The organism is Gorillibacterium sp. sgz306347, from assembly GCF_059735245.1.
Genome location: NZ_JCAPET010000004.1, coordinates 42,747 through 100,417, shown reverse-complemented (window position 1 = coordinate 100,417; position 57,671 = coordinate 42,747). Strand labels below are relative to the sequence as shown.

Sequence of the window (57,671 nt, the reverse complement as noted above, 5' to 3'; positions counted from 1 at the left end):
GTAATACGCCCACGGGTCTTCTGCATCGGCTTCATAATAAACCGGCGTATGGGGAAACAGACAGAAGCTGTCCCCCGCCCCGAGCGTAAAACGGCCGCCGGGAACGATCAGCGTGCCCTTGCCCCGCACAATGAAGTGAAGCACAAAGTGGTCCCGCATCGCCGTCCCATACGAATGATAGGGGGCGCATTGCTGGCGGCCGCAGTAAAAAAGCCGGATGCCCTTGTCCAGCCGGTTGCTCAGAAAATGCTCGACAAACAGTCCCTCTTCCATAGAAGCGCGCCTCCCGTTTTGAACACAATTTTACACGTCGATTCCCGCTCTTTCCCTTATGATAAGCAAATCGTAACACAAACCTCCCAAAAGTAAACACAATTCTCCCTGTCGTCTGTTTGGTCCAGCCCTTAGAGTAAAAGCAGACAGCGGAACCTCCGGGACGGAGCGGGCGGCAGCGGCTAAAGGCCGGCTGCGTCCGGAGGAATCATACCGGGGCAAACCCCGGGCAGACCAAAAAGGAGCAGAGAACGATGGCAGGTCCACAAAAGAGCGGTTTGATCGGTCCAAGCGAAAGCCGGACGGGCACGGAGACGGAAGGCGGCTTCATGCAGGCGCAGGGCAGCGGCATTTTGCTGAAGGAAGGCAAGGATTCTTGGGGGGCGGCGGAAAAAGCGGCCGCGTTCAAAGGAGGCGGACGGGCATGATTACCGTGCAAGCGGGTGTTCATCGCGTGGAGGCGGAAAGCGGGCCTTCAGAATTCCAACTGTCGCTAGCATCGGAGGAGACGGCCGGCGGAATCTGGATCGTTCGGGTGCGAATGGCTGCCGAATCGGATGCTCCGGCGGCCCCGCCGGTCGTCCGGCTCCGCTGGAGCCATCCGATTGTGGACGTCCAGGGGCTGTGGCACCCGACGGCGGAGCGCAGCCGGGCCCTGATCCCCGACTGGTGGGGCGGCTTCACCTCCAAATCCACCTCATCGGCGCCGGTTGCCTGCCTCTTCAGCCAGTCGGGGCGAAACCGGCTGACGTTCGCTTTTTCGGACGTGCTGAATCCGGTGCGCCTCCATGCGGGCGTGAACGAAGAATCGGCTTCGTTTCATTGCTCGGTGACCCTGTTTGACGAGCCGGCTTCGCCGCTTTCCCGTTACGAAGCGGAGCTGCGGCTGGATACGCGCGGAATCCCTTACTATGACGCCCTGCGCGAAACAGGCGAGTGGTGGGAGGGGCTGCCCGGCTGCCGTCCGGCCCCCGTGCCCGAGACCGCCCGGGAGCCGATGTATTCGACCTGGTACAGCTTTCATCAGCGGCTGACGCCGGAAGGAATCGAGGAGCAGTGCGAGCGCGCAGCCGCTATCGGCTGCAAAGCGGTCATCGTGGACGACGGCTGGCAGACCTCGGACAATGCGCGGGGCTATGCGTTTTGCGGAGACTGGCGGCCGAGCCCGGACAAGCTTCCCGATATGAAAGCGCACGTGGCCCGGGTTCAGGCGATGGGACTCCGGTATTTGCTCTGGTACTCCGTTCCCTTTATCGGCCGGCACAGCGAAGCGTGGGACCGGTTGAAGGACAAACTGCTGTATTATAACGAAGAACACGGCGCCGGCATTGTGGATCCGCGATACCCCGAAGTGCGGGACTATTTGATCGGCCTTTACGAAACCGCGCTGGAGGATTGGAACCTGGACGGCTTCAAGCTGGATTTTGTCGACAGCTTTTATTTGCCGGAAACGGAAAGCGGCTGCCAAAGCGGCGGGGACCGCGACATTGTGTCCGTGCCGGCCGCCGTGGACCGGCTTTTGAGCGACGTGATCGAACGGCTGCGAAGCCGCAAGCCGGACATTCTCATCGAGTTTCGGCAAAATTACGTCGGGCCGTTGATGCGCAAATACGGCAACATGTTCCGGGCCGGCGACTGTCCGAACGACGCCGTGCAAAACCGGATGAGAACCGTCGATATCCGGCTGCTAGCGGGGCGTACGGCGGTGCATGCGGATATGATCATGTGGCATCCCGGCGAGCCGGCCGAAAACGCGGCTTTGCAGCTGATCAACGTGCTTTTTTCTGTCCCGCAAATTTCGGTGCTGCTGGACCGGATTCCGCCGGACCACCTGGAAATGACGGCGTTTTGGCTCGCTTTCTGGCGGGACCGCCGGGAGGTTCTGCTGGACGGCCGGCTGGAGCCCCTTCACCCCGAGCTGCTGTATCCGCTTGTGCTGGCGAAAACGTCCGGGGAGTGGGTGGTCGCCGCTTATCTGGACATGGCGGTTCCCCTAACCGGCGATCTGCCCGCTAAAGTAACCGTGGTAAACGGAACCCTGCAAAACCGCCTGCTCCTGGACTTTGGAGTCCGGCCGGGACGAAAGACGCTTCGGGTATACGATTGCCGGGGTCACGTGGTGCGGGAGGAAGAGATTGTGCTGGAAGAGGGCGTTTACGCGCTGCAGCTCCCGGCGGCCGGATTGGCGGAACTATATGATTTACAAAATAATGGAAATCGCCTATAGTAAAAAAAGAATTTCATAAATCGCTAGGGGTGTCCAAGCAGATTGGGCTGAGAGAGAAACGGCGCGTTTCTTAACCCTTCGGACCTGATCTGGTTCATACCAGCGTGGGGAAGCTCAGTGGGCGCGTGCGCAGCCGGGAACAGGAAGCGCAGCCCGTTAAGGCATGCCGCGGCCGGATCTTGTCCCGAAGATCCGGCTTTTTTGCGTTTGGCGCCCCGGCCAAAGGAGCGAAAACCCATGTTCATCCCCACCCCCTCCGCCAGTCCGGCGGGCGCAAAGTCTTACATGACAGAGAATGCAGGCCGCAAAATCTATGTGACCGGCCCGAGGCCGGATATCCGGGTGCCGATGCGCGAAATCCGGCTGTGCTCCGGAAAAAGCGGATCGCCCGACGCATCCCCGGCTGCGATCCGGCTGTATGACTCGGGCGGGCCTTACACCGATCCGTCCCGCCGTCCCGATTTTCGCTCCGGATTGGAACCGATCCGGCAACCATGGATAGAAGAAAGGGAGGATACGGAGCAAAGCGCATGGGTTGACGGCTTGGACATCCCTGGAACGGGAGGCCCATTCCGGCAATCGGCCGACTCCGGAGACCGGGTATTGGCTGCATCGGCTCCGGCCGGGATAGAGCCGAAGACTGTGGAGGAAGGGCAAACAGGATCGAATTTCACGCGCGATGTGATACCCCGGCGGGCGAAAGAGGGCTGCTGCGTAACCCAGCTGCATTACGCCCGCAAGGGGAAGATTACCCCGGAAATGATGTTTGCCGCCATCCGCGAGCAGGTGGAGCCGGAGTTCGTCCGGACGGAGGTGGCGGCCGGCCGGGCCGTAATTCCGGCCAACATCAATCACCCGGAATGCGAGCCGATGGTCATCGGCCAGGCCTTTCATGTGAAAATCAATGCAAATCTCGGCAACTCGGCGATGGCTTCCTCCATGGAGGAGGAGGTGGACAAAATGGCGTGGGCCGTCCGCTGGGGAGCGGATACGGTGATGGATCTTTCAACGGGCGGAGACATTCACGCCACCCGGGAATGGATTTTGCGCAACGCGCCCGTTCCGGTCGGAACAGTCCCTCTCTATCAGGCGCTGGAAAAAGTGAAGGGGGATGCCGGAGCGCTGACGTGGGACATTTACCGCGATACGCTGATCGAACAGGCGGAGCAGGGCGTCGATTATTTCACCATCCATGCGGGCGTTCTGCGGGACCACATTCCGCTGGCCGCAAAGCGTGTGACCGGCATCGTTTCGCGCGGCGGGGCGATCATGGCCGGCTGGTGCCAGGCGCACGGCGAGGAGAATTTTCTGTACATGCATTTTGATGAGATTTGCACCATTCTGGCGCGTTATGACGCCGCCGTCTCGCTTGGCGACGGCCTGCGCCCCGGCTCCGTGGCGGATGCCAACGATGCTGCGCAGTTCGCCGAGCTGGAGACGCTGGGCGAGCTGACGGCCATGGCCCATTCGCATGACGTTCAGGTGATTGTCGAAGGACCGGGGCATGTCCCGCTGCACCTCCTCGCCGAAAACGTGGAGAAGCAGCAAAAGCTGTGCCACGAAGCGCCATTCTACACGCTGGGACCGCTCGTTACGGATATCGCGCCCGGCTACGATCACATCACCTCGGCGATCGGGGCGGCGGTCATCGGCTGGCTGGGCACCGCCATGCTCTGTTACGTCACCCCGAAAGAGCATCTGGGGCTCCCCGGCAAGGAGGATGTGCGTGCGGGCGTGATCGCCTACAAGATTGCGGCTCACGCCGCGGATCTGGCAAAAGGCCATCCGGGTGCCCGCGAGCGGGACGACGCCTTGTCCCGGGCCCGGTTCGACTTCCGCTGGCAGGACCAGTTCGCCTTGTCGCTCGACCCGGAACGCGCGATGGAATACCGCGGGGCGCCGGCGGGAGACGGGGACCCGGAAGCTTACTGCTCCATGTGCGGGCCGGAGTTTTGCAGCATGCGCCGTTCGCGCGGGCTTTTGGAGGAAAGCGGCTTATGATATGATGGACGTGAAATCGCCGAAACGGCTGAAGCTGGAGATGGACGAAGTTCATGATGAACATAATTTGTAAAGGCATAAACCGCAGAGTGCAAGGTTCTCGCGGAAGGAGGGCGGCCCATGCGTTTGCCGGCTAAAAGAAGCCCCCGCTGGCTGGTCTGGTTTGTCGGGATCGGGCTGCTGCTTACCGGGCTTATCTGGATCAACCGTTACGTGCTTCTGGACGAACCGTTCGAGTGGGTGTTCGCGCTCCGGTTTGCGCTTCTGGCATTTGTCGTTTCCTCGGTGGCTCACGTTTCCGCCTGGGCGGGAGCCAAATGGATTTGGGCCGGCACCCTGCTCGGGACGTTGGGCGGGGTGGCGATGCTGTACATCTACGCGGAAGGCAACCGCGGCGGCTGGGAGGACCTGGCCAGCCTGCTCGGCTTCTTTCAAGGCGTTCTGTTCGGAATCGCCGCGGGAGCTTTCGTGCAGATTGCCGTTTACCTGGTAAACCGGATCAAGAGCTAGTCATCGGGTGATGACTAACGCCCCATCCATGAAGGCTGGTTGTTTTCTCTTGGACGATCCGGTTTGCTTCCGCGGGCAGTGACTCGTGCTCCGTCCAAGAAGAATGGCAGCTCTCTCTGGGACAATCCGGTTGGCTTCGCTGCTAGATTCTTTTGCAGCGGCTTTTTTGGCTTAGAAGGAGATCGTCTAGGAGCGAGCGGCTGGGTGAGGCGAGCGGTCGGGTCGAGCAAGCGAGCGGCTGGGTGAGGCGAGCGGTTGGGCGGAGCAAGCGAGCGGCTGAGCAGGGCGAGCGGTCGGGCCGAGCAAGCGAGCGGCTGAGCAGGGCGAGCGGTCGGGTCGAGCAAGCGAGCGGCTGGGTGAGGCGAGCGGTCGGGCGGAGCAAGCGAGCGGCTGAGCAGGGCGAGCGGTCGGGTCGAGCAAGCGAGCGGCTGAGCAGGGCGAGCGGTCGGGTCGAGCAAGCGAGCGGCTGGGTGAGGCGAGCGGTCGGGCGGAGCAAGCGAGCGGCTGGGTGAGGCGAGCGGTTGGGCGGAGCAAGCGAGCGGCTGAGCAGGGCGAGCGGTTGGGCCGAGCAAGCGAGCGGCTGAGCAGGGCGAGCGGTCGGGTCGAGCAAGCGAGCGGCTGGGTCGAGCAAGCGACCGATCACCAGGGAACGGCGATGCAAATAGGTGCAAAACGAAGCTTATTTCCGTGGTTTTTGGCCTCTATCGCGAAATAATTCCATAAACGCACTTATTTTCGGATAAAGAAGCGATATTCAGGGAAAACGAAAGAAATAATTGCTTTTATGCATCTATTTGGCGGAATACGGCCGTTATTAGGGAAAATAGTTGCTTTTCTGCACTTACTGTCCAGCCCTACGAGCGGGAGACCACTAACGCTGGGAATTCGGGTCCGTCGCCGGATTTAATGAAAGAAACGTCTGCATCAAAACGGCAAACGCCCGGGGGCCCCGCTTGTCTGGCCGACAAGCCGGGGTCTCCGGGTGTTTTGCTTGCCGTGCGGGTGCCAAGCAAAAGGGAAGCAGGCGGCGGATTGAAATCCGGCCAAGAACCCCGCCGCCCGGCTGCCCATCGTTTGCGAATAGAGAAGAGGGCTTTGGACTTGCGGCTATTTTTGGGGCGAGAACCCCTCTTCGCGCAGATACTCCTCCGCTTCGTCCAGCGTTTCAAACACCATCTCCAGAGAAAGCCCCGCGTAGATGTACCACAGGTCGTCTTCTTCCTTCAGCTCCAGACGGCTGCCTTCACCGGACACCCAGACGCCCAAGGACGAGCCTTTCGTGACCGATTCTTTCGTCCCCAGATGACCGCCCACTCCTGAGCCTCCGTCCGGGCCGGGACGTTCCGGTCCGCCCTCGGACAACGAGCGGATGGACGCTTCCACGAGCTCCCGCAGCGCATCCTCCGAATAATCGCGGATGTTCACGAAGCCCTTTTCATCCGTCGGATACCCCTCAAGCAAGCCGGCGTAAACAAAGCCGTTGCCATTCGGATGCAGCCGGTAAACGACCGTTTTCTTTTCATGCACGCTTTCCTCGTAATGGTAATTCACGCGGCCAAGCGATACGTTTTTTCGCTCCAGCTGCGGGAAAGAATCAAAAATGCGCACTTTTTCATCAAAGGACAGCATGTCGGCCTCCGTTATTCCTGCATGGTTCGGCTTTCGCCCGCTCGCCCGAACCGGGCGGAGCGGGACTCGCCGTGCCCGGATTGTACCACACTTGGCAGATATCAGCCAACCCGGTGCCTCCCGGTGCCCCCTTCCCAGATCCGGCCTCGACCTGAAGCCGGTTCCCCCGGCGCTGCTATTTCGAGACCGGTCCCTCCATCGCCGCCCTGAAGCCGGTCTATTCCGCCGGGCGCTGCCGTTCCTTGTGGCTCGCGAAAAGTCGGTCCCTCTCCGTCGTTAAGGACAGGCGTTTTCGCGTCCAAACGGCCGGGAGAGTCGGTCCCTCCATCGCCGCCCGAAGCCGGTCTATTCCGCCGGGCGCTGCCGTTCCTTGTGGCTCGCGAAAAGTCGGTCCCTCCCCGGCGTTACGGTCAAGCGTTTTCGCGTCCAAACGGCCGGGAGGTATCGAGCGGACGCAGCCCGGCTTCAATTGCGGCCCGCCGCGGCTCGAGATAGGGCGGAAGCGCCAGCGTTTCGCCCAGGTGTTCAAGCGGTTCGTCCGTGTCGAAGCCCGGCCCGTCGGTCGCGAGCTCAAACAGGATGCCGTTCGGCTCGCGGAAATAAAGCGACCGGAAGTAGTGCCGCTCGACGAAGCCGGAGTTCGCCAGCCCGTGCCGGTTCAGTACATCTTCCCACTGCAGCAGCTCCTCCTTGTCCTCGACGCGGAAAGCGACGTGATGGACCCCGCCTCTGCCGAGACGGGCGGGCGGCAGATCGTCGCGCGGCTCCACCTGCACCTCCGCGCCCGAGCCGCCTTCCCCGGTCTGCAGCACGAGGATCTCCGGCTGTCCCGGGACAAGGGCCGGATAACGTCCGGTTTCCCGGAAGCCGAGCAGCTTGAGCGCGGCGACTGTAAATTCGGGCTTGCGCACGGTCAGCTTGACCGGGCCGAGGCCTACAATGCCGTATGCCTGGGGAACGGCGCTTCTCTCCCATGGAGTGCCGCCGGGCACGCCGGTGTTGGTTTCGTCGGAAACGAGGGCCAGCCGCTGCTGCTCGGGATCGCGGAAGAAAAGCGTTTTGCGTCCTGCAAAGGACACGACGGGTTCCTGCTGTACGCCATACTCGCGAAACCGGGTTTCCCAATAGGCCAGGGCTTCGTCATTTGCAACCCGGAGCGACATGCCCGATATGCTGTCGGCGCCTTCCCGGTTTTGCCCGATATGCAAATAATCGAAGAACGTCAGCTCCGTTCCCGGATTGCCCCGTTCGTCTCCGTAAAACAAATGGTACGCGCTGGTGTCGTCCTGATTGACCGTCTTTTTGACGAGCCGCATGCCGAGCACCTTGGTGTAAAATTCATAATTTCTTTCGACCGAGCCGGTCATGGCGGACAGATGATGGGTACCTTTTACGTTCATTAGAGGGAACGCTCCTTTCGTCAGCGCAGTTTTTTGAGCAGCTCCAGCAGCTGCCGCTGTTCATCTTCGTTAAGCGCGCCAAATTGCGCCGCCTGAAATTGCTCCTGAACCGGAACAACCTCCTGATAAAGCCGGTTTCCCGCCTCCGTAAGGGAGACGTATTTGGTTTTCCACTCCTGCTCGCGCCGGATCCAGCCCGATTCCTCGGCTTTTGCGAGCAGCTGCGTAATGTTTCCTTTGGTAACGACCAGCTTGTCCGCCAGCTCCTGCTGCGTGATCCGGCCGGCTCCGCCCACTTGGGCGAGCACGTCAAACTGGGCGGCTGTCAGCTTCCACCGGCTCAAGTGCTGGTTGGTCTCGCGAATGCTCCGGTTGTAAAACCGGGCGAGCCGGAACCAGAGCAAAAGCCCCCGCCGCTCCTCCTGCCGGGACCGCTTGCCTTCGCTGTCCTCCGTGCTTTTCGTCATCGGAAAACCTCCCTTTTTACTCCCGCTGATCTTCAACACTTGTTACATTTTGAGTTTAGTTATTAACTTATACTAAGTTTAAAAATAAACCGACAAAAAGTCAACCTGCCGGAAGAACGCGATTGTCCGATTGCCGAAACCTCCGGAAGCGAATATGATAAGGGAAACAAAACGAGCGAACCCAACGGGCAATACCGCGAACATACGGCCCGATCAAGCCGCGAACAGGAAAGAAGGGACAAGAGCATGGAGGTTTCGGCATCGAAGAAGCTGCAAATTTTGACCACCGGGATCTTTACGGAGCTGGCGGACCGCAAGCAGGCGGCCATTGCCAAAGGCTTGGCCGTCATCGACCTGAGCGTGGGCAGCCCCGACCTTCCGCCTCCGGCAAGCGTGGTGGAGGAGCTGGCCGGACAGGTGCGGGACACCGGCCAATACGGCTACTCGCTGCGCGGAACAGCGGCCTTTAACCGGGCGGCGGCCGGCTTTTACCGGCGCCGGTACGGCGTGCCGCTTGAGCCCGACCGCGAGGTGCTTCAGCTCATGGGCTCGCAGGACGGGCTGGCTCATCTGGCGATGGCGGTCGCCGATCCCGGCGATTACGTGCTGACGCCGGACCCCGGCTACCCCATCTATGAAGCGGGCGTCCGGCTGGCCGGAGCCGTTCCCTACCCGATGCCGTTGACGGCGGAAAACCGCTACCTGCCTGATTTGAACGCGGTTCCCCCGGAGGTGCTTCGCCGCGCAAAGCTGATGATTTTGAGCTATCCGGGCAATCCGGTAGCGGCGCTGGCCGACCGCGCGTTCTTCGAGCGGGTTGTCGCCTTTGCCAAGCGGCACGGCATTCTGGTTTTGCACGACTTCGCCTATTCCGAGCTGATTTTTGACGGCCATCCTTCGATCAGCTTCCTGTCGGTTCCCGGAGCGAAGGAGGTCGGGATCGAGTTCAATTCCCTTTCCAAAACCTTTAACATGGCGGGCTGCCGGGTCGGCTACGCTGTCGGCCATCCGCAGGCGCTCGCGCTTTTGGCCGCCCTTCAGTCGCACACGAACTACGGCGTATTTCATCCGCTGCAAAAAGCCGCCGAAGCCGCCTTCGGGCTGGACGATGCGCATTTCGCTTCGCTGGTGCGGACCTATGAAGCCAGGCGGGACGCCCTGATCGGCGGGCTTGCCCGGGCGGGCTGGGAAGTTCCGCCCACCCCGGCGACCATGTTCGTTTGGGCCCTCATTCCCGCAGGCTGGACGTCCCGCGGGTTTGCCTTTAAGCTGCTGGACGAGACGGGCGTGGCGGTGACGCCGGGCGACGCCTTTGGCTCGCGGGGCGAAGGCTATGTCCGCATCGCGCTCGTTCAGCCGCCAGAACGGCTGGAGGAAGCGGCACGCCGGATCGGCGTCTTTCTTCAGGCAGGGGCGGACTTTCGCGGCTAGGGCAGGCGCCTCTTTACAATACGTAAAGTTGACACTCCAAAAAGAGCCGTGGTACGATGTGCACAACTTATTCGCGGAGGAGGCGGGGAGAATGAAACGCAAGGACGAACGGAAGCCTGCCGTTTCTTTCCCGCTGCCCTTTTTTTCCCGCCGCCTGTTTTTTCGCAGCCATCCCTGCCCGGCAGGAGCTTTTCCGGCCGGCCATGCACCGGTCAAGGGACAGGTTTTCAAGAACACGGCTGCGAACCCGCAGCCGTGTTCTTTTCTTTAAGCGGCGGACGAGGAAAAACCGCCCGGTTTGGGAACCCTAAACCGGCGGAACTCCCGGATAGGCGACGCCTGGCCGGCCCGGGCGGCTCAACGGCATGATATTCTGGCGAAAGGATGAAATGTACATTGTACAGGTGACGAATATGAGTTTACAAAAGCAAACCCCGATCGAAAATGCCTTAATTTTTCAGAATATTTCGGAAAATAGACTGTCGATCGAAGACGTATATGAACGCGTGCTGCGTTTTATCGCTCAGGACCCGAAGCATACCTTCCACTTTGTGATCGGAACCGACTGCCAGGTGCACAATGGGTATACGAAATTCATCACGGGGATTATCATCCGGCGGCTCGGCAAGGGCGCCTGGGCCTGCTACCGGCAGGTGATTTTGCCTCGGGAGCTGATCTCCGTAAAGGAAAAGCTGGCGACGGAAACCTCCCTGTCCCAGGAAGTGGCCGCTTATTTTGCGGGCGAAGCCATCGACCGGATGGAAGAATTGCTGCTTCCCTACGTCTATCAAGGCGCTGCTTTGGAAACTTATATCGACATCGATGCCGGTACACAGCCGATCGTCAACAAAACCTCCCTTTATGTGCAGGAGATGGTGGATAGAGTGGAAGCGATGGGCATTTACCGCGCCCGCGTCAAACCCGATTCTTACGCCGCTTCGTCGTACGCCAACCGGTATACCAAACGCCCGGCCCGAATCGTGTTGTAGCAAGTCCCCGGGTTATTTCGAATAAGCCGCGAAAGAGGAATTCGCGGTTTTTTTCGTTTCCTGAAAAAGGAAATCGCCCCCGAACCGCAGAATGGGTAAATCATAAAAGAGAAGCAAACAGGGGGCCGAAATGGACGAGCGGAAAACGAAGAGGACGGACGGAACGGAGTATGGGCAGGGAGAGGAGAGCCCCGCCGCTCCGCGCCGGGGCTGCGGGGCGTTTCTTCGCGGCGTGTTTGTTTTTGCGGCGGCCTACGCGCTCCTGCTGTTTCCGGTGGCGGTGCTGGGACAGTCGGCTTTCATTCCCCTGCTGCGGGAGGAGTGGCTCACCGACGCGGGAGCCGCCGTTTTGCTGGCGGTTTACCTGGTCTTGATTGTCATGATGTTTGCCGTTTTGGGTGCGTTGATGGCGGGGGAACGGCAGCTTTCGGGCCGGTTTCTGCTGGCAGCGACTTTGCCTACGGCGGCCGGGCTTCTGCTGCTATGGGTTCTGTCCGTATCCGGCGGCGGCAGCGAGCTAAAGGCCGTCGCCGGGCCCTTATACAAGCTCCTGGTCTTTTGGGCTGACCCCGTGCTTGATCTGCTCGCTTTTTATCCGCGGCGGCTGAGCGCCGCTCTCCCGCTGCTTGCGCTTCTGCCGAGCGCCGGGGCGGCAGCCGGGATCGCCTGGCTGCGCAGATGGCGGCCCCGCCTGGGACGCAGGGGGCGAAACGCGCTGCTGCTCGGGGCTATCCTGCTGTTCGCCGCCGCGTTCCTGGCCGGGCAGCATACGGCGGCAAAGCCGCTTATGGCGTCCGGGGAATACCCCCGGGTGGACGGAGCCACAGCGGCCATTCCGTTTGCGGAGCGGCTTTACGCGGAGCTGACCGGGGCGAACCGCCTTCGGGCGCGGGATGAGGTTCATTTTCATACCACCCACAATGCGTACGTCAGCCTGATCGAGCGGAAAACGGACCTGATTTTCGTCGCCGGGCCGTCGGACGAGGAGCGGGCGCTTGCGGAACGAAACGGCGTCGGGCTGACGCTCACGCCGATCGGCCGGGACGCGTTTGTCTTCCTGGTCAACGGCCGCAATCCGGTGGACAACCTGACCGACGGGCAAATCCGCGGGATTTATACCGGGCGAATCGCCAACTGGCGCGAGATCGGAGGAGCCGATGCGGAAATCGTCGCTTATCAGCGCGACGCCAATTCCGGCAGCCAGACGTTTATGGAACAAAACGTGATGGCTTCCGAAAGCATGGCGCATCCGCCGACCGAGCGCGAAATCGACGCCATGGGCGGCCTTATCGACGCCGTCGCCGACTACGAAAATGCCGCGAATGCGATCGGCTATTCGTTTTACTATTACGCCGGCCAGATGCACCGCAGCGGGAACGTAAAGGTTTTGGCGGTAAACGGAGTGGAGGCAAACCGGACGAATATCGCTTCGGGCCGGTACCCGTTTACGGCGGTTCTTTATGCCGTAACCCGCTCGGACGAGCCGGCGGACAGCCCGGCCAGCCGGGTGGTCCGGTGGATTGTTGAAAGTCCGGAAGGGGCGAAGCTGGTCGAAGCGGGCGGTTATGTGCCGCCGGACAACGGAAGGAAAGGGGAGGATTCCGGTGAACGAAGTGCCGGACCATCTTGACCGCGGGCTGCATGTTGTGTTCGTCGGGTTTAACCCGAGCCTGAAATCGGGCGAGCTCGGCCATCACTATGCCAACCCGCGCAACAATTTTTGGCGCATTCTGCACCGGGCGGGCCTTACGCCCCGGCTTTACGACGCCTCCGAGGACGGCGAGCTGCTGCGTCTCGGCTACGGGTTTACGAACATCGTGGCCCGGCCCACCCGGGGCGTGGAGGACATCGCCCGCGAGGAATACGCGGAGGGGCGCGAAATTCTTCGCCGCAAGCTGGAGCGCTACCGGCCCCGCGTCGTCTGCTTTGTCGGCAAAGGCGTCTACACGGAGTACAGCCGCCGTCCGAAAGCGGACTGGGGCTTTCAGCCGGAGCCGTTTGCGGCGGGGATGCAGGAATTTGTCGCGCCTTCTTCTAGCGGCTTGGTCCGCATGCCGATGGAGGAAATCGTCGCCATTTACCGGCAGCTGGGCGATTTTTTGCGGGCGGAGTGAGCCTGCTTGGGCAGCGCCCCAACCCGCCCCGGACAGGAGAAAAAGCCCTTTGCAAAACGGCGGAGATGCCCTATGCTGAGAAGGCAAGAAAGTCCGCCGCCGGACAAGGGCAGTGCAGCGGCCGCCCGACAAAGGCGGTTCGGCACACGTCGTGTGCCGGCGGCGGAGGGAGAGATACAGGGGGGACCGGGCATGAAAAAAGAAACGATTACGCGGCGGAGGCTTTGGCTGTTCCAGCTGTTTTATGTGCTGTTTACTGCGGTATGGCTGGTGTTTGCGGCGTTTTCCGCGATGCTGTTCGACGCGCCCGGCGCGGATAAAACCTTAGGGCTGTGGATCGTTTACCTGCTCATTTGGGTTTATCCGTTAGCCGCGCTTTTTGCGATTGTCTGGAGCTGGAGGCTTTACCGCAAACGCCGGTTCAACGGCGCGTCGCGAGCTATTTTGCTGCCGCTTTTGTGGGTGATTCCGATCGTAAGCGTATTTGCTTACGCGTTGTGGGGCTGAACGAGTCCGGCTTCCGGCAGCGTCCAGCCGGAGGCGTTCTCCCTCGCATAGGCGGCGAGGAAGTCAAGCCACGGCGCGCTGTCGTTCAGGCAGGGCGCGACCGAGCAGTCCTCGGCGGCTCCGCCGCCGGCGGCGAACGCTTCGCGTCCTTCCACGGCCAGCTCATGCAGCGTCTCCAGGCAGTCCGTGACAAGGCCGGGGGAGAACACAAGCGGCCGGCGGACGCCGCGTGCAGGCAAGCCGCGCAGAACCTCTGTCACGGAGGGGCCGACCCATGGCTCGCGGCCGAACCGCGACTGAAAGCACAAGGTCCACCGGCCCTGCTCCAGTCCGAGCAAAGCCGCCAGGCGCTCGGCGGTGATCCGGCACTGGGCGGGATACGGGTCGCCCGTGCGGGCGTACCGCTTGGGGATGCCGTGGAAGCTGAATACATAGTGATCCGGTTCACAAGAGAGGCCGGAAGCAAACGCCCGCAGGTGCGCTCCGATCGCCTCCAGGTAGCCCGGATGGTCGTAATAGGCGTCCGCGATCCGCAGGGCGGGAACAAAGCGTTTGGCCGCCGGGCCGTTCCTCCGCTTGCGTCCGAGCGCCGCGAAGCAGACGGCATCCAGCACGGCGGCAGTCGTGGTGGACGAATATTGCGGAAACAGCGGCAGGACGAGCAGGCGGGTTATGCCGGCCTCTTCCATGGAGCGGACCGCCGGTTCGATTCCGGGACCGCCGTAGGAAAGCCCCAGCTCCACCCGAAAGCCGGAGCCGAGCCGTTCCTGCAGCCCGCTTTGCTGGCTGCGGGAATAATGCAGCAGGGGCGAGCCCTGTTCGGTCCAGATGGAGCGGTACAGGGCCGCGGATTTTTTCGGGCGCACCCGCAGGATGATGCCGCGCAAAACCGGCTGCCAGTAGAGCGGAGGCAGGTCGATCACCCGCCGGTCCGACAAAAACCGCTTCAGGTACGGCCGCACCGCGCGCGCCGTCGGCTCCTCCGGAGTGCCGGTTTGCGCAAGGAGCACGCCGATTTCTTTGCGTTTCATAGTAGCCTCCCATGCCGCCGCAGGCGGCTTTTTTAGCGGCGCTTCATTTCAAAAAATTCGCAATCCGTACGGGAATGATACCCCAGGTCGCCGACTCCGGCCTGCAGAACGACAAGCGTATCGCTGAACTGGATAATCACGCCGCCCGAATCGATCACATAATTGTCTTTGAATACCCGGATGCGGGTTTGCCGTTCCATCGCTTCCGCAAAGTCGGCATCCGTCTCGAGCCTCCGGTTGGAAGCCATGCAATCGAACCCCTTTCGCGCCGTTTATCCGGCGTTTTTTATTGTACCAGACCGGACGGCTGAGCGGGAGTGCAGGCTTCGGGCCGCGGAAAAGGAGCGGGAACGGGTTTCCAGAATCAGCAGATGACAATGGGGCGCTGTGACGGCTATACTGAAAAGGAACCTGGAATGCGGCAACAAACCAAGCAGTGGACAAACGTCTTAGGAGGTACTTACACAATGCTTATCGGATCTATCGAAGCGGGCGGCACCAAGTTCGTCTGCGGCGTCGGTGACGAGAACGGAACGATTCTGGACCGGGTGAGCTTCCCCACCGGACAGCCTGAGGAAACGATGGAGCAGGTCATCGCCTATTTCCGCGGCCAGGATGTCGCGGCGATCGGAATCGGCACCTTCGGCCCGATCAACATCGACCCGGCGAGCCCGCTTTACGGCCACGTCACCACCACGCCCAAGCCGGGCTGGTCCGGTTATGATTTTCTCGGCACGCTGAAACGGGAATTTCCCGTGCCCTTTGGCTGGGACACCGACGTGAACGCGGCCGCATACGGCGAAGCGACCTGGGGAGCGGCCCGGGGGCTGAACAGCTGCCTGTACTATACGATCGGAACCGGCGTCGGCGTCGGCGTTTATTCGGAAGGCCGGCTTGTGCACGGGCTCTTGCATCCCGAAGGCGGCCATGTGCCGGTGAAGCGGCACCCGGAGGATCCATTCGCGGGCTGGTGCCCGTATCACGGCGACTGCCTGGAAGGCCTGGCGGCCGGACCGGCGGTGGAAAAGCGCTGGGGCGTCAAAGGCAGCGAGCTTGCTCCGGATCACCCGGCATGGGCCATGCAGGCGTATTACATCGCGCAGGCGCTGACCTCGGCCATTCTGCTCCTTTCTCCGCAAAAGATCATTCTCGGCGGCGGCGTGATGCACCAGCTGCAGCTGTTCCCGCTTATCCGCGAAGAAGTGCAGAAGAACCTGAACGGATACGTCGCCCATCCGGCCATTACGGAAGGAATCGACGCGTACATCGTTCCCCCGGGGCTTGGCGACAACGCGGGTCTGGCCGGTTCGCTGGCGCTCGGCTTGCTGGCTCTTCAGGGATAACACGTGTAATCAGACCTTTTTCATGCCAAGGAAGCGGCGCGTCCCGTTGGGACTGCGCCGCTTTTGTGTATAATGGAGAAGGTACATACAAAGAAATCATACCAAGGAGCTGAAGAAACCATGGAATTGAAAGGAAAAACGGCGGTCATCACCGGGGCCGGCAAAGGAATCGGCAAAGCGCTGGCTGTGGCGCTGGCCAAGGAAGGCGCAAACCTGGGGCTGATCGCCCGCACCGCCTCCGATCTGGAGTCGCTGCGGAATGAGCTGACCGGCACGTACGGCGTCAAGGTCAGCACCGCCAGTGCGGACATTTCCGTCCGGGAGGAAGCCGAACGGGCGGTGGCCGCCATCCAGCAGGAGCTCGGCGCGTTTGACGTCTTGATCAACAACGCGGGGATTGCCGAATTCGGCACGCTGGCGGAGATGAACCCGGAGAAGTGGGAGCGCATCGTCGAGGTCAACCTGTTCGGCACCTATTACGTAACGCGCGCGGCTCTGCCGGCGATGGTGGAACGCGGCAGCGGGAACATCATCAACGTATCCTCCACGGCCGGCGAACGCGGCTTCGCAACAGGCTCGGCGTACTGCGCCTCGAAATTCGCCGTGATGGGCTTGACCGAATCGCTGGCACAGGAGGTCCGCAAGCACAACATCCGCGTCGTGGCGCTTACACCGAGCACGGTCAACACCGAGCTGGCCGTGAACGCGGGACTGAAGATCGGCGACGAGGACCGGATGATGCAGCCCGAGGATGTGGCGGAGCTCGCTTTGGCCGCGCTGAAGCTGCCGGACCGGGTGTTTGTGAAAACGGCTGGCATCTGGACCACGAATCCGCAATAAACCGGGCTGCCGGAATAAGAAAAAAGCTGAGTCCCGTCTTTCTGTGCGGGATTCAGCTTTTTTGGCATTGGCCGGACCCGGAGGCCTGCGGCGGGGCGGGGCGTCCGGTTCCCTTGGCGCAGAACACACATCCCGCCGGTTACCAAGGCCGCCGGACGCCTGCGCGAGCTACAGCGCCGATGCGGACGCCTCGGAGGCCGCCTGGATCGTCCGGCTGGCCCTACCGTGCGCCGCGTAAAAACCGGCGGAAACGAGTGCGGTTCCGATGGCGAGCCAGGTCACCGGCGGCAGACCGCCGACGTCATAAAGCTTGCCCATAAGGTACGGGCCCGCCACACGGCCGGCCGATCCGATCCCGCCGGTCAGCCCGATGTAGAACGGCGCGTTCTTGCCGCCGTGCTCGGACAGGAAGGCCGGCATGGTCGGGGAAATCAGCATTTCCCCGAGCGTCGTAAGGACCATGCCGAGCACCATGCCCGGGTAGCTCTGGAACAGCAGGATCGCCGCATAGCCGGCCGCATAGAACAAGCTGCTGGCGGTCATCTGCGACGAAATGGTCCGCGTGAGGTAGCGGCGGATCAGATGGACAACGGGCTGCGCGGCAAAGATCATAATGCCGTTCAGGGTCCACAGGAAGCCGTAAGCCTTCTTTTCCATTCCTTCCGAGATGATAAACGGGGACACGCCGGTGTTCCAGATCGAGTTGCCAACGTGCAGCAGCAGGCCGCCGAGCGCCATGAACAGGTAAAGCCGGACGTTGCTCATGAGAAACCAGCTGCTTTCCGCCGGAGTGGCATGCTTCGCAGCGGCACTCCCGGCGCCGCCCGCCGCCCCCATTCCTTCCACCTTGCCCAGGTACACCAGAAAAAAGAGGGCGAAAACAACCGAGGTCACGCCGTTCAGAACGAAGCTTAGCGAATAGGAGAAATCGGCCAGAAAGCCGCTCATGGCGGTGCCGAGCGCGACGCCGATATTGTTGGCGACATAGATCGTATTGAACAATTCCGCTCTCCGCTTGGCGAACCGGAAGCCGATAAACGATTGAATCGCCGGCAGGGACATGGAATTAAAGAATCCGATGAACAGCATCATGGCCATAAACAAGTACCAGAACCCGCTGATGAACGGCAGCAGGAACAAGCAGGCGGCATTGAGCGCCAAGGCGCCCACAATCAGCCGCTTTACGCCGACCCGGTGGTAGAGCGAGCCGCCGAGAAACTGCCCGGCGATTCCGCCGAGCGACTGGATCAGGATGACGAGACCGGCATCCGCCATATTGCGTCCCAGCTCGTCAAACACGAACATGGTGACAAGCGGCCACATCAAGGCGCTTCCGGTCGCGTTGATCAGACTGGCAGCCAGAAACACTTTGATTTCCCTCGGGTACTGCTGCAAAAATTTCATTTCCTGTAGATGCCCCCAGCCGAACGCCTGTTTTTGTCACAGGCTCCATTATAACGCCCTTCGGCCGGATTGCGGAAGAGGCTGATTTCCGGGCAGAGGCGGATCAGCCTTCGTAAAAGACGACCGCCTCGATGTCCTGCCGGTAATTCCCGAACGACCGGCCGAACAGGCTGACGCCGCCGCAGTGCTCCGCCGTCTCCGGGCAGGCGATGCGGAAGCGGATTTCCTCTCCGAAGCGGAGGTTCAGCTGATCCGGGGTTGCATCCGACAGGCGGACGCCGTCGATGTAGGACCCGTCGGAGCGGACCGTGAGCGTCTTCAGCAGGCCGTGCTGCGTTCCCATGGCCCACCAGTCGGGGGTGTAGACGCCGCGCGAGCTTCCGAAGTCGCCCGGACAGGTCCAGGTGCCAAGGACGGTTTCATTGATGGAAAAGGTCAGGTCGGACGGCCAGTTTTCGTTGTAGCCGGGCGCTTCCGAGCCGATTTCAAAGGAAATCGCCAAGCGCTTTGCCTTTTGCGTACGGAGCAGGTAATTGGGGATGCGGTATTCCACGTACCCGCTGCCAAACCACAGATGGGAGGCCTTCACATGATCCGGCCCGGCAAAATAACGCGGGTCGTCCACCATGCCGAGAAGCCCTTCAGCCGAAGCGAGCCCGCAGGTCGGCTTTACCCGAAAATCGGAATACTGCCCGACCGGGACCGAAACCTCGTAGCGGTTCCGGTCCGGCTCGGCCGGCGAACGGAACCGGAGCGTGACGGCGTCGGCCTGCAGCCGGCACACCTTCCGTCTGCCGCGGGTGCCGGAAATGCTGTCCGTTCCGACGATGCCGGCCGCTTCCAGCTTCTGAATATGCTTGGTGACGATGGCGGAGGACAACGCCAGGGCCTGGGCCAATTCCTTGATGCTGAGCGGCGCTTCGTCGAGCAGCTCGATAATCCGGATCCGCGTTTCGGAAGAGAAGCATTCCAGAAAGGCGAGGTTTTGCCGCGTTACGCGAATATCCATGCTTGACTCCTTTGGCTAAAAACGGATTTTTTTTGATTGTATAACTTAAAAGTTAATTAATCAATCCAGAGTTGACGATTTGAAGTTGAGCAAGGCATAATAAGGTTGGTTTTATTGTGTTATTAAATTAACTTTTAAGTTAACAAGGAGGAGCGGTTATGGAGCAGCTTCCGAGAGCGGAGCACCCTCAGCCTCAATTTGAACGCAAAACCTGGATGAATCTGAACGGGGAATGGGAATTTGCCTTTGACGACGAGGAGATCGGCGCTGTCGAGGGCTGGCAAACGGGAGACGTGCCCTTGCCGTTAACGATTCACGTGCCGTTTGCTTTCCAAAGCAAGCTTAGCGGCATCGGCGATACGGATTTTCACGACACGGTCTGGTACCGGCGGACGCTTCTGCTGCCGGAGGAATTCCGGGGCAAACGGACGCTGCTGCATTTCGGCGCGTTGGATTATGAAGCGCAGGTTTGGGTGAACGGCATACTGGTCGTCCGGCATGAGGGCGGGCATACCCCTTTTCAGGCGGACATTACCGAAGCGCTGCGGGACTCGGACAATGTCATTGTCGTCAAGGCGGCGGACCGCAGCCGGGACCTCACGCTGCCCCGGGGAAAGCAGTATTGGGAGCGGGAATCAGCCAGCATATTCTATACGAGAACGACAGGAATCTGGCAAACGGTATGGATGGAAGCGGTGTCCGGGGTACATTTGGAATACGTCCGGTTTACGCCGGACATCGACAACTGGCAAATCGAAATTGAATCGGCGGTCCGGCGGCCGAACGGCTGCGGCCCGCTTCGGCTGCAAACCGTCATCTCGTTTGAAGGCGAGGTGGTGGCCGACGACAGCCTGACCGTTCTGAGCGACCGGCAGACACGGATAATTCGTCTGGCGGATTTCAAAAAGCACGACATGGAGCAGTGCTGGAGCCCCGAGCGCCCCCGTCTGTACGATGTACAGTTCCGGCTTACGGAGGACGGCCGGACGGTGGATGAGGCGTCAAGCTACTTCGGAATGCGCAAAGTCTCGGTGGACGAAGGCAAGTTCTGCCTGAACAACCGCCCGTATTTTCAAAAGCTGGTGCTGGATCAAGGGTATTTTCCGGACGGCAACCTGACTCCGCCAAGCGACGAAGCGATCCGACGCGATGTGGAGCTGGTGAAGGCCATGGGCTTTAACGGCGTGCGGAAGCATCAGAAGCTCGAAGACCCGCGGTTTCTCTATTGGTGCGACAAGCTGGGGCTTCTCGTCTGGAGCGAAGCGGCCAATGCGCAAAATTACTCCGAAGAGTATGTCCGGCGGTTCACGCAGGAATGGCAGGAGTCGGTCCGGCGCGATTATAACCATCCGAGCATTGTGGCTTGGGTGCCGCTGAACGAGAGCTGGGGCGTTCCCAACATCAAGGTGGACAAGCGGCAGCAGCAGCATGCGCTCGCTATGTACCATCTGACAAAATCGCTTGATCCGATGCGGCCGGTCATTTCCAATGACGGCTGGGAGATGGTGGAGACCGATTTGTACGGCATTCACGATTACGACGGGCGGCGAAGCGTTTTGAACGAACGGTTCGGCACGACGGCGGAAAACGCATCCCGCACCTATGGCGACCGGCAGCTTTCGGTCGGCGGCTTCGCTTACCGCGGGCAGCCGATTCTGGTGACGGAGTTCGGCGGGGTCGGTTATCCAAAAAGCGACTGGAAAGGGTGGGGGTACAACGAGCTGGCGCATTCCGACGAGGAGTTCGGGAAGCGGCTGCGCGACGTGATCGAGCCCCTGCGGCAGAGCGCCGTTATCCAGGGCTACTGCTACACGCAGCTGACGGACGTCGAGCAGGAAATCAACGGCTTGCTGACGTACGACCGCCGGCCCAAGCTTCCGGTCGAGACGATCCGGGCGATAAATTCAGGACAATAAAAAGAATCCCGCAGACGCCATGCTCTGCGGGATTCTTCCTGTTCCTGCCTTACTGCTGCGGCGCTTCGTTCGGAGGTCCTTTTTCCGTTTCGTCCAGTTCATCAAACACGCCTTGCTCTATCGCTTCTTCAATTTTGTAGCTGATCAGAACATACTGATACGTGCCGATCTCATCGGAACGTTCCATTGACGGCGGCTCCGGCCAATCCTCGGGAAGCTGGCCGTCTTTTTTTATAGCGCGAAGAATGGGGAGTATGGAATTATACCACTCCCGAGCCGTCAGCCGTTCCGTCGCTCCGGTCAAAGAGACTTGATACGGCAGCCGGTGCAGCGGCGCCTCCCCGTCTTCGGAATGCAGCCCCTCTTGGCGGATTTTCTCCAGCGCTTTGCCGTAAAGGCGAAAGCCGGGGTCTACCAGGCGGCGAAGCAAAGCGAGGGCCGCTTCCGGGTGCTCGGACTGCTCCCCGACGTCTCCGCGGTAGTACACTTCGTGAAGATCCTTCGTTTGGTAATACTTTTCCGTCAGGTTCTTTTGCTGCCGGGTTTCAACGACTTCCAGCACATCGGCCTGCAGCAGCTTTTTGACATGGTAGTAAAGACGAAGCGGGTCCTCATTCAACTGCTCCGCCATCTGCTTGACGGTGATCGGCTGCTCCGAGGCCAGATGCAGAATCCGGGTTCGGCGCGGGTCCGACAGCAGCTTCATCAGCTCGACGCTTTGGGTTTTCCATCTCACGGCGTTTCCTCCCGATATACGTGGGTACGCCTATTAGCATATCATACGGTCCGATCCGCCGTCCAAACGATGCGGGCGCGGAGGAGAATGAGCGCAGCCGTGCCCAGCGTCCCGGCGCCTGAGACAACCAGAATGCCGGAGACCGGGATGCCGGCGGAAAGCAGCGCGGAGACAATGGCATAAGATAGCGGAGCAAACCCCAGCGAAAAGGTAGACATCAGGCTGGTGACAAGTCCGAGCTTCCGGCTGTCGACGGTCTCCTGCACGAGCGACATGGTCAGTATATTGCTGAACGACAGGCAGATGCCCGAAAGAAAAAGAAGCGCGGCGGGAGCGGCAAGCCCGGACGCAAAGCCGAGCACCGCATGGCTGCCTCCCATCAGTACAAGCATGGACAGGCTGATCAAGGGCCGTCTCTTCCGGATATTCAGGAAGGAGATCACCGTGGCGCCCAGAATCATGCCGGCGGAGATCGCCGCTTCCAAGGCGCTAAGGGCTAATGCATTGCCGTTCAACGCCTGTTTGGCGAGGATCGGAATGCCGACGTTAACCGGGCCCATGAGCAGCAGGTTAACCAGAATGGAAGTAAGCATAAACGTTTTCAGCAGCGGCATCGAGCGGACGTACCGGAATCCCTCCCGCAGCGTTTGAAGAACGGGCGGACGTTTGGCCGCCGTCTGCGCCGCCAATGCATCCGCCGGAACGGTTGCGGAACCGGACAGGGGTTCTTCATCGGAGAGAAGGGGTTCGTTGTCCGATGGGTGCGGGGCTTCCGCGCCGGCTCCCCCTTCGGCTTCCGGCAGGGCCGCTGCCGGAGAGGGCGCGCTTTCGGAGGAGATGCGCTCCTTCACGTGGCGAACCAGCAGTCCGGCGGCCGCCAGCAGCAGGGCTACGAAGCCAAAGGCGGTACTATAGGAGCCGGTCTGAATCAGAAGGCCGGCCAAAGCGGGCCCAAGCAGCATCGTGAGGTAGTTGGCCGTCTGGAGAAGGGAATTGGCGCGGACGATTTGTTCCTTCTGTACGACATGCGGGAGGAGGGACTGGCTGGCCGGCCAGAAAAAGGCATCCAGGACGCCAAAGCAAACGGCGAAAACAAGCAGAGTCCCGAATCCCAGCCCTCCGGCCTGGAAGACAATCGCCAAAGCTCCGGCGAGCAGGGCGCGCAGGATGTTTAGCCGAAACAAAACCCGCGGCCGGTTGCCCCGGTCCGCCAGGACGCCGCCCGCCAGCATAAAAATCAGCCGGGGCAGAGTCGTCGCCATCATGATCAGCCCGAGCCGGGATTCGAGCCCGAGACCGGTCACCACATACCAGGACTCCGTCGTCAAATAAGCGGAAAAAGCGAGGTTGCAAAAAGCGGAGGCCAGAAACAAAACCACAAACGAACGGTTGGCGGCGGATGCAGCCCGAAACAGCCCCGGACGCGCGGGAGGAGAGGAGAGCGAACTCATCGGAACAACCCCTTTGAAATTAAATTTTACGTTTAAATAAATTACAATGATGAAATATAATTTAGCATGAATTTCGCCGGACTGCAAGATGGTTGGCGCAAATCGGACGGAAACGCAAAAAAACTCCCGCGCGCCGGGCTGCCGGCATGCGGGAGTTTTAGAATGCTTGCGGATGGGGAGGCTTTGTACCGTTCTTAATCCCAGCCCCAAACCAGGGCGAACAGAGAACCGAAAATCGTGACCAACGCCACGAAAGCGGCATAGATGATGTTCAGGTACAGATGCCCTCGCGACGGATCTTCGCCGATGTGCATGAAGAGCGTCAGCTGCAGGGTGGCCTGAATGACCGCCGTGACGGTCAGAATGCCCATGCCCAAAGCGAAGGACATGTCGAAAAAGACAACGGACAACGCGACGGCCGAAAGGATGAGAGAGAACAGGTATCCCATCACATGGCGGGCGGGAAACAATTGTTTCATATCACATCATTCCTTTCAGGTAGACGAAGCTGAAGATGAAAATCCAGACCACGTCGAGGAAGTGCCAGTAAAGCGAGAAGATAAACGACTTGTTGGCCGTTGCTTCCGTGAGCCCTTCCCGTTTGAGCTGGATCATAATCACGCTTCCCCACAAAAGGCCGAAGGTAACGTGCGCGCCGTGCGTGCCCAGCAGGGTGTACAGGGCGGACAGGAACGCGCTCGCCGGCAGGGTTGCCCCTTCATGCACATACGTAACGAATTCATAGATTTCAACGCCAAGGAAGGCGAGGCCAAGCAGCATCGTAATGGTGAAGAAGGCCATCATCGCTTTCTTCAGACCGAGCCGCATCGCATGGATGCCAAGCCCGATCGTGAAGCTGCTGGTCAGAAGCAGGAACGTTTCCGCAAGAACGCCCGGAAGCTCGAAGATTTCCGTTCCCGGCGCGTCCGCGGTCCGGTTGTGCAGGACAAAGTAGACGGTAAACAGGGTGGCGAACAAAGCGATTTCCGCCCCCAGGAACAGCCAGAAGCCGAGAATCCGGTTGCTGTTTTCTTCCGTGCGGTACTCTAACGGCAAGGAGTTGTCGGACTTCATACCGGGTCACCCCCCAATTTTTGCTCGGTTTCCTTGATTTCCTTCACGGAGACGTGGAAGCCGTGGTCGCGCTCAAAGGAGCGGTATGCCAGCAGAGCAAGCACGCAAACGCCCATGACGACCGCGCCCGGCCACCAGCTGAAGACCATGAAGAACCCAAGGAAGAAGAAGACGATGCCCATAATAAACGGTACGCCGCTGTTGTTGGGAAGATGGATCGGCTCCACCTTGCCCGTAAAGAGCGGTTTTTTGTTTTTCTTGGCAAACCAGAACGCGTCGCGTCCGGCTCCGTTCGGCAGAACCGCGAAGTTGTAAGCCGGCACCGGGCTGTGCGTCGCCCATTCCAGCGTGCGGGCATCCCACGGATCGCCGGTCGTGTCGCGCGGCGCGTAACGGAAGCTCCAGTAGATGTTGTAGACGAGAAGCAGGAAGCCTGCGGCCATGCCGAGGGCGCCCACCGCGGACAGCATGTTCAGCGGCCCGAAGCCCGATTCCTCGGAATAGGTGTACATCCGGCGCGTCATGCCGTCCAGGCCGAGGAAGAACATCGGCATGAACGTGACGTTAAAGGAGATCGCCAGCGTCCAGAATGCCCGTCTGCCCCATTTTTCATCCAGCCGGAATCCGAAAATTTTCGGGAACCAGTAGTAGAATCCGGCCACAACCCCGAAGACGACGCCGGGAATCAGCACGTAGTGGAAGTGAGCGACCAGGAACATTGTGTTGTGATACTGGTAGTCGGCGCTCGCCATCGCCAGCATAACGCCGGTGACGCCGCCGATCGTAAAGATCGGAATGAACGCCATGGAGTACAGCATCGGAACGGTAAATCGTATTCGCCCTTTATGCAGGGTAAACAGCCAGTTGAATATCTTGACGCCCGTCGGAACGGCGATCGCCATGGTCGTGATCGAGAAGAAGCCGTTAACCGAAGCGTTTTGTCCCATCGTATAGAAGTGGTGCGCCCAGACGACAAAGGACAGAAGCGAGATGGCCACCATACTGACAACCATCGATTTGTAGCCGTATAGATTCTTGCGGGCAAAGGTCGAAATGATGTCGCTGTAAATCCCGAATGCCGGGAGCACGACGATATACACCTCGGGATGGCCCCAAACCCAGAACAGGTTGGCCCAGAGCATATCCAGCCCGCCGTTGTCCATGGTGAAGAAGGAAGCGCCGAACAAGCGGTCGAAGGTCATCAGCAGCAGCGCGATGGTCAGGACCGGGAAGGCGAAAATAATAATGACGCAAGTGATCAGCGTCGACCAGGTAAACATCGGCATATCCATCAGCTTCATGCCCGGCGCGCGCATCTTGATGATGGTTGCGATGAAGTTGATCCCGGTCATCAGGGTGCCGAGACCGGAGATCTGCAGGGCAAGCGCGTAATAGTTATTGCCGACGGTCGGGCTGAATTCAATGCTGGCGAGCGGGAAGTACGCGGACCAGCCGGCGTCCGGAGACCCGCCGATGACAAACGAGATGTTGAACAGCATCGCTCCGGCAAAGAACAGCCAGAAGCTTACCGCGTTCAGGTACGGGAACGCGACGTCGCGCGCGCCGATTTGAAGCGGAACGACGATGTTCATCAGACCGATGATAAACGGCATCGCCATGAAAAGAATCATAATAACGCCGTGCGTTGTGAAAACTTCATTGTAATGCTGCGAATCCAGGAAGGTATTCTCGGGAATGGCCGTCTGCATCCGCATCATAATGGCGTCCACGCCGCCGCGGAACAGCATCAGCAGGGCGGAGAGCACGTACATGACGCCGATTTTCTTGTGGTCGACGGTCGTCAGCCATTCTCTCCACAGCCAGCCCCATTTTTTAAAATAGGTCAAACCGGCCACGATGGCGATGGAGGTCAGTGCGATCATGACCATCGCCCCGTAGATCAGCGGTTCGCCGGTAACGAAAAATTCGTCCCATTTCATCAGGGTAGTTCTCCTTTCGGATAGAGGCTCTATGCGGACGGCGGCCATGCGTAGGCCGCCGCATGCTTGCCGGTTTTAACGGACCCGCCGGCAGTCCGGCGGATCAGTGGCCTTCGTGGCCCGCATGCTCGTCGGACGGACTTGCGTCCACACCGGTGTCGGGCGGCGTCGGCGTCGGGCTCGTGTCGGGCTCCGCGTCGAATTCCGTCCGGTCCGAAGGGGCCGGCGAAGGTTTAATGTCGCTGTGCTCATGCTCCGTGCCGCTGTGATGCTCGCTATGCGAGAGCGGAGCGGGGGCAAAATCAAGATGGGTGGTGGAGTAGCTCTTGGTGCCGACGTGAGCGGTGGCGAGCAGCGTTTCGAATTCGTCTTCGGTCAGCGCCGGCTCGTTCGTCTTCACCTCGTCGACCCATTCGTTAAACTCGTCTTCGGTGACGGCCAGGGTTTCAAATTCCATATGCGCGTAGCCCTCGCCGCTGAAGTTGGAGTTTCGGCCCATGTACGAGCCGGCATGGTCCGCCGCAAGATGCAGCGTCGTGATGTGGTCGCTCATGGCGTATTTTTGCCCGCCCAGCTGCGGAATCCAGAAGCTGGTGATCGGACCGTAGGAGTACAGGCGGAATTCGAGCGGCCGGTTAACCGGAACGCGCAGGTAGTTGACCGTCTCGATGCCTTGCTCCGGGTAAGAGAAATGCCATTTCCAGTTGGAGGACGCGGCGTAGATGACCAGCGGCTCCTGATTTTCGTAGCCGACCGGCGGTTTCTCCACGGCCACCGTGGTGCGCACCGTCACGACGGAAAGAACGGCGACGATGGCGACCGGAATCAGCGTCCAGATCAGCTCCAGCCACTTGTTGCCTTCATCGTGGGGAGGCTCGTAGCCTTCATTCTTTTTCGTCGCACGGTATTTCACAAGCATAAACACATATAAGACATAGACAACAACCAGAACGCCGATCATCATCAGGATCGAGAAGATGATGGTCTCCGATTGCGTTTTGGCCATGGGCCCTTTCGGGTCCAAAACCGTGAGCGGCGATTCGCAGCCCGCCAGCAGGATCGCCAGCCCCGCAAGCAGTCCGAGCAAAGTCCCTCTCTTTTTCATACGGAACCCCTTTCCTTGAAGAAATCAGTGATTAATCTCATAGCCAGATTAGATCAATTATTATCTTACACTATCTTAGCGATTGTCCGGAAGGAAAACAACTTTATTGTTTGGAATCGGTGGCAAGGATCGCCACCCGCAGAGGCATGCGAGCAAAACCTCGAAAAACCTTGGAATATCAAGGGTTTTTCGGGGGTTGTCAGGCTATTTCCTTCTCAAAAAAGAGCGGTGAACACGTCGCAAAGCAGGGTGCAAGACAGCCGGCATAGAGACAATTACAGCATTGGGATAAGTGATGATAATCACTGTTGTGTGCGTAAAAATGGCGGATTTATCACGGCTTATAGAGGAAGGAACAGAAACGCCGGACTCGCGGGAGAGGAGCGGTCACGCAGTATGTACTCCCGGTTCTCGTACAAAGTTACGTCAATTGTGAACATTATGTGAAATGTGAACAAAATGTGAACAAATGAACTTGGCCTTCCATACTTAAGCCGAATCCGCAGAACGCACAAAACCTTTTACCCCGCGAAACCGTTTCCGAAACAAGAGGACGAATGGGCAGGGGGCCGGGTCGGCCTGTTTGTCGCGTCCTTTCAAAACGCCCGATTCGGGAAGCTGCGGAAGCCGGCTGAACGGCGGAAGCGCCGGCCGGCACAGGTTGACAGGCTTACGAAGCTCCTTTACTATGAGGATCAATAGGTTTATCGATTAAGTTACAAAGTAACAAAAGGAAGGCTGGAATTGCGGATGAAGCAAAGCGTTACCATGCGCGATATCGCAGAAAAGCTTGGCGTCAGCAGCGTTACCGTCTCGAAAGCCCTGGGCGACAAGGAGGGCGTAAGCGAAGAACTGAAGGAAAAGATCAAGCAGGTCGCCTCCGAGATGGGATACCGCATGAACCTTGTCGCCAAGTCGATGCGGGAAGGCCTTTCCTATAACTTGGGGATTATCGTCGCGGAACGGTATACGGGGCTTTCCCAGTCGTTTTATTTGCAGTTTTTCGAGCATATTTCAAAGGCGGCCGAGGAATACAAATATTCCGCCATCCTTCACATTCTTTCCGCCGAGGATGAGGAGCGGCTGATGCTCCCCCGCATTTACCATGAGCGGAAGGTCGACGGCTTCATTGTTCTCGGCCAGGTGGCGGACGACTATCTGGAGGCGCTGGAGCAAAGCGAAGCCGCCATTGTGCTGCTTGATTTTTACACCGACCGCCATGCCGTGGACTGCGTCATTACCGATAATTTTTACGGTATGTACGAGATGACGAACTATTTGATCCGCCAGGGGCACCGGGACATCGCTTATGTCGGAAGTCTGGATTCAACCAGCAGCATACAGGACCGTTTTCTCGGCTATTACAAGTCGTTGCTCGAGCATCGCCTGGCGCTGCGGGAGGACTATGTGATCAAAGACCGGGATGAAAAGGGCCGTTTCATTGAAATCGCCCTCCCGGAGCGCATGCCGACGGCCTTTGTCTGCAACTGCGACCAGGTGGCTTACAATTTGATCGCCCAGCTTGGCCGCCAGGGGCACCGGGTGCCGGAGGACTGCTCGGTCGTAGGGTTCGACAACGATTTGTTTTCCCGGCTCGCGAAGCCTCATTTGACCACCGTTGAAGTGAATATGCCGGAAATGGCGGCGGCCGGAGTCAAGGCGGTGCTGAAGAAAATCAAAAGCAAAAGCGCCGGCTATGGCCGCATCCTGGTCAAAGGAAAGCTGATCGTGCGCGATTCGGCCGCCGCTCCGCAAAAGACCCGCACCTAGGGGATTGACGTGAAAGCGCAGACAAGTTAAACTTGTAACGTAACTTTATCGGTAACTTAACACATTCCTCCGCGTCCTTCCGGGCAACCTACTGAGGGTGAATGCGGAAGGAACGGGCAAGCGAGCGTTTTTATCCCACCTAAGGAGGCAATTATTTTGACGCAATCCAACATCAACATCCCGAACATCCCTTGGCAGGACCGGCCGGCGAACGATTCGTCCGTCGTCTGGCGCCATACGAACAACCCCCTCATCGACTGGAACCCGACTCCGAAGACGGCCCGCATTTACAACAGCGCCGTTCTTCCTTATGAAGACGGTTTTGTGGGCATTTTCCGCGCCGACCACAAGAACGGCCGCGCTCACATCCACCTGGGCTGGAGCAAAGACGGCCTGAAATGGGACATCGAAAACGAAGAAATCCAATGGGTTGACGAGCAGGGCGAACCGTATCAGCCGGGCTATGCTTACGACCCCCGCCTGGTCAAGATCGACGACACCTACTACATGGTATGGTGCACGGACTTCGGCGGCGCTTCCCTCGGCTTCGGCAAAACGAAGGACTTCAAAACGTTTACGCGCCTGGAAAACCCGTTTATTCCGTTTAACCGCAACGGCGTTCTGTTCCCGCGCAAAGTCGGCGGCAACTATTTGCTCCTGAGCCGTCCGAGCGACAGCGGCCACACGCCTTTCGGCGACGTGTTCGTCAGCGAAAGCCCGGACCTCACCTACTGGGGCAAACACCGCCGCGTCATGACCAAAGGCGGCTCCGGCTGGTGGCAAGGCGTGAAAATCGGCGCCGGCCCGACGCCGATCGAAACCTCCGAAGGCTGGCTGCTGTTCTACCACGGCGTATCGACAACCTGCAACGGCTTCGTGTACAGCATGGGCGCTGCAATTCTTGACCTGGAGCAGCCGTCGAAGGTGCTTTACCGCACCCGCGACTACCTGCTTACGCCGGAAAAACCGTACGAAACGACCGGTTTCGTTCCGAACGTCGCGTTCCCATGCGCCGCGCTGCACGATGCGGCTACCGGCCGGATCGCCATCTACTACGGAGCGGCCGATACGTATCTGGCCCTGGCTTACACCAACCGCGATGAACTGGTGGAGTACATCAAGAACAACTCCGAGCTCGTTCCGGGAGACGCTGAAATCTACCGTTAAGACTTGTCCGGTCCGCGGCGTTCGCGCCGCGGACTCCGTATAACCTATGCGAAAGGTGTGTCCAACCGAACATGAGCAACGAGAAATTTTTCGAACGGCTTGCCAAGCTGGCCGCGGACCACGAAAAGCTGGTCAACCGCCCGAACCCGGTCGCCGATAAAAGCAACGGCATTTACGACCGCTACACCTATCCCGTCGTAACGGCCGAGCATGCGCCGCTGTTCTGGCGCTATGACCTGAACCCGGATACGAACCCGCACCTGATGGAGCGCATCGGCGTCAACGCAACGCTGAACCCGGGCGCGATCGAGCTGGACGGAAAGGTCTATCTGATTGTTCGCACGGAAGGCAACGACCGCAAATCGTTTTTCGCCGTAGCGGAAAGCGATAACGGAACAGAAGGCTTCCGCTTCTGGGATTACCCGATCGTAATGCCGGAAACCGAGATCCCGGACGTGAATGTATACGACATGCGTCTGGTGAAGCATGAAGACGGCTGGATTTACGGTCTTTTCTGCACCGAACGCAAAGACCCGAACGCTCCGCACGGCGACACCTCCAGCGCGACGGCCCAATGCGGCATCGCCCGGACGAAAGACCTGAAAACCTGGGAGCGCCTGGCCGATCTCAAAACGCCGTCGCCGCAGCAGCGGAACGTCGTGCTGCATCCGGAGTTCGTGAACGGCAAATATGCGTTTTATACCCGTCCGCAAGACGGCTTTATCGAAGCGGGCTCGGGCGGCGGCATCGGCTGGGGCTTGTCCGACAGCATCGAAAACGCCGTCATCGACCACGAGACGATCGTTGACGAGAAAATTTACCACACCATCAAGGAAGTCAAGAACGGCCAAGGCCCGGCTCCGATCAAAACGGACAAAGGCTGGCTGCACATCGCGCACGGCGTCCGGAACACGGCTGCCGGCCTGCGCTATGTCATCTACGCGTTCATGACCGACCTGAAGGAACCGAACAAAGTCATTCATTCCCCGGGCGGCCATCTGATCGCGCCGGAAGGCGAAGAACGCGTCGGCGACGTGTCCAACGTTGTATTCACGAACGGTCTGGTTGTACGGGAAAACGGGGACGTTCTGCTGTACTACGCTTCCTCCGACACCCGCTGCCATGTCGCCAAGACAACCGTCGAGAAGCTGGTGGACTACTGCCTGAATACGCCGGAGGACCCGCTTCGCTCCTATGCGTGCGTCCAGCAGCGCAACGAACTGATCAAGCGCAACCTGGAGATTCTGGACCGCCCCGAGTACAGCTTCCTGAAACGGAAGGGCTGATTTGCGGCTGGCCATCGTGCGGGTTTGCATTAAGCATAACCCGCCGGAACCGGCGCCATCGAGGCGCCGGTTTTTTCTTTAGGCAAGCCGCATGGCGGGACAGCCGGTTCATCGTCTGGAAATCGGGGATGGAAACCCGGCTGCTTCCGTGTTAAGATAGCCGGGAAAATGCGGAAGGGCTCAAACGGGAGGGATGATCGGATGAAGGACGCCGGGCAAGAACGGCCGCTGACGCTGCGATACGGCAGACCGGCCGGCATCTGGGAAGAGGCGCTGCCTCTGGGGAACGGAAGAATGGGCGCCATGGTATTCGGTGGTTTCCCGCGGGAACGGTTTCAGTTGAATGAAGACACGCTGTGGTCGGGGTATCCGCGCGATACGAACAATTACGAGGCGCTGCGCCATTTGAAGCGGTCGCGCGAGCTGATCGCCGAAGGACGGTATGAGGAAGCCGAGGAGCTGATCCGCGACCGCATGCTGGGAACGGACTGCCAATCCTATCAGCCGATGGCGGATCTTATCGTGGAAGAGCTGAACGGCGGCGAACCGCAGGAATACGAGCGTGCGCTCGATCTGGACGAGGCGGTCGCTTCCGCACGCTACCGGATCGGCGGGGCGGCCTTCGAGCGGACCGCTTTTGTAAGCGCATCCGAACAGGTGCTGTGCGTCCGTTACCGCGCGGCCGACGGAGGAATGCTGCGGCTGGAGGCTTCCCTGGAATCCCTGCTGCAGCACACGGTAGAGGGCGACGAAGAAGGACTGGCGGCGCTGAACGGCCAATGTCCCGTTCACGTGGCCGATAACTGGATGGGAGACCATCCCCGCCCGGTTCGTTACGAGAAGGGAAAAGGGGTGCATTTTCAGGTCCGGCTGGCAGCCTTCGCGGACGGCCGGCCGGCACACGCCGGCGCATCGAGGCGCATCCGCATCGATGGAGCGCAGGAGGCGGTTTTCCTGCTGGCGGCAGCCTCGAGCTTCGCCGGCTTCAACAGGGAGCCGAAGCCGGACCGGGAGCGGCTGGATGAGGCAAACCGGCAGCGGCTTGCGGAGGCGGCAAAGCTCGGATACGCGGCGCTGCGCGAACGCCACGCCGCCGGTCACCGGGCGCTGTTCCGGCGGGTGGAGCTGCTGCTAACCGGCAAGCCGGGCGCGGCGGGCGAGCCGCCCGGCTGGACGGACGAGCGGCTGGAAGCATACAAGCAGGGGGCGGCGGACCCCGGCCTGGAAGCGCTCTATTACCAATACGGCCGCTATCTGCTGATTTCCTGCTCGCGGCCGGGCACGCAACCGGCCAACCTGCAGGGAATCTGGAACCACCAGGTCGAGCCGCCCTGGCACAGCGATTACACGATCAACATCAACACGCAGATGAATTATTGGCTGGCCGAGTCCGCCAACCTGAGCGAATGCCACGAGCCGCTTTTTGACATGCTGGAGGAGCTCAGCGTTACGGGCGCCCGCACGGCGGCAGTGCATTACGACTGCCGGGGCTGGACCGCGCATCACAACGTCGACCTGTGGCGGATGTCCACGCCGACCGGGGGCTCGCCAAGCTGGGCGTTCTGGCCGCTCGGCGGAGCCTGGCTGGCGACCCATCTCTGGGAGCGTTACGCGTTTACCGGGGACAAGGCCTTCCTCCGGGACCGGGCCTATCCGGTGATGAAAGGCGCAGCCGAGTTCTGTCTGGACTGGCTGGTGGAGACGCCCGAAGGAACGCTGACCACCAGCCCGTCGACTACTCCGGAGAATCTTTTTCGAACGGAGAACGGCGGGAAAAGCAGCGTTTCCGCCGGAACGACGATGGACCTGTCCATCATCCGCAACCTGCTGGCCCTCTGCGTGGAAGCGTCCGAGACATTGGGCGTGGACGACGAATGGCGGCAGGAGGCGGCCGCCGCGCTTGCCCGCATTCCCGCGCCGCGCATCGCGCCCGACGGACGCATCGCGGAATGGTCGCGCGATTATGCGGAGAGCGAACCGGGCCACCGGCATGTTTCGCATCTGTACGCCCTGTACCCGGGCCGGGAAATCCGGGCGGACCGGACACCGGAGCTGGCGGAAGCCTGCCGCAGGTCCCTCGAGTTCCGCATCGCCAACGGCGGCGGCCACACGGGCTGGAGCTGCGCGTGGCTGATCAATCTGTTCGCCCGGCTGAAGGATGGGGGGGAGGCCTACCGGTACGTCCGTACGCTGCTTGCCCGGTCGACCTATCCGAACCTGTTCGACGCCCATCCGCCGTTCCAGATCGACGGGAACCTGGGCGGCGCGGCCGGCATCGGCGAATGCCTGCTCCAGAGCGAGCCGGATTTCCTGGAGCTGCTGCCGGCATTGCCGGAAGAGTGGCGAAGCGGCCGGGTAAGCGGGTTGAAGGCGCGCGGCGGCTATACGGTTGACATCGTTTGGGAGAACGGCGCGCTGACGGAAGCCCGGATCACCGCCGCAAGCGAAGGCGTTTGCCGGATCGGCTATGTCCATCCCCTGGAAGCCGGAGGCGGTCCGGCGGCAAAGGAAGGCGCCGCAGCGGACAAGCGGGAGCCGCTTGCCGGCCGGGAGGCGGCAAACGTTCTCATGGTCGCGCTGGGCGCCGGAGAAACCTGCACGGTCCGGCCCGTTTAAAAACGGTCCGGTCCGGTGCGGACCGGGAGGGCCGTTATCGCCGCATCTGAAGTTTTGAGGGGATATTGTCTCTGATTGTAAGGGTTTTCTTTCGGCACGGCACCGGTTACACTTAACAACAAAATCCCGCAAAAGGAGCACATCATGACAACGCAGAAACCTCACCGGTTTGAAAATCCGGACCTGCCGCTGGACGAGCGTGTCCGCGATCTGGTCTCGAAGTTTACGCTGGAAGAAAAAATCGAGCTTATGATGCAGTACCAGCCGGCGGTCGAACGGCTGGGCGTCAAGCCGTACAAGCACGGCACGGAAGCGGCGCACGGAATCGCCTGGCTGGGCGAGGCGACGTCGTTTCCGCAGCCGTTCGGCCTGGCATGCACCTGGGACGAGGACCTGCTGCGCCGCGTCGGTTCGGCCATCGGGGATGAAGCGCGGGTGTTTTTCCGCCGCAACCCGGCGGTCAACGGCCTGACGCTGTGGGCGCCGACCGTCGACATGGAGCGAGATCCCCGCTGGGGACGGACGGAGGAGGCCTATGGCGAGGACCCGGCCTTGACCGGCGAATTGACGGCGGCTCTCGTACAGGGCATCCAGGGCGACCATCCGGTCTACCTGAAGGCGGTCGCCACGCTCAAGCATTTTCTCGGCAACAACAACGAAGTGAAGCGCGGCAGCTGCTCGTCGTCGATCGACCCGCGCAACATGAAGGAATATTACGAGGCGGCTTTTAAACCGGCGTTTGTCAAAGGCGGCGCCAAATCCATGATGACCGCTTACAATTCGATCAACGGCACGCCCGCCATCCTGCACGAGGATGTGCAGAAGGTAGTCAAGGACGAATGGGGCATGGACGGGTTTGTCGTCAGCGACGCAGGCGACGTCGTCGGCATTGTGCGCGACCACGGCTACCGCGACAATTATGCGGATGCGCTGGCGGAAACCGTCAAGGCGGGCATCGACAGCCTCACGGACGATCACGACATCTGCACCGCGGGCATCCGCGATGCGCTGGCGTCCGGGCTGCTGACCGAAGCCGACCTGGACAAGGCGCTTTTTAATACCTTCCGCGTCCGGTTCCGCCTCGGCGAGTTCGACCCGGAGGAGCGCAACCCATATGCCGCGATTCCGGACTCGGTGCTGATGAGCGCGGCGCACGGGGAGCTCTCCCGCGAAGCGGCCCGAAAGTCGGCGGTTTTGCTCAAGAACGACCGACAGGTTCTCCCGCTTGACCGCAACGCTTTGAGCAAAGTGGCCGTTGTCGGGCCGCTTGCGGACGTCGTGTTCCGCGACTGGTATTCGGGCTCCCTGCCCTACAAGGTGACGCCGCTTGAGGCGATCCGCGCCAAGCTGGCGGGCAAGCAGGTGACTTTTGCGGACGGCAGCGACCGGATCACCCTCGCTTCCGCAGCGGACGGCCGCAGCGTCCGGGTGGCCGGAGAGAAAGCGATGCTTACCGCGGACGCGCCCGCCGGTCAAGGAGAGGTGTTCACCCTGACGGACTGGGGCTGGAACAGCTATACCCTCCAGACGAAGGCCGGCAAGTTCGTCAACAGCACGGATGACGTCAACATGGCCGCTTCCTCCGACGAAGCGTTCGGCTGGTTTGTCAAGGAAGTGTTCCGCCTGCGGAGCCTGCCGGGCAGCCGGACCGGCATCGAGACCTGGAACGGCAGACGGGTCGCTGTAGCGGACGATGGCTCCGCCGGTCTTGTGGCGGCCGGAGAGGCCAAAGCGATTTCCTCGCTGGGCGGACCGCCTTCGGCGGAAGAAGCCGCCGCGGCGCAGCGGAACGCCGAGCGTCCGGGTATTGCCGGGGGAGCTTCGGAATTTGTATTGGAAACGGTGACCGACGGTCTCGGAGAGGCGGTCTCCGCTGCGAAGGGAGCGGACGCGGCAATCGTTATTGTCGGCAATAACCCCCTGATCAACGGCAAGGAGGAGATCGACCGGCCGGGCCTTTCGCTGGCGGAATCGCAGGAGCGCCTGATCCGCGAGGTAGCGAAGGTGAATCCCAACACCGTCGTCGTCATTGTCGGCAGCTATCCGTTCGCCTTGAACGGGCTGGAGACGGTAGTCCCGTCGATCGTTTATCTGGCGCATGCCGGGCAAGAACTCGGCAACGCGGTGGCGGATGTGCTGTTTGGCGACGCCGCCCCGGCCGGCCGGCTCAACATGACCTGGCACCGCACGGAAGCCGAGCTTCCGCCGATTATGGACTACGACATCATTCAGAGCAAACGGACTTATCAGTATTTTGAAGGGACGCCGCTGTATCCGTTTGGCCACGGCCTGACCTACGCCGAATTCGCTTATGAAAACCTCCGGGTGGAAGCGCCGGACGATTTGGCGAAGGGCGAAGCGGTGGTCAGCTTCGAGCTGGTCAACACCGGGAAGCGGGACGGGGAAGAGGTCGCCCAGCTGTATGTCCGCGTCGAAGGCTCGCGCGTGGTTCGCCCGCTCAAACAGCTGAAGGCGTTCCGCCGCCTGCATTTGAAGGCGGGAGAACGGACGACCGTCCGGTTTGCGGTTCCGGCGGCGGAATTGGCCGTATGGGATGTTACCCGCGACCGGTTCTGCCTGGAAAAAGGCATGTACCGCTTCCTGGTCGGCCGTTCCTCGGCAGACATTCGTCTGAGCGCGGAGCTGGCGCTTGCGGGGGAAACCATCCCGCCCCGCGATCCGGCACAGACCATCCGCGCGGTCAATTACGACGCCTCTGCGGGCGTTTACCTGGACGAGCATCCGGCAGGCGGCACCTGCATCCGCTCCAGCGGGAGCGAAGGCTGGCTGCGCTTTGACGACATGGCCTTTTCCGCCGGCTCGTTCCGCACGTTCGAGGCGGAAGCCGCGGGCGGTTCGCCCGGCGCGGCGCTGGAGCTTCGGCTGGACGGACCGGACGGCGAGCTTCTTGCCGGGCTGCCGCTCTCCGCTCCGGATTGGTCGTCCGTTTCGGCCGCCGCCGAGCCGCCCGCCGGGACGCGCAGCCTCTGGATCGGCCTGACGGGAGGAGCCAGCCTGGTCTCCTTTCGCTTCCTCGCTTAATACCTGCGGCATCGGGCGCCGCTTCCGTGGGGCCCGGCGCCGCCGATCCAGCTGCATGGCTGCGGTCCGCCCGCAACAAAAGAACCTGGCGCTCCATGGACGAAACCGTCCCGGGCGCCAGGTTTTTTCCATACCTGACGAGCGTTTATTATTGCGCACCTGAGAACTGGCGGTATTTTCTGCTTGCCGGCCGGGCGTTTTCTTTTATAATGGAGAGACCTGTCCGTTTATCCGATATGTAACCGCTTACGCATAAGAAAGAGGGGATCCGCGTGCTCCGCTCGCTGGTTGAAAAAACGAATAACATGAAGATCAAGCACAAGCTGATCCTTTTTCTGGTCATCGTTGTGTTTGTGCCCGTTCTTCTCGTCGGGGGCTATCTGACCGCCAAATTCCGCCAGACCGTGATGGACGATGCCCTTCAGCAAACGAAAAACAATGTAGAGAAAATCGAGCGCCGCGCTCTTGAAATTGTACGATTGCCTATTGATATTTCATCCAAGCTCATGATCGATCCCGCGGTCGACGCCATCGGCAGCACGGATTTCCGCACGTACTCGGAGGTGGTTCAGGCCTACCTTGATTACAAGGATATATCCGAATACCAGCGGTTGTTTACCGAAATTCAGAGCATCCGCCTGTACTTCGAGAATCCGACGCTGATCAACAACTGGGAATTCATCCAGCCGGACGAAACCGTAAAAATGTCGAATTGGTACCGCGAGACGATGGAGAGCCAGACGAACCGGATCAGCTGGTACCTGATTCCCGACGAAACGAAAAACAATGCCGAAAGCTTTAGCCTGGTGCGCAAAATTTTTCTCAAATCGGGGAAAAGCGGCGTGATGGTTATTGCGCTCAAACCGGAGGGAATCAACGCGATTGTCAGCCAGGAGCCGTTTGAGTCGTTTCTTTTTGACGCGCGGGGCCGCATTATCACGGCCAAGGATACCGCCTACATCGGCAAAAACATCGATTCCATCGACTTCGACATCCCTTTGGCGGACAAGCCGGCGGGCACCTACGAGCAGGACTTCAACGGACGCCGGTCCAAGATTGTGGTAGAGGAGGTGCTGCCGGCTTCCACCAACGACGGGCTGAAAATTGTGTCCGTTTTTTCCATTGCCAGCATTGTTGCGCCCGCTAACGAAACGATGCGGGAAGGGCTGACGCTGATGTTTGCGGCTTTGCTGCTGTCAATCGTTCTGATTTATTTGTTTGCTTCCTTCTTGTCCAAACGGCTCTTGCAGCTGAACAAATCGCTGAACAAAGCGGCGCTCGGGGACTTTCATTCCACCCTGGACATCGACGGGAGCGACGAAATCGGCATGCTCGCCAAGCAGTACAACTATATGGTGCGCAGCATCCGAAGCCTGATGGACGAGGTGCGGGAAAGCAACGAGCAAAAAAACCGGCTGGTGCTCCGGCAAAAGGATATCAAGCTGAAGATGCTGGCCAGCCAGATCAATCCGCATTTTCTGTTCAACGCCCTGGAATCGATCCGCATGAGAATGCATCTCAAAGGCGAGACGGAGATCGCGTCGATTGTCCGGCACCTGGGCAAGCTGATCCGCAAAAATCTGGAGGTAGGGGCGAAAGAAGTCACGCTGGAGGATGAAATCGAAGTCATCCGCTGTTACCTGGAAATCCAGCGCTTCCGTTATGGCGGCGAACGGCTTGAATACGAGCTGGCCGTCGATCCCCAGGTCCTCGGGTTTCTCATTCCCCCGCTGATTTTGCAGCCTTTGGTCGAAAATGCCGTCATTCACGGGCTGGAAGAACGTGAATCGGGAGGGAAATTGCGGATTTATGCCGAAAGAATGGAGGATTGCATTAAAATAGGCGTGAGCGACAACGGGATCGGAATCACGCCCGCCAAAATGGATCAGATCCGGCGCGGGCTGGCCGATACAGACGACAACGAAGAGCACCGGATCGGGCTGCGCAATGTGCATCAGAGGCTGATGCTGATTTACGGAGAAGCGGCCGGACTTGTCATCGAAAGCGCTCCCGAAGCCGGGACGACGGTCTCTTTCACTTTGCCGACAGGAGGGCGGAAGCATGTTTAACGTGATGATCGTGGACGATGAACCGGCGATCCGCGAAGGCCTGTGCACGCTGGTCGATTGGGAGGGCATGGGGTTCCGGGTGGCGGGCACGGCGGCCAGCGGCCGCGAGGCGCTTGAGAAGCACGCGGCGCTGTCCCCCGATCTGATGGTGGTCGACATCCGGATGCCGGGCATGGACGGCCTTCAGTTAATCGAAGAAATTCGCAAAGCGGACGCGAACTGCCACTTTTTGATTTTGAGCGGGTATGCCGACTTTGGTTACGCCAAGAGGGCCATCGGCTCCCGGGTGGGCGGGTACATCCTGAAGCCGGTCGACGAGCGGGAGCTGGAGCAGGAAATCCGCCGGTTCGCCGGGGTGCTGACGGAGGAATCCGCGCTGGCGGAGGTGCGCGAGATGGGCAGCCGCGTTCACCGGGAGAAATTGTTTTATTCGCTGCTGTTCGACGGGGAAACGGAGCCCCGAAGCACAGCTGAGCTTGCGGACGCATTCGGCTTCTCGCCGGCGGGGTGGCAGATCGTCCTTCTGGAGTCGGAAACGACGGAGCCGGGCCAAAGCCGCATGCCGGAAATGACGATTCCGGAGCTGGCGGACGCGCTGGGCGGGGAATGCGCCACGCTTACTCCCGAAGGAGCCGTGGCCGTTTTGCTGGCGGAGCCGGTCGCGTCGGACCGGGACGCCGAAGCCTGGTACCGCCGGCTGCTCGCCCTGTCCGGTCACGGGGACGGTTTGCTTGCGGTAGCCGGAAGCGCCGTTCCGGACATCGGCCGGATCCGCCACTCCTATGATGAAGCCCGCTGGCTGCTCAGGCAGCGGTTCTTCCTGGAAGGGGCGGCGCTTCACCGTTTCCACCCTGCGGGCCGCCTTCCGGCCGATGAAACGGAAGAGGAAAAGGCGGTTGACCCGGAGCAGCTGGGCGAGAAATTGTATTTCGCCCTCGACCTCGGCAACCGGCAGAAAGCGCTGGAGGCGGTGGAGGACGCGGGCCGGCGGATAGCGGCGCATATCGGCTCCGAGCAAGCCGTCAAGTCGTCGTTCGCGCGCTGCCTGACCTACGCCTTGGGCAAATTTTCGGCTTCCGGGCCGGAAACGGATCAAGAAGCGATCCGGGAAGCCCTGGCGCGGATTCCGGAGCTTTTCGCCAAACGTCGGTTTTCGGAGCTGCTCGCCGATGTCGGGAAGCAAATGGCGGAGCTGGCGGACAGAATGGGCAAGCAGAGCAACGTGCCGACGATCAAGCAGGTGCTGAATTTCATCGAGCAGCATTACGGCGACAATTTGAAGCTGGAAACGCTGGCCGAAATGTTCAATTACAACAGCGGTTATCTGGGCAAGCTGATCAAAAACTATACCGGCGAAAACTTTAACACGTACCTGGACCGGATTCGGATCAACCGTTCCATTGAGCTGCTGCAAAGCGGGATGAAGGTTCATCAGGTTGCCGCCCGCGTAGGGTATGCCAACGTCGATTATTTTCACAGCAAATTCAAGCGTTATACGGGTCAATCGCCTTCCGCGTACAAAACCAAACCGGTCCGGGGGCCGATCGAGGAATGACGTCCACCGGTGCTGCGGCCGGTATGCAATGGAGAATAACGGGCAAGCTTTCGCTCCCAGGAGCGGCGGCTTGTCCGTTTTGATTCCGTGCGGAGCTTTCAAAATCAGGTCAAAAATAGAGGGGATGAAAGCGCTTATTTTTATATGATTTTAGCATCGATTTAGACGGTATCTCCTTGGAAGCGATTTCGTTATCATGAAACCAACAGAGAGGAAGGGGAGAAACCAGATGAAATCGCTTCCGGCCGAACAGGTGGGGCAACCGGAAATCACCCGAAAGAAACATTCCTTTTGGAGCAAAATGGTCCAGCAGCGTTATCTTTATTTTATGTCGGTGCCATTCGTCATCTGGCTGATTATTTTCAGCTACATGCCCATCTGGGGCTGGCTGATGGCGTTCCAAAACTATAAACCGAGACCGGGCGTTTCGATTCTGGAGCAAAAATGGGTGGGGCTCGACAACTTCCGCCAGCTTTTCACGGACGAAACCTTTTACCTGGTCCTCCGCAATACGCTTGCGATGAGCATCCTGGGGCTTATTGTCTCCTTTACGGTTCCCGTTATCTTCGCTTTGTTGATGAACGAGCTGCGGGGCAAAGTATTCAAGCGGTCGATCCAGACGATTTCGTACCTGCCCCACTTCGTTTCGTGGGTCGTCGTTTCGGGGATTGTCTACAAGCTGCTTTCCACGGACAACGGCACGGTCAACGACCTGCTGATGTGGCTGAACATCATCGACAAGCCGATTTCGTTCATGTCGCAGGGCAACTGGTTTTGGTACATTGTGACCGGCGCCGACATGTGGAAAGAGACCGGCTGGAACTCGATCATCTTCCTGGCGGCCATGACCGGAATCGATACGGAGCTGTATGAAGCGGCGCGTGTGGACGGAGCCAACCGGTTCCGCCGGATGTGGCACATCACCCTGCCGGGCATTCGCACGACCTTCATGGTGCTTCTGATTTTGTCCATCGGCAATCTGATCAGCATCGGCTTCGAGAAGCAGTACCTGCTCTCCAACCAAATGGTCACCGATTATTCGCAGGTGCTGGAGATGTACGCCCTCAAGTACGGGATCGGGATGACCCGTTATTCCTACGGCACCGCGATCGGCATCTTCAACTCCGTCGTCGGCATTACGCTGGTGCTCCTGGCAAACGGCATCTACAAAAAAGTCACCAAAGAATCGGTTATCTAAGGGGGCGCGAAGCATGGAAAAAACGATCGGCCGCAACAAAGGCGAGCTCGGCTTCGATATCTTTCTCTACATTCTCCTAACGATTGTCGGCATCGTCACCCTCTACCCGTTCCTGAACGTTCTGGCGATCTCCCTGAACGATTCCACGGATACGGTCCGAGGCGGCATTCACATCTGGCCGCGGGAGTTCACCTGGGACAACTATGCCAAAATCATGACTTTCCCGGGCCTGCTGACCGGATTCCGCAACTCCGTTCTCAGAACCTTGATCGGCACGGTGCTCGGCGTGCTCAGCGCCTCTATGGTCGCTTATGTCCTGAGCCGCGTTGATTTTCAGGCGCGGAAGCTGTTCTCGACCATGTTCGCCCTGACGATGTACTTCTCGGGCGGCATGATTCCGACGTACATGCTGATGCGGAATCTGGACCTGATCGGCACCTTCTGGGTCTACATCATCCCCACCCTGCTGAGCGTCTGGAACGTGTTCGTCATCCGGTCGTTTATCACCGGCCTTCCTTATGCCTTGCAGGAATCGGCCAAAATCGACGGAGCGAACGACTTCAAGATCTTTTATCGCATCGTCCTGCCGCTCTGCCTGCCGGTTCTGGCGACCATCGCCCTGTTCGTGGCGGTCGGCCAATGGAACTCCTGGTTCGATACTTTCCTGTACAACAGCTCGAAGGATCATCTGACCACGCTGCAGTACGAGCTGATGAAGGTTTTGCAAAGCACGCAATCCGGCAATAACAGCGACCTCGCGCACAACCCGAACGCCACGAACCTGACGAGCGCGGTTTCGCCCGAGTCGATCAAAATGGCCATTACCATTGTTTGTACCGTCCCGATCCTTCTGGTTTATCCGTTCCTGCAAAAGTATTTTGTCAAAGGCATGACGGTCGGCGCGGTCAAAGCGTAACCCTGGTATCAACAGGACCCCCTGTTATACAATAGATTCCTTCACGCTTCAAACATAAAAAAGGGAGGCATACACCCAATGAAAGGAAAGGCAGCCAAATTTGCAAGTGTCTTGCTGGTCGGTTCCTTGATGATGACCGCATGCTCCAAATCGGAGGATGCATCCTCGCCCTCCGCCGGAGGCGAACAAGGCGCCGCGACGGGAGCCCCGAAAGCGATAACCGCTTCGTTCTACAGCGCGGACCCGAATGCGGCCTGGGACAACATGCAAAGCCGCGTCGGCAAAATGATTACCGAGAAAACCGGCGTGACGCTCGACATGGAATTCCCGGTCGGCGCCAGCGCGGACGATCAGAAGATTCCTCTCATGATTTCGAGCGGCGAATACCCGGATTTGATTTTCCCGAAAGGCGAAACCGGCAAGCTGGTGGACGCCGGCGCGCTTATCGACCTGCGCCCTCTGATCGAGGAGCACGGCCCGAACATCAAGAAAGTATACGGAGAGTATTTGAACCGGCTGAAATGGAGCGCGGAAGACGACGGCATTTACGTTCTCCCGACGGCCGGCGTCGGCCAGAAGTATTTTGACGCCGGTGGCGGGTTCCAATTGCAGCACAAGGTTCTGAAAGAGCTGGGCTACCCGAAAATCACAACGGTTGAAGAATATGAAAACGCCATCAAAGAATACATCGCCAAACACCCGACTACGGAAGACGGCCAGAAAACGATCGGGCTGTCTCTGAACGCAGGCGAATGGCAGATTACGATTTCCACCACGAACCCGGCCTTTTATACAACGGGCGGCTCCGATAACGGAGAATTCTATATCGACGACGAAACCCATGAAGCGACCTTCCACTACCTGCGTCCGGAAGAACGCGAGTGGTTCCGCTGGCTGAACCATATGAACGATATCGGCCTGCTCGACCCGGAAAGCTTTGTGCAAAAGTATGACCAATACAAAGCAAAAGTCGCCACGGGCCGCGTTCTCGGCATTATCGACCAGCAATGGGATTACCAGGACGCCGAGCGCGCGCTGAAAAGCGAAGGCAAATACTACGACACGTATGCCCGCTTCCCGGTAACCATGAGCGCCGATATCAAGCAAAAGGAATTCCAGGACACCGGTTATGTCGCCGGCAACGGCGTCGGCATTACCACAAACGCCAAAGACCCGGTAGCCCTCATCAAGTTCTTTGATTATCTCGCTTCCGAAGAAGGCCAGATTTTGATCAACTGGGGCGTGGAAGGAATCGACTACAAGGTCGAAAACGGCAAGCGCGTCTTCACACCCGAAGCGGCGGACCGCAGAATCAACGACATGATCGCGTACACGAAGGAAAGCGGCGTCGGCAACTACTACGTTGCTCCGCGTTACGGCGACGGCGTGCTGGATTCGACCGGCAATCCGTATACCGTAAACGACAAAAACGGCGTTATCGCCCAGTACACCGAAGCCGACAAGGAAACGCTGAAGGCTTGGGGTGCCGATACGTACATCGACTTGTGGCCGAAGCCGGAAGAGTTCCCGGTCAAAGCGTGGGGCGCGGCCTGGAACATCGCCATGCCGACCGGCTCGGACCTGCAAATCACGTTCCAAAAATGCGGAGATATCGTAAAACGGTATATCCCGCAAGCCATCATGGCCAAACCGGCCGATTTTGACCGGATTTACGACGAGTTCCTGGCGGAGCTGGAAAAAGCCGGCGTGCAGGAAATGAACGAGCAGTACACCCAGCTGGTAAAAGACAGAGTCGAGCTCTGGAAGTAAGCTGGCAGAAGGTGCAAGGGAGGGCCCGTTTCCGACGGGCCCTCTTGCTGCGGGAAGCGGGCGGCCCGGGGGACGGGCGGGAGGAAATGTCTGCCTGCCAAAGAGGGCTTGTCAGAGCGGAAATTCCTTCGCTATACTGCAAGAGAGCGTTTTCATGCTTGCAGCGGACAAACACGGGATGGGAGAGATGCGAATTATGCTGAGCGAAAAGCTTCCGAAAATCTGGTACGGCGGGGACTATAACCCGGAGCAGTGGGACGAGCAAACGATGGAGGAGGACCTGCGGATGTTTCGGCTCGCCGGAATCGACGTCGCTACGGTGAATGTCTTTTCCTGGGCGAAGCTTCAGCCTAGCGAGGAGACGTACGATTTCGGCTGGCTGGACAAGATCCTGAACCGGCTTCAGGAGGCGGGCGTTTCCGTCTGCCTGGCGACCTCCACCGGCGCGCATCCGGCCTGGATGGCCAAGCGGCATCCCGACGTGACGCGGGTCGATTACGAGGGACGCAAGCGCAGGTTCGGCGGCCGCCACAATTCCTGTCCGAACAGTCCGGCCTACCGCAAATTTGCGCCGCTTCTGGCGGACAAGCTGGCGGAACGGTACAAGGATTATTCGGGGCTTGTCATGTGGCATATCTCCAATGAATACGGCGGATACTGCTACTGCGACAACTGTGCGGAAGCGTTCCGGGTCTGGCTGCAAAAACGCTACCGGACCATCGAAAACCTCAACCGCGCCTGGTACACCTCCTTCTGGGGACATACTTTTTATGAGTGGGACGAAATAGTGCCGCCGAATGCCCTCAGCGAAGAATGGGCCGGGCACCGGACCAATTTTCAAAGCATTTCCATCGACTATCGCCGCTTCCAGTCGGAATCGCTGCTGGACGTCTATTCCCTGGAATACGATGCGATCCGCCGGCACTCTTCCGTGCCGATCACGACAAACCTGATGGGCTTTTATCCGGAACTGAACTATTTCGAATGGGCCAAGCGGATGGACGTCGTCTCCTGGGACAATTACCCCTCCCTGGATACGCCGGTCAGCTTCACCGCCATGACGCACGATCTGATGCGCGGGCTCAAGGGCGGCCAGCCCTTCATGCTGATGGAGCAAACGCCAAGCCAGCAAAACTGGCAGCCGTACAACTCCCTGAAACGGCCGGGCGTCATGCGGCTCTGGAGCTACCAGGCGGTCGCCCACGGTGCGGACACCGTTATGTTCTTTCAGCTGCGGCGTTCCATCGGCGCATGCGAGAAATATCATGGCGCCGTAATCGAGCACGCCGGGCATGAGCACACGCGCGTTTTCCGCGAATGCGCCGAGCTCGGCCGCGAGCTGCAGCAGCTCGGCGGCCGGCTGTTGGACACGCGGCTGGATGCGAAGGCGGCCATTTTGTACGATTGGGAAAACCGCTGGGGCATCGAGCTGTCGAGCGGGCCGACCGTCGACCTGAACTATGTGGGCGAGGTTCACAAATATTACGACGCCCTTTACCAAAACAACATCCAGACGGACATGATCGGGATTGAATCCGACTTTGACCGTTACGATTTGATCATCGCCCCTGTGCTTTACATGGTCAAACCGGGGCTTGCCGCCAAAATCGAAGCGTTTGTGAAGCGGGGCGGAACGTTTGTGACCACCTTTTTCAGCGGCATCGTCGGCGAAACCGACCTTGTCACGACCGGAGGTTATCCGGGCGAGCTGCGCAACGTGCTGGGCATCTGGTCGGAGGAAATCGACGCGCTGTTTCCCGATGCCCGCAACCGCATGGTGCTGAAGGAGCCGCTTGGCGCTTTATCCGGCGAATATGCATGCGGCAAGCTGTGCGACCTGATCCATTCCGAAGGAGCGGACGTGCTGGCCGTGTACGGCGACGACTTCTACCGGGGCATGCCGGCGCTGACGCGGAACGCATTCGGCGAAGGCGAAGCCTGGTACGTGGCGTCGAGTCCCGAGCCTGCTTTTCTGCAAGAACTGCTCGCCGGCATCTGCGCCCGCAAAGGGATCGAGCCGCTCCTGGCCACGCCGGACGGTGTGGAGGCGACACGGCGGAGCAAAGACGGCCGTTCGTATACGTTCTTGTTGAACCATAACGCGGAGGCGGCCGAGGTGGAGCTTCCGGGCGAAAGAAAATGGCGCGACCTGCTTACAGAGCGGGAAGTTTCCGGTAAAATGGTGTTGGAAGGCCGGGGTGTCGCAATCCTGGAATAACAGCACGAGAAAGTGAGGATTTCAATGGGCATCGAAATCGTAGACAACGGATCGATTTTTCATCTGCATAACGGACGCGTCAGCTATGCCGTCCAGCTGCTGAAAGGCCGTTATCCGTCCCATCTTTACTGGGGCAAGAAAATCCGCGGCGGAAGCCTCTCCTTGATCCCCCAGCAGCGGGAGCGCAGCTCCTTTTCTCCGCAGCCGTTTGCGGACGACCGGCTTCTTTCGTTCGATTCGGCTCCGCTGGAATATCCGGGCTACGGTTCGGGCGATTTCCGGCATCCGGCGTACCAGGTCGAACTGCCGAACGGCACGACGGTGACGGAAGCGGAATATACCGGGCACCGCATTGTGAAGGGAAAGCCGGCGCTTGCCGGTTTGCCGGCAACGTACACGGAGAACGAGGAAGAAGCGGAGACGCTGGAGCTTGACCTGAAGGACGGGTTAACGGGCCTGGTCGTCACCTTGTCTTATACGATCTTCCGGGATGTGGACGCTGTCGCGCGGTCCGTCCGGTTTCACAACAGCGGCAACGCACCGTTAAAGCTGCTGCGGGCCCTGAGTGCAAGCGTAGATTTTCGCGGCTCGGATTACGAGCTGCTGCACTTGTCCGGCGCCTGGGCGCGGGAGCGGATGATCGAACGGCGGCCGCTTGCTCCCGGCATGCAGGGCGTGGAAAGCCGGCGCGGCTCCAGCAGCCACAACCAAAACCCGTTCATCGCCTTGCTGGACAAAGGGGCGGGCGAGGATCACGGCGAAGTATACGGCTTCAGCCTTGTTTACAGCGGCAACTTTGCCGCGCAGGCCGAGGTGGAGCAATATGGGACGACCCGTGTGACGATCGGCATCAACCCGTTCGATTTCGCCTGGCTGCTGGAGGCGGGGGAATCGTTCCAGACGCCGGAAGCGGTTCTGGTGTATTCGCCGGAAGGACTTGGCGGGATGTCCCGGACGTACCACAAGCTTTACCGCACGCGCCTGGCGCGCGGCAAATTCCGCGATGAAACGCGTCCGGTGCTCGTCAACAACTGGGAAGCGACCTATTTCAACTTTGATGCCGACAAAATCGAAAGCATTGCGACGGCCGGCAAGGAGCTCGGCATTGAAATGTTCGTGCTGGACGACGGCTGGTTCGGCAAGCGCGACAGCGACAACAGCTCGCTGGGCGACTGGTACGTCGACCGCCGCAAGCTGCCGGCCGGTTTGCCGAATCTGGTCGAGCGGGTTCGCCGGCTCGGCCTTCAGTTCGGACTTTGGTTCGAGCCGGAGATGATCTCCCCGGAAAGCGAGCTTTACCGGAAGCACCCCGACTGGTGCCTGCATGTCCCGGACCGGAGAAGAACGGAAGGGCGGAACCAGCTCATTCTGGACTTCTCGCGGGAAGAGGTCTGCGACGCAGTCTACGGCATGATCGCCGACATTCTGCGCAGCGCGCCGATCACCTATGTGAAATGGGACATGAACCGGAACATGACCGAGATCGGCTCCGCCGCGCTTCCGGCGGAACGGCAGAAGGAAACGGCCCACCGGTACATTCTCGGGCTGTACCGGGTTCTGGAGCGGATTACCGCCGAGTTCCCCGACATTTTGTTCGAGAGCTGCTCGGGCGGCGGCGGCCGGTTTGACCCCGGCATGCTCTATTACATGCCGCAAACCTGGACAAGCGACAACACCGACGCGGTCAGCCGGCTGAAGATCCAGTACGGCACCAGCGTCGTCTACCCGACGAGCGCCATGGGCTCGCACGTTTCGGCCGTGCCCAACCATCAGGTGCACCGCTTCACTTCGCTTACGACCCGGGGCAACGTCGCGATGTCCGGCAACTTCGGCTACGAACTCGACCTGACCTGCTTCACGGATGAGGAAAAGGCGGAGGTTACCCGGCAAGTGGCGCTTTACAAGGAAATCCGGCCGGTCATTCAGTTCGGCGAGCAGTATCGCCTGCTCAGCCCGTTCGAAGGAAACGAAGCCGCCTGGATGTACGTAAGCCCCGATCAAACGGAGGCCGTCGCGTTTTATTTCCGGGTGCTGGCTCAACCGAACGATGCGCTGGTTTGGCTGCGCCTGAAGGGCCTGCACCCGGACTTCGATTACGAAGTGACCGGCATGGACGCGCCGTTCGGAGGCGACGCCCTGATGAACGCCGGCCTTCCGGTTCCGCCGCTGCAGGGAGATTACCAAAGTGTGCTTTGGCGGCTGAAAAAGAAATAAACCTCAACCGGCCCGGCAATCGCGAACCGGCGAAAGCCCGCTTTAACCAAAAAGGTCTGCTGGAGACTTTGCGCTCCGGCAGACCTTTTTGTGTTTTTTGCCCCGCTTTCGCGGCGGGCGTATTTAATGACGCCAGTGATCCGGCGCTTGAAGCCCCGGCGGCAGCCGGGTGGATCGGTCGCCCTTGGCGGCGTTTACCTGCGCTTGCGTCAGAAACAAGGCGCCCCGCAAATCGGCGCCGCTCAGCTCGGCGTCCCGCAAGTCGGCGCCGATCAGGTCTGCGCTGCGCAGATCCGCGCCGGTCAGATCCGCCGCGATCAGAAGCGCTCCGCGCAGGCTGCTGCCGCTGAGATCGGCGCCCCGCAGCTTTGCGCCGAAGTAATCGCTCCTCTTGCGGCCGGCGGCGGTTTTTTTCTTGCCGTTCGGCGAGGCCGGCGCGCTTGCGCGAACCTGCTCGCTCGCCCGGACGAGCTGCTCATTGACCTTCGCCCGGTGTGCCGGCACGTCGAGCCGCAGCAGAGCGGCCGGGGGCTGGAGGGTGAGCGCTTCCGTCTCCGCAAAAGCGGCCTGCAAATCCTTGTGCAAGCTTGCGGTTTCTTCGCGTTTCCGCGCTTCGTCCAGATAGCAGAGCATTTCGTGAAGCTGCTGCATGATGGGGTACACGTTCAGCATTTCGTCCTTGATTTCCGGCTTTGAACGCCAGTCGCTGCCGCCATACGTAATCTGCGAAACCTTCTGGCCCGCGCCGAAGCAGTCGTATACGGTGCAGCCGGGCAGCCCGCTTTGCCGCAGAGCCGCATGAATCCCGCACCGGTAATCGGGACGCAGGTTCCGGCAGGGCGTGCCGGCGTCCTTGTCGAAGGCGAAGTCATGCGATTTGGCGAACGGCAGGGCGACGCAGCAAAGCCCGAAGCATTTTTCACAGTCTGCGCGAAAGGGCGTCAGGCGATCCGCGGCGGCCGGCTGGTTGTTTTCATGGTGAAGCATCAGTCCAGTTCCTTCCTTTATCGGTTCAAATTCTGTTCAATTCCTGATCAATTCGTGCGGAGTTACCAATCCAGCCCGCCGCCGGGCTGGATCTCCCGCTCCCACAGCTCGCGGAGCCGCGCCACATGCTCCTCCGGCATCGGCTCGCCGGAGGCGGAAAGGTTCTCCAGCAGCTGCGCATGCGTACGAACGCCGGGAATGACCGTCGTTACCTCCGGAAACGAGAGAATAAACCGGAGCGCCGCGACCGTCATCGATGTGTTTTCATCCGACACAAAGCGGATTTGCTCGACCAGCCGCGCCCGTTTGGCGATGCTTTCCGGGGACCAGCGGCTTCGCACGCCCCCGAACGTGCTGGATGCGTTGTATTTGCCGGAAAGCCAGCCGGAGTCGAGCGGGACTTTGGCGATAAGAGCGATGCCGTTATCCCGCGCAAGCGGGAACGCATCGGCCGTTTCCTGATGAAAAATATTGAACAAGACCTCCATCACGCCGATGCCCGGCAGCTTCGCCGCCTCCCGCATTTCCCGGGCGGAATCGACCGAGACGCCATACGCCAGCAGCTTGCCTTCCGACCGCAGCTTCTCCAGCTCCCCGGCATGGCCGCGGCTGCCGTCCAGCAGCTCAAACGGGGGATTGTGCAGCAAAAGCGAATCCAGGTAATCCGTTTGCAGCCGCTTCAGGCTGCCTTCGACGGAAGCCCGGATGCTTCCGGCGCTGTAATCCGGACGTCCGTCGTGCCCATGACCGAACTTGGTGTTGAGGACAGCCTGCCGCCGTTTGCCCTTCAGGGCTTTGCCCAGCAGAAGCTCACTCTGCCCGCCGCCGTATCCCGGGGCCGTATCGAAGAAGTTGATACCCCGGTCGAGCGCTTCGTGAACAAGGGATACCGAGGCTGCTTCGTCCATCGCTCCCCAGTCCCTGGAGTTGCCAAGCTGCCAGGCGCCAAAGCCGACTTCCGATACCGCTTTGCCAGTCGGGCCGTATGGCCGTTGCTTCATCCGCGATCCATCCTTTCCGTCTCTCGTATTCCCGTTTCAGTATAACAGATGTGAGGGCCGGACGAGAAAAGGAAGCGGGGCATCAATATGCAATTTCTTTCACAAACTTCATTGCCCGTCCGCCCGCTCTTACAGTATAATCAGGCATGCCCATGAGAGGGCATCCAAATGAATCCGGGAAGGATCGGAATTCCTGTATGCAAAAAAACGAATCGCTTCAAAAATCGGTGACATTCACCGAAGCGCTGGCGCTCGTTGTGGGCATGATTATCGGCTCCGGCATTTTTCTCAAGCCGGGCATCGTGCTGAGCGACGCGGGCTCGCCCGCGCTCAGCATTCTGGCCTGGACGGCGGGCGGCGTAATTACGCTCGCATCCGCGCTTTCCGTCGCAGAAATCGCCGCCGCCATTCCAAAATCGGGCGGCCTTTATACGTACCTCGGCGAGCTGTACGGCGGCGTTTTCGGCTTTCTGCTCGGCTGGGTGCAGGCGGTCATTTCGTACCCTGCGTCCGTCGCCGCGCTGGCCATCGCTTTTTCCACCTACTCGGGGTTTTTCCTGCCGATGAACGAATGGCAGCACAAGCTTCTTGCCATCGGCATCCTCGCCTTTATCCTGACGATGAACGCGCTCTCGACCAAATACGGCGGAATCATCCAGACCCTGGCCACGGCGGGCAAACTGATACCGGTCATCGGGATCGTCGGCTTCGGGTTGTTCTCGCAGAACGCGCCCGGGTTTGGCGGCATCTCCGCTTCCGCTTCGGCGGCCGGCTTCGGGGCGGCCATTCTCGGCACGCTGTGGGCGTATGACGGCTGGATCAGCGTCACCAACATGGCGGGCGAAATCAAAAATCCGGCCAAAACGCTGCCGCGCGTCATCTCCATCGGGGTTCTGTTTGTCATTGCCGTGTACGTGCTGTTTAACCTGGCCATTTTCAAGGCGCTGCCTTACGACGCAATCGTCAGCTCCGATACCCCGGGGGCCGACGCCGCCGAAGCCTTGTTCGGAAACGGGGGCGGGGCATTCATTACCGCTGGCATCATTGTGTCCGTGCTTGGCGCGCTGAACGGCTACCTGATGACGGCGGCCCGCGTGCCGCAGGCGATGGGAGAGAGGGGAGAAATTCCATTCTCGTCCGTGCTGAAAAAGGTGCATCCCCGGTTCAAAACGCCGGCGAACGCCCTGCTTTTTCAGAGCGTGCTGGCCGTGATTTATATCTTTTCCGGCACCTTCAACACGCTGACCGATCTGCTTGTTTTTGTCCTGTGGATTTTCTTCACCATGGGCGTCTTCGGCCTGTTCCTGCTCCGCAAGCGAGAGCCGGTCCCGAAGGGGCGGTACCGCGTCCCGCTTTACCCGCTGACGCCGGTCATCGGCGTAGTGGGCGGCGCCTATATTCTGGTCAGCACGCTGATCAGCGACCCGGGCCGTTCCTTGATCGGCATCGGCATTACCCTGATCGGGCTGCCGGTCTATTATTGGATGAACCGGAGGGCAAAGCAAAACTCCGTTTCCTAAACGGCCGATTTCCCTGCACCCGCCGTAACATCCGCCTTACTATAAATTGCCGAAGCGGACCAACTCCGAGTGGAGAAGGTCCGCTTTCTCTTTAATTTGTCCATAAAACCTTTACTTTCTGCTCTTTTTGCAAAGGCTTTCATAAGATAAAGTCTTAACCGACAAAAGAGAAGGGAGGCGGCTTGAAGGTTGACGGCACCAAAGTCCCGCATCACGCAATCAAGATGACAAACGAATTGGAGGGAATGGTATGACCGTACATAGCAGGACGAAAACACTTCCCAAAGCAACGGCACTGACACTGGCAGCCGCTCTGCTGACCACGGGCTTACCGCTCGTTGCGCAGGCGGGGGATACGTGGCCGTTTGAAGGCGAAAGCGCCCACGGGGCAAATCAGCCCAGCGTGCACGGGTACACAAGCGGCCACGTGCTGGACTGGAGTCCGGAAACCGATCCGGACGCGGAGCTGCTCCGGTCGCGTGTACCGCTTCAGCAGCGGATCGCTCCGTTTGCGGCGACCCAGGCCAACCCGAACCTTAACCCGAATGTCAAAATGATGAACGTGTCCGGCGATTATGGCAACGCTTTTATCGAGAACGCGCCTTATACCAACAAATTCGCCCAATATCACTTTAACTTCTGGCAGTACATCGATTTCTACTCCTATTGGCACGGGACGGCCACGGCCTATACGCCGCCGGAATATTATGACGAGCTGGCGCAAAAGGACTGGCAGCAAAAATGGTTCGAGTTCGGCATGCTGAACATTCCGAATCCGACCTATACCGACGCGGCCCATAAAAACGGTGTGCGGTCGCTGGCCGGCATTTTCTTCTCCAACAACGACCGCGGCCAGCAAACCTATAAACAGATGATCGTGAAAGACGAAAACGGAAATTACCCGGTAGCGGAAAAGCTGGTTGAAATGGCAAAGTATTTCGGCTATGACGGCTATTTCGTCAACCAGGAGGAGCAAAACCCGAACGTTGCGGTGGCGGACATCCCGGACTACATCGGATTTCTGAAGGCGCTCCAGGACGGCGGTCTGTATGTGCAGTGGTACGATTCGCTGAACACGGCTACCGGCTCCAACACGTTTGCGCGGACGTTCCGCGACAACAACATTTCGTTCCTGTACGACAAAACCGACGGCAAGCAAGTGTCCCAGTCCTTTTTCTTTGATTACGGAATGGGAAGCACACAAATTGCCGCGGCCAATACGTATCTGGAGAACTTGAATCAGACCGCCGGCACAGAATTCCGGTTGACGGATGTCGGCTATGCCGGACTGGAAGCCGGGCGAGACCGGTTCAAGAGCGTCCAGGGTGCGGCTCTCAAAAACAAGCTAGATGCAAACGGCTTGCCCCGGCTGAGCATTGCGACGCTTGGAGCCGATTTCGTGCACGCCGGACTCGACGAGGACATGAACCTGGCCTGGCCGGTTCGCCACCGGGCGGAGAACGACTACCAGTGGATGACAAAGGTGCGCGAGCAGCTGTGGTGGTCGGGCCCGAACGCCGATCCGAAAAACACGGCGGTTTCGGCGGTCAATACGGCCGCCGATGTATATGCCGACAACCGCTACTGGCCGGGCATCGCGTCCGTCATCGCGGAGCGCTCCGTTATCGGCAGCTCGAACTTCTATACCAATTTTAATACGGGTCACGGCTTGTCCTATTATGTGGACGGCAAAGTATCAAACGAAGACGAATGGTCCAATATGAGCCTGCAGGACGTTCCGGTCACCTGGCAATGGTGGCAGGACACGGCCGGCAGCAAGCTGACCGTCGATTTCGATTACGGCCCGGACTATAACCTTGCCGATACCGAACGGTACAATTATGAGCAAATCGGCGCTTACCGGGGCGGCAGCTCGCTGGTCGTAAACGGCGAGCTGAACGCCGAAACGTTCCTGCGGCTGTACAAGACGGAGCTGGACGTAAAAGAGAGCAGCAAGCTTTCCATTACGTACAACAAAACGGCGGCGGACGACGGCTCGGCGATGAAGCTCGGCCTGATTTTGGCAGACGACCCGGACACCGTAGTGAAGCTCCCCGTGCCGGACAGCGGGAAGAAAACCGGCGGCTGGGTGACGGCCGAGCTTGACCTCGGCGCGTATGCCGGGCAATCGGTCGCGTCCTTCGGCCTCGTATTTGACCCGGGCGCGCAAGCCGTTGCCGACTACCAGATGAACATCGGTCAAATCCGTATTTCCGACGGTTCGGCGGTTCTTCCGTCCGCCCCGGCGGGCCTGACGGTTGCGGAAGCCTACCCGGATTCCGGCGAAATGGTTGTGAAGTGGGACCTGGATGCGGATTACTCCAAGGTGAAGCAGTACAACGTTTATGTAAATGACGTTTATGTCGGCGGCAAATACGACAGTGTCTTTTACATCAAGCAGCTGCCGGCGCAATCGGGTACGGTCAAGGTCGCTGCCGTCGGCGCGGACGGCCGGGAAGGCGTGGCTGCAACCGTGCGCTTTGATTTGACCGAAACGCCTGAGGATATTGCGGTCCATCCGCAAAAAAACGGAATCTTCCGGGTTTCCTGGACCCTTCCGAAAAAGATGGAGGAGAAGATAACGGTACGCGTGGAGTCGCTGAACCGGATTTCGACGGAGGAGCCTGTTTCCGCGGAGATGACGGTTCCGGCAGGTGCTAGATCCGCCTTGTTCCGGGGCATGCCGGTGAACGGGGACGACTACCGGGTGACTTTGACCTCCGGAGCGGCCACACCGGTTTCGGTCAGCGGCCGTTTCCTCGATCTGGTGGCGGAGCCTTATGCCGAAGCCTGGTCCTGGGCCGGCGACACGCTGAATCTGCCGATGCCAAACACGCGGGATTGGCGGTATCTGTACGTGTACGAGGACAACGTGCGGAAAGCGTTCCCGACCACCTATAACGTGGGCGAGAAAGACCGCATTATCCGGGGAAGAACGACGAAAGCCAGCCTGAGCTTTGCTTCCACCGCGAAGGAGGTTTACGTTGTCCTGGAGGACTACGCCGGGAACCAATCGAAACCGGTGTATCTGAGAGGCGGAGGCGATTAACACACAGCCCGCTTCCGTTCGCAGAAACAAATTGGCATGGCGGCAGAGAAGTCTCGCGCGGCCCGCTTCCGTTCGCAGAAGCAAATTGGCATGGCGGCAGAGAAGTCTCGCGCGGCCTGGTCTTGGAAATCCCCCGAAAACGGGGGATTTCTTTTGGTGCACCCGTTTTCAAAACACGTGTTTTGTAGTAGACTGATCGGGTTCGCCAACTTGCAAGTATCGACCTGGAGGCATTATACAATGAAGATTCCGTTCTTCGGCAGGCTGAGGGGCAATGCGCGGGGCTCCCTGGCTTATGAACCGTTTTTCCTTATCCCCTACAGCATGTATACCACTTATGCGACCATCTATATGCTGGAGCTGGGCGTCAGCGAAACGCAGATCGGCTGGATCACGACCCTTGGCCTGATCGTGCAAATTTTCTCTTCTCTGATCAGCGGTTACCTGACCGACCGGATGGGGCGCAAACCGGCTCTGCTGGTGTTCGATATTTTAAGCTGGACCATTCCGACCTTGATCTGGGCGGTTTCCCAGAACGTATGGTATTTTATCATCGCGGCGCTGATCAACGGCTTTCAAAAGGTGCCGAATACCGCCTTTTACTGCCTGCTGGTGGAGGATACGCCGGCCAAAGAGCGCACATTTGTGTTTACGGTGCTTCAATTTATCGGGGTGCTGGGGGGCTTTTTCGCTCCGCTCGGGGGACTCGTCGTCGAGCATTATTCGCTCGTACCCGGCGTCCGCATTTTGTTTCTCATTGCCTGCATCAGCATGACCTTTCAATTTCTCGGGCGGAATTATCATACCAAAGAGACGGAGATGGGCTACCGGAAAATGCGGGAAGTCCGCAGCATCAAGCTCACGACCGGCTGGAGGGATTACTTTTCCGGGGTCCGCACCCTCTTGTCCCACGCTCCGCTTTTGCTGATCTTCGGCGTATACATTTTGTTCAATTTCCAGACCACGCTCAAGGGCACGTACCTGTCCATCTACCTGGTCGATCATCTCGGCTTCGGCGAAGGGCTTATTTCGGTGTTTCCGGCCATTTCCTCGCTGGTGATGCTGCTGTTTATGGCGCTGCTTCTGCCGCGCATCCGGGAAGAGCAGGTGAACCGCACGATGGTTTGGGGCTTCGTCATCTCCATTGTCTCCACGGTACTTCTGCTTGTCACGGGACAGGGCGGACTGACGGTGCTGATGATCAGCACCATACTGGGCGCAGTCGGAACGATCCTGACCACGCCGTATCTGGAAACCGCCGTCGCCAACGCAATCGACGACGAGAACCGTGCCAACCTGTTCGCGATTTTGTCCGTCCTGATCCTGCTGTTTACGTCCCCCGCCGGCATCATCGGAGGCTGGACCTACAAGCTGGACCCGCGCATTCCGTTTGTGCTGATCGGCGTTTCCTTTGTGCTGTGCATCGTGCTGATGATCGCCTACGAGCGGAAGTCGGCGAAAACAAAATAAGGGAATCGGCTCGGCAGCCGCTGCGATTCCTGCGGGCCTCCGGTTCAATTGGTTGGTAGCGGCTGAAGCTGCAAGGAATGGATGAAGGCTAGCTAGTCGGCTCGATCCGCGGCGCTGGGTTTGGCTAGAAGGCTAGAGCTAGTCGGCTCGATCTGCGGCGCTGGCTTGGCTAGAAGGCTAGCTAGTCGGCTCGATCCGCGGGAGGGCGTGCTTTGGCTGAAGGATAGCTAGTCGGCTCGATCTGCGGCGCTGGGCTTGGCTAGAAGGCTAGAGCTAGTCGGCTCGATCTGCGGGAGGGAGTGCTTTGGCTGAAGGATAGCTAGTCGGCTCGATCCGCGGCGCTGGGCTTGGCTAGAAGGCTAGAGCTAGTCGGTTCGATCTGCGGGAGGGCGTGCTTTGGCTGAAGGATAGCTAGTCGGCTCGATC

Annotated in this window: 43 protein-coding genes and 1 riboswitch (1 of these 44 only partly in view); of the genes, 27 read left to right on the top strand and 16 right to left on the bottom strand. The window is 59.7% G+C overall.

What is annotated here, in order from left to right; translation table 11 throughout:
- Positions 1-273 carry the beginning of an AraC family transcriptional regulator gene (locus AC6I6H_RS04115; RefSeq protein WP_497951668.1) on the bottom strand. Its footprint begins 648 nt before the window's first position, so only the first 273 of its 921 coding nucleotides appear in the window; its start codon is at positions 271-273; its stop codon lies off the left edge, out of view.
- Between the two features lie 254 nt (positions 274-527).
- On the opposite strand from AC6I6H_RS04115, the gene AC6I6H_RS04110 reads away from it, so the two are divergent.
- From AC6I6H_RS04110 to AC6I6H_RS04095, 4 genes are all read left to right on the top strand, one after another.
- The gene (locus AC6I6H_RS04110; RefSeq protein WP_497951663.1) at positions 528-701 is read left to right on the top strand and encodes a hypothetical protein; all 174 of its coding nucleotides are present in this window, start codon (positions 528-530) and stop codon (positions 699-701) included.
- The gene (locus AC6I6H_RS04105) at positions 698-2,500 is read left to right on the top strand and encodes a glycoside hydrolase family 36 protein (RefSeq protein WP_497951658.1); all 1,803 of its coding nucleotides are present in this window, start codon (positions 698-700) and stop codon (positions 2,498-2,500) included. Before AC6I6H_RS04110 ends, AC6I6H_RS04105 begins: the two co-directional genes overlap by 4 nt.
- A 15-nt stretch (positions 2,501-2,515) precedes the next feature.
- A riboswitch (TPP riboswitch) is annotated at positions 2,516-2,628 on the top strand.
- A 109-nt stretch (positions 2,629-2,737) separates the two neighbouring features.
- Positions 2,738-4,501: a phosphomethylpyrimidine synthase ThiC gene (gene thiC / locus AC6I6H_RS04100; RefSeq protein WP_497951653.1), complete on the top strand. Its 1,764-nt coding sequence runs from the start codon at positions 2,738-2,740 to the stop codon at positions 4,499-4,501.
- A gap of 120 nt (positions 4,502-4,621) precedes the next feature.
- A complete protein-coding gene (locus AC6I6H_RS04095; protein ID WP_497951647.1) occupies positions 4,622-5,011 on the top strand; it encodes a hypothetical protein in 390 nt (129 codons plus the stop codon).
- A 1,107-nt stretch (positions 5,012-6,118) separates the two neighbouring features.
- Here the strand turns inward: AC6I6H_RS04095 and AC6I6H_RS04090 are convergent.
- The 3 genes from AC6I6H_RS04090 to AC6I6H_RS04080 form a co-directional block, all read right to left on the bottom strand.
- A complete protein-coding gene (locus tag AC6I6H_RS04090; protein ID WP_497951642.1) occupies positions 6,119-6,640 on the bottom strand; it encodes a hypothetical protein in 522 nt (173 codons plus the stop codon).
- Between the two features lie 410 nt (positions 6,641-7,050).
- Positions 7,051-8,040: a ring-cleaving dioxygenase gene (locus AC6I6H_RS04085; RefSeq protein ID WP_497951637.1), complete on the bottom strand. Its 990-nt coding sequence runs from the start codon at positions 8,038-8,040 to the stop codon at positions 7,051-7,053.
- A 20-nt stretch (positions 8,041-8,060) separates the two neighbouring features.
- Positions 8,061-8,507: a MarR family winged helix-turn-helix transcriptional regulator gene (locus AC6I6H_RS04080; protein WP_497951633.1), complete on the bottom strand. Its 447-nt coding sequence runs from the start codon at positions 8,505-8,507 to the stop codon at positions 8,061-8,063.
- Positions 8,508-8,753: 246 nt separating this feature from the next.
- Between AC6I6H_RS04080 and AC6I6H_RS04075 the strand changes: the two genes are divergently transcribed.
- From AC6I6H_RS04075 to AC6I6H_RS04055, 5 genes are all read left to right on the top strand, one after another.
- Positions 8,754-9,938: an aminotransferase class I/II-fold pyridoxal phosphate-dependent enzyme gene (locus AC6I6H_RS04075; protein ID WP_497951631.1), complete on the top strand. Its 1,185-nt coding sequence runs from the start codon at positions 8,754-8,756 to the stop codon at positions 9,936-9,938.
- 413 nt (positions 9,939-10,351) lie between these two features.
- Positions 10,352-10,927, top strand: a complete 576-nt coding sequence (locus tag AC6I6H_RS04070; protein WP_497951629.1) for a ribonuclease H-like YkuK family protein — start codon at positions 10,352-10,354, stop codon at positions 10,925-10,927.
- Between the two features lie 130 nt (positions 10,928-11,057).
- The gene (locus tag AC6I6H_RS04065; protein WP_497951627.1) at positions 11,058-12,557 is read left to right on the top strand and encodes a PstS family phosphate ABC transporter substrate-binding protein; all 1,500 of its coding nucleotides are present in this window, start codon (positions 11,058-11,060) and stop codon (positions 12,555-12,557) included.
- A complete protein-coding gene (locus AC6I6H_RS04060) occupies positions 12,493-13,041 on the top strand; it encodes a mismatch-specific DNA-glycosylase (protein WP_497951625.1) in 549 nt (182 codons plus the stop codon). The genes AC6I6H_RS04065 and AC6I6H_RS04060 overlap by 65 nt, the downstream gene beginning before the upstream one ends.
- A gap of 192 nt (positions 13,042-13,233) precedes the next feature.
- A complete protein-coding gene (locus AC6I6H_RS04055) occupies positions 13,234-13,548 on the top strand; it encodes a hypothetical protein (RefSeq protein ID WP_497951622.1) in 315 nt (104 codons plus the stop codon).
- Here AC6I6H_RS04055 and hemH read toward each other — a convergent pair.
- Both hemH and AC6I6H_RS04045 read right to left on the bottom strand, forming a co-directional pair.
- A complete protein-coding gene (gene hemH / locus AC6I6H_RS04050; RefSeq protein ID WP_497951619.1) occupies positions 13,530-14,579 on the bottom strand; it encodes a ferrochelatase in 1,050 nt (349 codons plus the stop codon). The genes AC6I6H_RS04055 and hemH overlap by 19 nt on opposite strands.
- Before the next feature lie 32 nt (positions 14,580-14,611).
- Positions 14,612-14,827, bottom strand: coding sequence for a hypothetical protein (locus AC6I6H_RS04045; RefSeq protein ID WP_497951615.1), 216 nt, complete (start codon positions 14,825-14,827; stop codon positions 14,612-14,614).
- A 219-nt stretch (positions 14,828-15,046) separates the two neighbouring features.
- On the opposite strand from AC6I6H_RS04045, the gene AC6I6H_RS04040 reads away from it, so the two are divergent.
- Positions 15,047-15,922, top strand: coding sequence for an ROK family protein (locus AC6I6H_RS04040; RefSeq protein WP_497951613.1), 876 nt, complete (start codon positions 15,047-15,049; stop codon positions 15,920-15,922).
- 120 nt (positions 15,923-16,042) lie between these two features.
- Positions 16,043-16,762 (top strand): 3-ketoacyl-ACP reductase, encoded by a 720-nt coding sequence (locus AC6I6H_RS04035; RefSeq protein WP_497951611.1) that lies wholly within the window; start codon positions 16,043-16,045, stop codon positions 16,760-16,762.
- Positions 16,763-16,930: 168 nt separating this feature from the next.
- Here the strand turns inward: AC6I6H_RS04035 and AC6I6H_RS04030 are convergent, their stop codons facing one another.
- Together AC6I6H_RS04030 and AC6I6H_RS04025 are read right to left on the bottom strand one after the other, a co-directional pair.
- Positions 16,931-18,166: an MFS transporter gene (locus tag AC6I6H_RS04030; protein ID WP_497951609.1), complete on the bottom strand. Its 1,236-nt coding sequence runs from the start codon at positions 18,164-18,166 to the stop codon at positions 16,931-16,933.
- 103 nt (positions 18,167-18,269) lie between these two features.
- Entirely contained in the window at positions 18,270-19,175 is a 906-nt protein-coding gene (locus AC6I6H_RS04025) for an ArsR/SmtB family transcription factor (protein WP_497951607.1), read from the bottom strand.
- A 158-nt stretch (positions 19,176-19,333) separates the two neighbouring features.
- Here AC6I6H_RS04025 and AC6I6H_RS04020 point away from each other — a divergent pair, with 158 nt between their 5' ends.
- Entirely contained in the window at positions 19,334-21,091 is a 1,758-nt protein-coding gene (locus AC6I6H_RS04020) for a glycoside hydrolase family 2 protein (RefSeq protein ID WP_497951604.1), read from the top strand.
- Between the two features lie 49 nt (positions 21,092-21,140).
- Here AC6I6H_RS04020 and AC6I6H_RS04015 read toward each other — a convergent pair whose 3' ends face one another.
- The 6 genes from AC6I6H_RS04015 to qoxA form a co-directional block, all read right to left on the bottom strand.
- On the bottom strand, positions 21,141-21,827 hold the full coding sequence (locus tag AC6I6H_RS04015) for an ArsR/SmtB family transcription factor (protein WP_497951602.1): 687 nt from the start codon (positions 21,825-21,827) through the stop codon (positions 21,141-21,143).
- Positions 21,828-21,868: 41 nt separating this feature from the next.
- Complete coding sequence (locus tag AC6I6H_RS04010) at positions 21,869-23,278, bottom strand: MFS transporter (protein WP_497951598.1); 1,410 nt, start codon at positions 23,276-23,278, stop codon at positions 21,869-21,871.
- Between the two features lie 194 nt (positions 23,279-23,472).
- Positions 23,473-23,757 (bottom strand): cytochrome aa3 quinol oxidase subunit IV, encoded by a 285-nt coding sequence (gene qoxD / locus AC6I6H_RS04005; RefSeq protein WP_497951596.1) that lies wholly within the window; start codon positions 23,755-23,757, stop codon positions 23,473-23,475.
- A gap of 1 nt (position 23,758) precedes the next feature.
- Entirely contained in the window at positions 23,759-24,352 is a 594-nt protein-coding gene (qoxC, locus tag AC6I6H_RS04000; RefSeq protein ID WP_497951593.1) for a cytochrome aa3 quinol oxidase subunit III, read from the bottom strand.
- Positions 24,349-26,292 (bottom strand): cytochrome aa3 quinol oxidase subunit I, encoded by a 1,944-nt coding sequence (gene qoxB, locus AC6I6H_RS03995; RefSeq protein ID WP_497951591.1) that lies wholly within the window; start codon positions 26,290-26,292, stop codon positions 24,349-24,351. The genes qoxC and qoxB overlap by 4 nt, the downstream gene beginning before the upstream one ends.
- A gap of 103 nt (positions 26,293-26,395) precedes the next feature.
- Positions 26,396-27,397 (bottom strand): cytochrome aa3 quinol oxidase subunit II, encoded by a 1,002-nt coding sequence (gene qoxA, locus AC6I6H_RS03990; RefSeq protein ID WP_497951589.1) that lies wholly within the window; start codon positions 27,395-27,397, stop codon positions 26,396-26,398.
- A 750-nt stretch (positions 27,398-28,147) separates the two neighbouring features.
- Here qoxA and AC6I6H_RS03985 point away from each other — a divergent pair.
- From AC6I6H_RS03985 to AC6I6H_RS03930, 12 genes are all read left to right on the top strand, one after another.
- Positions 28,148-29,167: a substrate-binding domain-containing protein gene (locus AC6I6H_RS03985; RefSeq protein WP_497951865.1), complete on the top strand. Its 1,020-nt coding sequence runs from the start codon at positions 28,148-28,150 to the stop codon at positions 29,165-29,167.
- 156 nt (positions 29,168-29,323) lie between these two features.
- A complete protein-coding gene (locus tag AC6I6H_RS03980; RefSeq protein WP_497951587.1) occupies positions 29,324-30,334 on the top strand; it encodes a glycoside hydrolase family 130 protein in 1,011 nt (336 codons plus the stop codon).
- A 71-nt stretch (positions 30,335-30,405) separates the two neighbouring features.
- Positions 30,406-31,620 carry a glycoside hydrolase family 130 protein gene (locus AC6I6H_RS03975; protein WP_497951585.1) on the top strand — a complete coding sequence of 405 codons (1,215 nt, stop codon included), beginning with the start codon at positions 30,406-30,408 and terminating at the stop codon, positions 31,618-31,620.
- A gap of 201 nt (positions 31,621-31,821) precedes the next feature.
- Positions 31,822-34,236 carry a glycoside hydrolase family 95 protein gene (locus AC6I6H_RS03970; protein ID WP_497951583.1) on the top strand — a complete coding sequence of 805 codons (2,415 nt, stop codon included), beginning with the start codon at positions 31,822-31,824 and terminating at the stop codon, positions 34,234-34,236.
- A 144-nt stretch (positions 34,237-34,380) separates the two neighbouring features.
- Positions 34,381-37,278, top strand: a complete 2,898-nt coding sequence (locus AC6I6H_RS03965) for a glycoside hydrolase family 3 C-terminal domain-containing protein (protein WP_497951581.1) — start codon at positions 34,381-34,383, stop codon at positions 37,276-37,278.
- 272 nt (positions 37,279-37,550) lie between these two features.
- Positions 37,551-39,347, top strand: a complete 1,797-nt coding sequence (locus tag AC6I6H_RS03960; protein ID WP_497951579.1) for a sensor histidine kinase — start codon at positions 37,551-37,553, stop codon at positions 39,345-39,347.
- The gene (locus AC6I6H_RS03955) at positions 39,340-40,902 is read left to right on the top strand and encodes a response regulator (RefSeq protein ID WP_497951577.1); all 1,563 of its coding nucleotides are present in this window, start codon (positions 39,340-39,342) and stop codon (positions 40,900-40,902) included. The genes AC6I6H_RS03960 and AC6I6H_RS03955 overlap by 8 nt, the downstream gene beginning before the upstream one ends.
- Before the next feature lie 229 nt (positions 40,903-41,131).
- Positions 41,132-42,100 (top strand): ABC transporter permease, encoded by a 969-nt coding sequence (locus tag AC6I6H_RS03950; RefSeq protein WP_497951575.1) that lies wholly within the window; start codon positions 41,132-41,134, stop codon positions 42,098-42,100.
- A gap of 13 nt (positions 42,101-42,113) precedes the next feature.
- Positions 42,114-43,016 (top strand): carbohydrate ABC transporter permease, encoded by a 903-nt coding sequence (locus AC6I6H_RS03945; protein ID WP_497951573.1) that lies wholly within the window; start codon positions 42,114-42,116, stop codon positions 43,014-43,016.
- Between the two features lie 78 nt (positions 43,017-43,094).
- Positions 43,095-44,786, top strand: a complete 1,692-nt coding sequence (locus tag AC6I6H_RS03940; RefSeq protein WP_497951568.1) for an ABC transporter substrate-binding protein — start codon at positions 43,095-43,097, stop codon at positions 44,784-44,786.
- A gap of 196 nt (positions 44,787-44,982) precedes the next feature.
- Positions 44,983-47,004 (top strand): beta-galactosidase, encoded by a 2,022-nt coding sequence (locus tag AC6I6H_RS03935; protein WP_497951863.1) that lies wholly within the window; start codon positions 44,983-44,985, stop codon positions 47,002-47,004.
- A 24-nt stretch (positions 47,005-47,028) separates the two neighbouring features.
- Positions 47,029-49,218 (top strand): alpha-galactosidase, encoded by a 2,190-nt coding sequence (locus AC6I6H_RS03930; RefSeq protein ID WP_497951565.1) that lies wholly within the window; start codon positions 47,029-47,031, stop codon positions 49,216-49,218.
- Positions 49,219-49,341: 123 nt separating this feature from the next.
- On the opposite strand, the gene AC6I6H_RS03925 is transcribed toward AC6I6H_RS03930, so the two are convergent.
- On the bottom strand, positions 49,342-50,205 hold the full coding sequence (locus AC6I6H_RS03925) for a pentapeptide repeat-containing protein (RefSeq protein ID WP_497951562.1): 864 nt from the start codon (positions 50,203-50,205) through the stop codon (positions 49,342-49,344).
- A 62-nt stretch (positions 50,206-50,267) separates the two neighbouring features.
- On the bottom strand, positions 50,268-51,206 hold the full coding sequence (locus AC6I6H_RS03920) for an aldo/keto reductase (protein WP_497951558.1): 939 nt from the start codon (positions 51,204-51,206) through the stop codon (positions 50,268-50,270).
- A gap of 197 nt (positions 51,207-51,403) precedes the next feature.
- On the opposite strand from AC6I6H_RS03920, the gene AC6I6H_RS03915 reads away from it, so the two are divergent.
- The 3 genes from AC6I6H_RS03915 to AC6I6H_RS03905 all read left to right on the top strand — a co-directional run bounded on the left by AC6I6H_RS03915 (position 51,404) and on the right by AC6I6H_RS03905 (position 57,245).
- Entirely contained in the window at positions 51,404-52,726 is a 1,323-nt protein-coding gene (locus AC6I6H_RS03915) for an APC family permease (RefSeq protein ID WP_497951554.1), read from the top strand.
- A 250-nt stretch (positions 52,727-52,976) separates the two neighbouring features.
- A complete protein-coding gene (locus AC6I6H_RS03910) occupies positions 52,977-55,775 on the top strand; it encodes an endo-beta-N-acetylglucosaminidase (RefSeq protein ID WP_497951551.1) in 2,799 nt (932 codons plus the stop codon).
- Positions 55,776-56,015: 240 nt separating this feature from the next.
- Positions 56,016-57,245 (top strand): MFS transporter, encoded by a 1,230-nt coding sequence (locus tag AC6I6H_RS03905; RefSeq protein WP_497951549.1) that lies wholly within the window; start codon positions 56,016-56,018, stop codon positions 57,243-57,245.
- The last annotated feature ends 426 nt before the right edge of the window (positions 57,246-57,671 follow it).

Bases quoted from the DNA above. Each gene is read 5' to 3' on its own strand.
- AC6I6H_RS03930 (WP_497951565.1), top strand. From the start codon at position 47,029: ATGGGCATCGAAATCGTAGACAACGGATCGATTTTTCATCTGCATAAC.
- AC6I6H_RS03985 (WP_497951865.1), top strand. From the start codon at position 28,148: ATGAAGCAAAGCGTTACCATGCGCGATATCGCAGAAAAGCTTGGCGTC.
- AC6I6H_RS03945 (WP_497951573.1), top strand. From the start codon at position 42,114: ATGGAAAAAACGATCGGCCGCAACAAAGGCGAGCTCGGCTTCGATATC.
- AC6I6H_RS04090 (WP_497951642.1), bottom strand. From the start codon at position 6,640: ATGCTGTCCTTTGATGAAAAAGTGCGCATTTTTGATTCTTTCCCGCAG.
- AC6I6H_RS04055 (WP_497951622.1), top strand. From the start codon at position 13,234: ATGAAAAAAGAAACGATTACGCGGCGGAGGCTTTGGCTGTTCCAGCTG.
- AC6I6H_RS03915 (WP_497951554.1), top strand. From the start codon at position 51,404: ATGCAAAAAAACGAATCGCTTCAAAAATCGGTGACATTCACCGAAGCG.
- AC6I6H_RS04070 (WP_497951629.1), top strand. From the start codon at position 10,352: ATGAGTTTACAAAAGCAAACCCCGATCGAAAATGCCTTAATTTTTCAG.
- AC6I6H_RS03910 (WP_497951551.1), top strand. From the start codon at position 52,977: ATGACCGTACATAGCAGGACGAAAACACTTCCCAAAGCAACGGCACTG.
- AC6I6H_RS04025 (WP_497951607.1), bottom strand. From the start codon at position 19,175: ATGGATATTCGCGTAACGCGGCAAAACCTCGCCTTTCTGGAATGCTTC.
- AC6I6H_RS03965 (WP_497951581.1), top strand. From the start codon at position 34,381: ATGACAACGCAGAAACCTCACCGGTTTGAAAATCCGGACCTGCCGCTG.
- AC6I6H_RS03950 (WP_497951575.1), top strand. From the start codon at position 41,132: ATGAAATCGCTTCCGGCCGAACAGGTGGGGCAACCGGAAATCACCCGA.
- qoxC (WP_497951593.1), bottom strand. From the start codon at position 24,352: ATGAAGTCCGACAACTCCTTGCCGTTAGAGTACCGCACGGAAGAAAAC.
- AC6I6H_RS04035 (WP_497951611.1), top strand. From the start codon at position 16,043: ATGGAATTGAAAGGAAAAACGGCGGTCATCACCGGGGCCGGCAAAGGA.
- qoxB (WP_497951591.1), bottom strand. From the start codon at position 26,292: ATGAAATGGGACGAATTTTTCGTTACCGGCGAACCGCTGATCTACGGG.
- AC6I6H_RS04105 (WP_497951658.1), top strand. From the start codon at position 698: ATGATTACCGTGCAAGCGGGTGTTCATCGCGTGGAGGCGGAAAGCGGG.
- qoxA (WP_497951589.1), bottom strand. From the start codon at position 27,397: ATGAAAAAGAGAGGGACTTTGCTCGGACTGCTTGCGGGGCTGGCGATC.
- AC6I6H_RS04085 (WP_497951637.1), bottom strand. From the start codon at position 8,040: ATGAACGTAAAAGGTACCCATCATCTGTCCGCCATGACCGGCTCGGTC.
- AC6I6H_RS03970 (WP_497951583.1), top strand. From the start codon at position 31,822: ATGAAGGACGCCGGGCAAGAACGGCCGCTGACGCTGCGATACGGCAGA.
- AC6I6H_RS03905 (WP_497951549.1), top strand. From the start codon at position 56,016: ATGAAGATTCCGTTCTTCGGCAGGCTGAGGGGCAATGCGCGGGGCTCC.
- AC6I6H_RS04045 (WP_497951615.1), bottom strand. From the start codon at position 14,827: ATGGCTTCCAACCGGAGGCTCGAGACGGATGCCGACTTTGCGGAAGCG.
- AC6I6H_RS04110 (WP_497951663.1), top strand. From the start codon at position 528: ATGGCAGGTCCACAAAAGAGCGGTTTGATCGGTCCAAGCGAAAGCCGG.
- AC6I6H_RS03925 (WP_497951562.1), bottom strand. From the start codon at position 50,205: ATGCTTCACCATGAAAACAACCAGCCGGCCGCCGCGGATCGCCTGACG.
- AC6I6H_RS03920 (WP_497951558.1), bottom strand. From the start codon at position 51,206: ATGAAGCAACGGCCATACGGCCCGACTGGCAAAGCGGTATCGGAAGTC.
- AC6I6H_RS04080 (WP_497951633.1), bottom strand. From the start codon at position 8,507: ATGACGAAAAGCACGGAGGACAGCGAAGGCAAGCGGTCCCGGCAGGAG.
- AC6I6H_RS04030 (WP_497951609.1), bottom strand. From the start codon at position 18,166: ATGAAATTTTTGCAGCAGTACCCGAGGGAAATCAAAGTGTTTCTGGCT.
- thiC (WP_497951653.1), top strand. From the start codon at position 2,738: ATGTTCATCCCCACCCCCTCCGCCAGTCCGGCGGGCGCAAAGTCTTAC.
- AC6I6H_RS03975 (WP_497951585.1), top strand. From the start codon at position 30,406: ATGAGCAACGAGAAATTTTTCGAACGGCTTGCCAAGCTGGCCGCGGAC.
- AC6I6H_RS04065 (WP_497951627.1), top strand. From the start codon at position 11,058: ATGGACGAGCGGAAAACGAAGAGGACGGACGGAACGGAGTATGGGCAG.
- AC6I6H_RS03955 (WP_497951577.1), top strand. From the start codon at position 39,340: ATGTTTAACGTGATGATCGTGGACGATGAACCGGCGATCCGCGAAGGC.
- AC6I6H_RS04095 (WP_497951647.1), top strand. From the start codon at position 4,622: ATGCGTTTGCCGGCTAAAAGAAGCCCCCGCTGGCTGGTCTGGTTTGTC.
- AC6I6H_RS04060 (WP_497951625.1), top strand. From the start codon at position 12,493: ATGTGCCGCCGGACAACGGAAGGAAAGGGGAGGATTCCGGTGAACGAA.
- AC6I6H_RS03935 (WP_497951863.1), top strand. From the start codon at position 44,983: ATGCTGAGCGAAAAGCTTCCGAAAATCTGGTACGGCGGGGACTATAAC.
- AC6I6H_RS04075 (WP_497951631.1), top strand. From the start codon at position 8,754: ATGGAGGTTTCGGCATCGAAGAAGCTGCAAATTTTGACCACCGGGATC.
- AC6I6H_RS04040 (WP_497951613.1), top strand. From the start codon at position 15,047: ATGCTTATCGGATCTATCGAAGCGGGCGGCACCAAGTTCGTCTGCGGC.
- qoxD (WP_497951596.1), bottom strand. From the start codon at position 23,757: ATGAAACAATTGTTTCCCGCCCGCCATGTGATGGGATACCTGTTCTCT.
- AC6I6H_RS04010 (WP_497951598.1), bottom strand. From the start codon at position 23,278: ATGAGTTCGCTCTCCTCTCCTCCCGCGCGTCCGGGGCTGTTTCGGGCT.
- hemH (WP_497951619.1), bottom strand. From the start codon at position 14,579: ATGAAACGCAAAGAAATCGGCGTGCTCCTTGCGCAAACCGGCACTCCG.
- AC6I6H_RS03940 (WP_497951568.1), top strand. From the start codon at position 43,095: ATGAAAGGAAAGGCAGCCAAATTTGCAAGTGTCTTGCTGGTCGGTTCC.
- AC6I6H_RS04020 (WP_497951604.1), top strand. From the start codon at position 19,334: ATGGAGCAGCTTCCGAGAGCGGAGCACCCTCAGCCTCAATTTGAACGC.